The organism is Pseudomonas sp. Pseusp21 (assembly GCF_059492145.1).
This window is the reverse complement of sequence record NZ_CP168520.1, coordinates 575,414-633,084: the sequence shown is the minus strand read 5'-3', so window position 1 is coordinate 633,084 and position 57,671 is coordinate 575,414. Positions and strand designations below refer to the sequence as shown.

Below are 57,671 nucleotides of genomic sequence, written 5' to 3'. Positions count from 1 at the left end.
GCACCGGGCCGGAGGAACGCCCATCCTCGCCCCGGCCGTACTGAATGCACCGGGCCTGGGGCGAGCGCTTCTGGTCGCGCTTTGCTTCTATTCAATCGGTGTGTTTTTTCTGATGTTTTCGATGTACATGCAAAGCGCATTGCATATGAGCGCACTGCATGCCGGCCTGATCTTTCTGCCGTTTGGCGCGGGATTTCTGCTCGGTCCCCTGTCGGTTCCGCTCCTCAGGCGCGTCCTCGGGGGCTACGTGAATCCGCTAGGCATGGGGCTGGAAGTGGTCGGGTTACTATGGCTGGGCTGGCTCGTGTCAGTGACACCGACTACCCTCGCCCCGCCCTTCACTTCCTTGACGGTCATCCTGTTCCTGATCGGTCTGGGACAGGGGCTGGGCCTGCCGACGTTGATGCGCATGGTCACGGGCCGGGTAGCGCCGGCGTATGCCGGGATGATCGCAGGCATTACCAGCGCAACGCTGCAGATCAGCACATCGCTGAGCGTCGCACTGATTGGCGGTGTGTTTTATACCTTGCTCGGAGAACCGGCGACGGCGGTCAGCATCACTCATGCGTTCACGATCGCTGTTCTGTGCATCGCCGTCTGCCTGGCCGTAGGGGCAGCGATAAGCCTGACGTTAGCGCGCGAGCCAGCGACGGTAGCGCAAGCCTCGGCTGTACGCCCGACCTGAGGCGCGCTACCCCGCACCGATCATGCTGGAGGCAAGGTCAGCCAGTGCGCGCAGCCGGTCCATCTGGCGCATGTCCTGGTGATACCCCATCCAGATGTCCCGTCCTGGCGGTGGCTCGTCCTCATCCAGCAGTCGCAGTCCCGACACGGAGTCACCGAGGACGCGGGGCAAAACGGCAACGCCCAGCCCCTTCGCGCACATCTGTGCCTGAACCGTACGGCTGCTGCTGGTGAACACGGTGCGGGCCAGCGGATAGCGTTGCTGCAGCCATTGCACGTCCGGGTAATGGGACTGGGCGATGTTCATCAGGATCAGGCCAAGCCCCTCGCCGTCCGGCTGCGGCGTCGGGGCATGCAAAGCCGCGTATAGGCCGTACGACAGAGTTGTCAGCTTGCGGTGCACTATGTCGGGTTCGGTGAAAGGCACGATCCGGAAAGCGATGTCGGCATCCCGGCGGGCAAGGTCGAACAGTCGATGCCCGGCGATGACTTCGGGAACGATCAACGGGTAGCGGTGCACCAGTTCGCTGAGAACCGGCGACAAAACATGACAGGCGAACCAGTCGGCTGAGGATATCCGCAACAGGCCTTCAGGCTGATCACCATGCCCCGCCAGACGCCGCTCGATGGCCAACGCGCTGTGTTCCATGTCCTGCGCCAGACCGAGAATCCTCTCGCCACTGTCCGTGAGCACCAGCCCTTGAGCGGTCCGCAGGAAAAAGGCTTGCCCACTGGTTTGTTCAAGCACCTGCAAGCGCCGTCCGACCGTTGGGTGACTGACCCCCAACTCCCTGGCGGCTCCGCCCAGCGAGCCGTTGCGGGCAATCGCCAGGAAGATCCGCATGTCACTCCAGTCCATGCCCTCGCCCCGTACAAAAATGAACATTGAGTGATCAGCTTATAGTTCAAGTAGATGGCTGTTCATGAATATCGATTCAATCAGCCGATCTGATCAGCCTCGCGACAATGACTTCAAGCGCTCCACCAGCGCGGCTTCGAAAATGATGTACAGCCTCTCGGCATCGCCGGCACGCAAAGCCCCGCCGGTTTCCAGTCCCAGCACGAAACCATCCGCCCGCGCCCCTGCCTTGACAGCAATGATCATCGAGTCTGCCCGGACAATCTGCGCCAGCAGCCGGTCCGCTTCTCGCTGAATCTTGTCGCCCAACACCACGCCTTCCACATCGCCACCCAATACGTTCAATTAGACATCCAGTACATGACCGCGATAACCGCTGAAACCCAGATGATGGTCAATACAATCGAGTAACCAGCCAGTTGCTTGTCCATTTTCACCACGGCATCAATATGAATCTGAATGATGGGTCAGGATCGTCCGGCTCGCAACGGCAGCTCGTCCCCTTCATCCATCGCACTCCGGGTAAACGTCCGGACTCCGATTTGTAACAGAACCCCTTTCAGCAACAAGGGTCTGCTCTCTTAATACACCTCGGAAATCTATCCAATGTCCGCGCAACGCAGTCTCGTCATACTCGCTCGGGGCGGATACGCCGCTCGCGGAGTGCTTTATTTGATCATCGGCATATTCGCGCTATTGGCAGCCCATGATTCGACAAAACCCAAGGACAGTCACAAGAGTCTGGAAGCCTTGCTGAGCCAGCCGTTCGGCTATTTTCTGGTGGGCCTTGTGGTGGCGGGTCTGCTTGCGTTTGCAGCCTGGCGTGTCCTGCAAGCGATACGCGATGTCGATCATCACGGCACGCAGCTCAAAGGGCTGGTGATTCGTGCAGGCCTGTTTGCAGGAGGTCTGGTCAACGGTGCTCTGGCGTTTTTTGCATTGGGACTGCTTGTGAGCGGTAGCCGCCGTTCGAGCCATTCCGCAGAGCAGACCAAAGACTGGCTGGCGCATCTTTTGTCTTGGGAACACTCGAATCTATTGTTGTACCTGATTGCGCTCATTCCGCTGGGGGTTGGCGTTGCTCACATCATCAAGGGATGGAAGGCCTCGTTCGAGAAGTATTTTGAGGCCGACGAAGAGGTCATGCGCTATGTCCGTCCGGTGTCTCGCTTCGGTCTGATCGCACGCGGCGTCGTGTTTATGGAGATTGCTTTGCTGCTGGCCGTCAGCGGTTCCGCTTATCAAGCCATGGACCCGCCTGGCATGAAGGAAGCGCTGGACGCGCTGCAGAATCTGCCCGCCGGATGGCTTGTCCTGATGGTGATGGCCCTGGGGCTGATTGCCTTCTCGGTTTACAGTTTCTCGAAAGCGTGTTGGCGCAAGATCAATATGGATGTGCTTCAGTAACTGAAGTCATGCCCCAACTCACGCTGCATCCATTCCAGAAAACGCCTCACCCGTGGAAACCCCGCATGCGCCTTCGGGAAAACCAGGTGGTGTGCGGTGATCGGGGCGCTCAACCCGGGAATGACTTCGACCAACTCTCCGCGCGCCAGGTAGTCCTGCGCCAGCAGCGTGCTTTCCAATGCAAATCCAAGCCCGTGGCTGGCGGCTTCGAGGGTCATGTAGGAGCGGTCAAAGCTCAAGGTATAGGGGCTTTCAGGGCGCGACAGCCCGTGTTGAGCAAACAGTTGCGGCCACTTGATCAGCGTCGCTTCCGACAGGATCAGGTTGCAGTCCAGCAAGTCGGCGACCGCGCGGATGGGACGTTTTTCCAGAAGCTTGGGTGATGCGAGAACTGCGATTTTTTCGTTGCGCAGCGTACGCACTTCGAAACTTGGCCAGTTCGGCATGCCGTGGCGGATGTCCACGTCGATCTTGTCCCGACTGAAGTGCAGCGATTCATAGGAGCATGAGAGATTGAGCTGAATGTCGGGATGGCTCTCGCGAAACTGTTCCAGGCGCGGCATCAGCCACAACAGGCCGAAGCTGGGTGATGAATGCAATCGCAGACAGTCGAGGCTGACATCACTGGTCGCGCGCTCTGTTGCCACCGCCAGGCTGTGCAGGATGCCGGATATCTCGGACAGGTATTGCTCGCCCACGGGCGTCAACGTCACTCCCCTGGCCGTTCTGAGGAACAACTGCCGCCCGATCATCGCCTCGAGCTTGGCCAGTTGGTGACTGACTGCCGAGGGCGTCAGGTCCAGCACTTCGGCCGCACGCGCGACGTTGCCAAAGCGCGCAGTTTGCTCAAAGGCCTGAATGGCTTTCAGGGGTGGCAGGATTGGCGGTGCTTCGCCGGATGAACTCATGATGAGGGTTGTTCCGCTGCAAGTGGCTGAGGCCGGGCGTTCGACTATTCAAACACCGCAACCGCATGTTGGCGAGTGCTGAATTTTTTTCAGCATCCAGTGAAGTTTGCGTTATTGCTCAGGGTCGTTGCGGGAGACAAGCTGAGTCATCGGTTCTGCACGGACCGACTCAATAACAACAATCAGAGGTTTTCTCCCATGCTTCTTCAAGGCAAAGTCGCGATCATCACAGGTGCTGCCTCCGCACGTGGTATCGGCCGCGCGACAGCTACGACCTTCGCTCAACATGGCGCCCGGGTGGTGATTCTGGATCTGGACGCATCCGCTGCCCGGGATGCCGCTGCCTCTTTGGGCGAGGGTCATCTCGGCCTGGCTGCCAACGTCGCCGACGAGTCCCAGGTGCAGCAGGCTGTCGCCACCGTCATCGAACACTTTGGCCGGATCGACATACTGGTCAACAATGCCGGCATCACCCAACCCCTCAAGACCCTCGATATCCGCCCCGGTGATTACGACAAGGTGCTGGACGTGAGCCTGCGCGGTACGTTGCAGATGTCCCAGGCGGTAATTCCGCTCATGCGCCAGCAAGCCAGCGGCAGCATTGTGTGCATGTCTTCGGTTTCCGCGCAGCGCGGCGGCGGCATTTTTGGCGGGCCTCATTACAGCGCCGCCAAGGCCGGTGTGCTGGGCCTGGCCAAGGCCATGGCGCGTGAGCTGGGGCCGGACAACGTGCGCGTCAACTCCATCGCCCCCGGCCTGATTCACACCGACATTACTGGCGGCCTGATGCAGGACGAGCGCCGCCACGCGATCATCGACGGCATTCCGTTGGGTCGCCTGGGCGAGGCGCAGGATGTGGCCAATGCGGCGCTGTTCCTGGCCAGCGACTTGTCCTCCTATCTGACTGGCATCACCCTGGATGTGAACGGCGGCATGCTGATTCACTGACACACGTGGCGGGCCTCGCGGCCCGTGCGGTTCTGGATCGATGATACGGCCGGGCAAACTTGCCCGGCGGTCAATAAAAACAAGAGATCAGACCATCATGACTACCCTGTCGCTCGAAGCCGTTTCGGCGGTGCGTTCCAACGCCTACCGTAAAACCGCCTGGCGCCTGATGCCGTTCCTGATGCTGTGCTACCTGTGCGCCTACCTCGATCGCGTCAACGTCGGCTTTGCCAAACTGCAAATGATGAACGATCTGGCGCTCAGCGAAACAGTCTACGGGCTGGGCGCGGGCATGTTCTTCATCGGCTACTTTCTCTGCGAAGTGCCCAGCAACATCATCCTGCACAAGGTCGGCGCGCGAGTCTGGATCGCGCGCATCATGATCACCTGGGGCATTGTCTCCGCCCTCTTCGCCTTCGTCGAAACCGCCTGGCAGTTCTACGCCCTGCGCTTTCTGCTGGGCATTGCCGAAGCCGGCCTGGCGCCGGGGCTGCTGCTGTACCTCACCTACTGGTTTCCGTCCTACCGGCGTGCGCGCATGACGGTGTTGTGGTTCATCGCTATCCCGCTGTCGGGCATGGTCGGCGGCCCGCTCTCCGGCTGGATCATGAACCACTTCGCCGGTATGCACGGCTGGGCCGGCTGGCAATGGATGTTTGTGCTGGAGGCTGTGCCTACGGTGGTTGTCGGACTGCTGGTGCTCAGCTACCTCAAGGATGGCGTGCATCAGGCCAGTTGGCTCAACGACGACGAAAAAGCCCTGATCACCCGTGAGCTGGCGGAGGATGACCAGCAGAAAGTGACGCATGCGTCCGTGGGCGAATTCATTCGTGACCGTCGCCTCTGGCTGCTCGCGGGGATCTATTTCTGTGTGGTGATGGGACAGTACGCAATTACCTTCTGGCTGCCGACCCTTGTGCGTAATGCCGGTGTCTCCGATCCGATGAAGATCGGCTTGCTGACCAGCCTGCCTTATCTCTGTGCCATCGCCGCCATGTTGCTGGTCGGACGCAGTGGCGACAAACATCGCGAACGCCGCTGGCACCTGATCGTGCCGATGATCGCCGGGGCCATCGGCCTGACCCTCGCGGCGCTGATGGGAGGCAATGTGATGCTGTCCATTCTCAGTCTGTGCCTGGCGGCTTCCGGCATCCTGTCCGCGACCTCGCTGTTCTGGATGCTCCCCACCACGCTGCTTGGTGGTGTCTCCGCCGCGGCCGGCATCGCCGCCGTCAACAGTTTCGCCAACCTTGCCGGCTTCTGCTCGCCCTACCTGATTGGCTGGATAACCACACTCACAGGCTCCAGCGCTATCGGCATGTACCTGATCACCGGCGTATTGCTGATCGGCGCCTCGCTGGTCCTGCGCATTCCCGCTGCCTTGGTCAATCGTTGATTCACAGGAGAATTCACCATGACTGCCAACCTTTCATTCACAACACCCCAGACGCTGGCCGAGCGCGCCCACAACATCCGCCGCCATGCCTTGCGCATGGGCCAGGTGCAAGGCCAGGGCTACGTCGGCCAGGCCCTCGGTGCGGCGGACCTGCTCGCGGTCGCCTACTTCCATGCGCTGAGTTATCGTCCCGAAGACCCGGCGTGGGAGCCGCGTGATCGTTTCTATCTGTCGATCGGTCACTATGCGATTGCGCTGTACGCGGCGCTGATCGAAGCCGAGATCATCCCGCTCGATGAGCTTGAAACCTACGGCTCGGATGACAGCCGATTGCCGATGTCGGGCATGGCCGCCTACACGCCGGGCATGGAAATCACCGGTGGCTCGCTGGGTCAGGGGCTGGGCATCGCGGTCGGCGCCTGCCTGGGCCTCAAGCGCAAGGGCTCGACATCGTTCGTCTACAACCTGCTGTCGGACGGCGAGCTGAACGAAGGCTCGACCTGGGAAGCCGTGATGTCGGCCTCGCACTGGAAGCTCGACAACCTGATCGCCATCGTCGACGTCAACAATCAGCAAGCGGACGGCCATTCCAGCGAGATCCTGTCGTTCGAACCCATCGTGGATCGCTGGAAAGCGTTTGGCTGGTTCACCCAGCGCGTCGACGGCAACGACCTGGACGCACTGGTCGAAGCCTTCGATGCCGCCCGCCAACACACCGGCACTCAGCCACGGGTGATCATCTGCGACACCACCATGGGCAAAGGTGTGCCCTTCCTCGAAAACCGCGAAAAGACCCATTTCATCCGCGTGGACGAACACGAATGGGATCTGGCACTGACCACGCTTGAAGAAGGAAAAAACCAATGAGCAACGCCGCCAACACACCGACCTCGACTGGCGAACCGATCAAGAAGCGCCTGACCACCTCGGCGATGATTGCCTCGATTGCCTCTGAAGGCCAAGCCACCCGCTCAGCACCCTTCGGACATGCATTGGCTGCACTGGCGGATCAGCGTCCGGACATCGTCGGCCTCTCCGCTGACCTGTCCAAGTACACCGACCTGCACATTTTCGCCAAGGCCCACCCGGATCGTTTCTATCAGATGGGCATGGCCGAACAGTTGCTCATGAGTGCGGCCGCAGGCATGGCCCGCGAAGGCTTCGTGCCGTTCGCGACCACGTATGCGGTGTTCGCCTCGCGTCGCGCCTATGACTTCATCTGCATGGCCATTGCCGAGGAAAACCTCAACGTCAAAATCGTTTGCGGATTGCCCGGCCTCACCACCGGCTACGGCCCCAGCCACCAGGCCACCGATGACCTGGCGATCTTTCGGGCGATGCCCAACCTGATGATCGTCGACCCTTGTGATGCCTTGGAAATCGAACAGGCCGTGCCCGCCATTGCCGCGCATCAGGGGCCGGTCTACATGCGGCTGCTGCGCGGCAACGTGCCGCTGGTGCTGGATGAGTACGGGTATCAATTCGAGATCGGCAAGGCCAAGACCCTGCGCAGCGGTAACGATGTCCTGATCATCTCGACCGGATTGATGACCATGCGCGCATTGGAGGCCGCCAAGGCGCTGCAGACCGATGGCGTCGATGTCGCCGTGCTGCATGTGCCGACGATCAAACCGCTGGATGAACAGACCATTCTCGCCGAGGCCCGCAAGTCTGGCCGGCTGGTGGTTACCGCAGAAAACAGCTCGATTATTGGCGGGCTGGGTGAAGCGGTTGCCGGGGTACTGCTGCGCAACGGAGTGACGCCGACGTTCAGGCAGATTGCATTGCCCGACGCCTTCCTCGACGCCGGTGCATTGCCGACACTGCATGATCGCTATGGCATTTCCACCGACGCCGTCTGCGCGCAAATCAAATCCTGGCTTTGACTGCTGATCGGGGCGCTTACGGATGAGCGGCCCGATCAGATGGATTCTCCTGGCCGATCCGCCTGGCATCCCTTCGAACTGCCTGCGGCGGAACGCCAAACCCTCGCATGAATACTTCGCGCATGTGGCGACGGTCTCGAAACCCCGTTTCCTTCGCCACACGGTCCAGACTGTGACGACTTTGCTCGATCATCACGCGAGCGGCCTCCAGACGCAGGCTTTCAACAGCCTTGGCCGGTGACTGGCCTGTCTCGGCGGTAAACACCCGGGTGAATTGTCTGGGACTCAAGTGCACGACGTCGGCAAGTTCCTCCACGCTGAGCGGGCGGTCCAGGTGCGTGCGCGCATACTCCAGCGCACTTTGAATACGGTCCGACTTTGGAGCAAGCGTAAGCAGTTCCGAATGCTGGGATTGCCCACCCGAACGCCGTTGATGCATGACCAGTTTGTGCGCCACCGACCTGGCCATGTCGGTGCCCAGATCCTTTTCCACCATGCCCAGCGCCATGTCCAGCGCGGCTGTCATGCCTGCCGACGTCCAGACGGGACCGTCGACGATGAAGATCCGGTCTTCCTCGACCTCGATTCTTGGATGCAGCTCACGGAGCTTGTTCGCATAGGCCCAGTGGGTGGTCGCCCTCCGATCGTCCAGAACCCCAGCCTGCGCCAGAACGAACGAGCCGGTACACAGACCTGCTGTGCGTCGGGCTCCATCGACGAAGGCGCGCACGCTGGCCAACACTTCTTCATCTGGTCGATTCAACGGGGTCAGCGTACCGGTAATCATCCACGTGTCGGCCAATCCCGGGGCGCCCAGAGGGAGCGTGTCGATGTACATGCCCAACGAAGAACGCATGGTCCCACCACCGATCGAGAAGTTCTGGACCTTGTAGATCTCTTCCCCCGCAACGATGTTGGCGAACTCGAATACAGCCTGGGTTGCCAGGGACATCACCTGAAAACCTTCGGTAATCAGATAGCCGACGCGATGCATGACTGAACTCCTTTTTGAATGTCTTTAAACACTACCATATACGTCGTTTAAGACATCTACCACATCCTTCATCATGGCTCCACACCCAACCCACGGAGCTTGATCATGTCGCAACAATACAAAGGCACTGCACTCATCACCGGCGCGTCCACCGGCATCGGCTCGATTTACGCCGAACACCTTGCCCGCCGGGGTTACGACCTGGTGCTGGTGGCGCGCAACCGCGAACGTCTGAACGCACTGGCCAGCCGCCTGACCAGCGAAACCCGGCAGAACATCGAAGTGTTGCAGGCCGATCTTGGCCGCCCCGAGGACCTCGCCAAGGTAGAACGCAAGTTGCGTGAGGACGCCAGCATCACTTTGCTGGTCAACAATGCCGGCATCGGCACCCATACCGGCCTGCTGGAGAGTGATGTAGAGCGAATGGCCGAGATGATCACGCTGAACGTCACCGCCCTCACCCGCCTGACCTACGCCGCGATTCCAGGTTTTGTCGCCCGCGAACGAGGCGCCGTGATCAATATTTCCTCGATCGTCAGCCTGGCGCCGGAGCTGCTCAACGGCGTGTACGGCGGCAGTAAGGCCTACGTCACCGCGTTCACCCAGTCCCTGCACAAGGAACTCTCGGATAAAGGCATCCGGATCCAGGCCGTCCTGCCCGGCGCAACCGCGACGGACTTCTGGCAAATCGGTGGATTGCCTGTCGAACATCTGGATCCGGGCATCGTGATGTCGGCCCAGGACCTGGTCGCCGGCGCTCTGCAGGATTTCGACAACGGCGTGCTGATCTCCATCCCCTCGATGCACGACCTGCAAGGTTACGAGCGTTACGAAGCCAGCCGCCAGGCCTTGTTCTCCGAGCTCTCGAGCAACCGGCTCGCACCGCGCTACAACGCCAACTGATCGCTATCAAAAGGATATGAATCATGAAACTCAGCGCTAACACGATCTTCATCACCGGCGGCACCTCCGGCATTGGCCGCGCTTTGGCCGAGGCATTTCACCAGCGCGGCAATCAGGTCATCATCGCGGGCCGTCGACAGGCCCTGCTGGATGAGATCGCCCGGGCCAATCCCGGTATCGACACGGTCCAGCTGGACATCAATGACCCGCAGCAAATCAAGGATGTCGCCCAGGAAGTCATACGCCGCCACCCCTCGCTGAACGTGATCATCAATAACGCCGGGATCATGCCGTTCGATAATCCAGCCTCGGGTGATTACGACGACGAACAGGCGGTGAGTCTTTTGCAAACCAACCTGCTCGGCCCGGTGCGTGTCAGCGCCGCATTCGTCGAGCACCTCAAGCGTCAACCCGAAGCCTTCATCATCAACAACAGCTCCGTGCTGGCCTATCTGCCACTGGCTGCGACAGCGTTGTACTCGGCGACGAAGGCGGCCATTCACTCCTACTCGCTGTCGCAACGCTTCACCCTGCGCGACACCCGCGTAAAAGTGCTGGAGATCGCGCCGCCATGGGTCGACACCGACCTGATTCACAAAAGCGGCGATGAACGCGCCATGCCGCTCGACGAATTCATTCGGGAAACCCTGGAAAAACTCGAAACGGCGACCACGGAAGTGTTGGTGGATCGGGTCGTCCCGTTGCGAGCCAACCAAGGCATTAATGAGCATGCGCTGATCAATCAGTTCAACCAGGCACTGGAGGAGAACCCGATTCCGGTCGCCTGAGTTGAAGCCATCTGTCGTCAAGGCTGCCAGCCCTCCCTGATGGAAGGCTGGCCGTTTTGTATTTTCCGCAAAATGCGGAAAGTCTTCCTGCGATCTGCTTCTGTCTGAAGAAGGTCTTCGTGCATAGCCTGTCACTGCCTTCTCGCGCTCACTGATTTATCGCGTCTCGTGCTGGAAGGCTCCTCACATCACTGGCGCTCAAGGACTTGAACATGAACAGATTATTTAAAATCGCAGGCCTGGCCCTTGCGGTATCCGTAAGCGGCTTGGCCGTAGCGCAAAGTGATACGGGCAAAGGCGCCGTCATCGAACGTGTTTACGCGTTCAACGGGGCCATGCCGACAGGCGTGACGGTAACCGAAACCGGCCGGATCTTCGTGAACTTCCCCCGCTGGGGTGATGACGTGCCCTACACCGTTGCGGAAATTTCCAACGGTCAGCTTGTGCCCTACCCTGATCTGAAAACCAATGTCGCGGATCCGCAGAACCCGGCCAAGGGATTCATCAGCGTGCAAAGTGTGGTTGCCGACGGCAAAGGCCGCGTCTGGGTGCTCGACACGGCAGCACCGAAGTTTTCCGCGCCTCAGGCGGGCGGAGCCAAGCTGGTGGCGATCGACCTGACCTCCAACAAGATCACAAAAACGATTGTGTTCCCTGACGACGTCATCCTGCCGACCACCTATGTCAATGACGTGCGCTTTGACTTCCGTACAGGCAAGGAAGGGACCGCCTACATTACCGACTCTTCGGTCAGCGGCCCTGGCGGCATCATCGTGGTCGATCTGGCGAGTGGCCAGGCAAGCCGCAAACTGACTGGTGCCCAATCCACCTCGGCCGACCCGTCCTTTATCCCGAAGGTTGAAGGCAAGCCCGCACTGGTGACGCGCGATGCTCAAGGCAAAACCGGCCTGTTGACGGTGGCGTCTGACGGTATTGCCCTGTCCAGTGATGGCAAGACGCTTTACTTCTGCCCGTTATCGAGCAGGCATCTGTACGCCGTGCCGACTGCCCTGTTGCGTGATCCGGGTGTGAGCGATGCCGAACTGGAAAAAGCCGTCGTCGACCTCGGTGAAAAAGGTGCTTCCGACGGTCTTGAAGCCGATGCCGACGGTGCCGTGTACGCCGGTGACTACGAGCACAACGCGATTCGCAAACGCCTGCCGGACGGTCGCTGGCAGACGCTGGTCGAAGACTCACGAGTGCTTTGGCCCGATACGTTGTCGATCGGCCCGGACGGCTATTTGTATTTCACCGCCAACCAGCTGCATCGCTCGGCAGGTTTTAATGACGGACAGGACAAACGCGTCAAACCGTACAGCCTGATGCGCGTCAAGATCGGCGCCAGGCCTGCAGCGACGCACTAAAGAAACGTCAGAGCAATGAGGTATGGCTCAAAGGCCTGAACCTGACGCGGCACCTGCAGCCTCGTCAGGTTCTCAATGAGCTACGTAACGTTCGAAGCGTTGCGCCAGGAAAGCCCTCAATGCCTGCACGGCAGGTGTGAGCGAGGTCCGATGGGGGCAGACGAGTTGGAGCGGTGCCGGCTGCCCGACGTCTGCCGGGAAAAGCTCCACCAGTCGACCGCTGCGCAAGTCATCCAGCACATCGATTTTCGACCTGTAGACGATTCCGAAACCGGCAACCGCCCAGCGCCGGACGATATCGGCATCATCACTGACCCGGTCGCCCGTCACCTGAACGGTCCTGACACCGTCCGCCGAATGAAAGCTCCAGCGTTCGTAGGTCTGCTCGCCCATCACAAATCGAAGGCAGTTATGGTTGCCCAATTCTTCAGGTGTGGCTGGCTGGCCGTGGCGGGCCAGATAGTCCGGCGAGGCGCAGACCGTTCTTCTGTTCGACGGCGCCAGGGCCAGAGAGACGAGGCTGGAATCGGCCAACAAACCATAACGGATACTGGCATCCAGTTGTTCGCCGACCAGGTCGGCAACCTGATCGCTGACCCGTAACTGCAACAGCACCTTCGGATGCAGTTGCTGAAACTCGTCGAGCCATCGCAACAGCACGTTTCGGCCGATATCCGACGGTATCGACAAGCGAATCGTGCCGGCGATTTCATCGCGACCTTCACTCAGCGCGATCTCGCCATTTTCGAGCGCTTCGAGTGCCTGCCGGGCATGGGAAAGATAGCGTTCGCCATCGTCCGATAATCTCAAGCGCCGGGTCGAGCGAACGAACAACCGTGCTCCAAGACTGCCTTCAAGACGCTGAACCGCTCCGCTGGCCAAGGCTGGAGAAATGTCGAGCAATCGGGCGGCGGCGGAGAAACTGCCGGCCGCAGCCGTGGTGACGAATACCTGAAGGTCATCTACGCGGACTATTTTCTTCACGATCACGAAATTCTGTAGGGTGCGGACGAAGTTTTTCAGCGTAATGGGAAAAATGATCATTGCCCAGCCGTCGCTCAGGCGCCGGCGCTGTTAGCCATTAGTCTAATCAGCCCAGGCACCGGCGTGATCACTGCGCGAACCATGTCTGTCACAAATCCCACTTCCCCTGACAGAAAAGCGACTTTCAACCGCATTTCAATATCGCTTGCAGCCTTACAGGCGCAAACCGTCCCCCGATCCGACGCTTCGCTGAGCAGCAAACTACACTTCATGCTGATTTAGTGATTTAACTAGGTAGTTACCTAACTATATAATGCACGCCTCATTTCAACGGGACATTCAACGTGAAGCAGAGTCAACGCCTCTCGGGCATATCAACATTCATTCTGGTCGGGCTGGGCGTGATCATCGCCCTGCTCGGCCTGGCACTGGCCGCTGGCGGTGTGAAATTGGTCAGCCTGGGAGGCTCCTGGTACTTCCTGGTGGGTGGTCTGGTGATGGCCGTTTCCGGTCTGCTGATCGCGCGGCGCAAGCCTGCCGGTGCCTGGCTGTTCGCGGCGTTTCTGGTTGGGACCGCCATCTGGGCCGTGATCGACGCAGGGCTGGTGTTCTGGCCGGTGTTCTCCCGCCTGTTCATGTTCAGCGCGGTGGGTCTGGTGGTCGCGCTGGTCTATCCGCTGCTCAAACGCGCCAATGGTGACGTTGCAGGTCGCGGTGCTTACGGCGTTGCGGCTGTTCTGGTCGTTGGACTGGCCGTGGCTGCCGGCAACATGTTCGTCGCGCACCCGACCGTCGCCCCTACCGGCACCGGCCCGGGCCTCACCCCGGTCGAGCCGGAAAAGGCGCAGAAAGACTGGGCCCACTACGGCAATACCGAAGGCGGCAGCCGCTTCGCCGCGCTGGACCAGATCAACCGCAGCAACGTCGACAAGCTGAAAGTGGCGTGGACCTACCACACCGGCGACATCGCCGAGAGCGATGGCAACGGTGCCGAAGACCAGCTGACCCCACTGCAGATTGGCAACAAGGTGTTCATCTGCACCCCGCACAACAACCTGATTGCGCTGGATGCCGATACCGGTAAAGAGCTCTGGAAAAACGCGATCAACGCTCAATCCAAAGTCTGGCAGCGTTGCCGTGGCATGGCGTATTTCGACGCCAGCGCCGCCGTCGCCAAACCGGCCAGCGCGCCAGTGAGCGCTCCAATCGCCAACTGCACACGTCGCTTGCTCACCAACACCATCGACGCCCGCCTGATCGCGGTCGATGCCGACACCGGCGAGTTCTGCCGGGGTTTCGGCAACAACGGCCAAGTGGATCTGAAGGCCGGTCTGGGTGATGTGCCGGACAGCTACTATCAACTGTCCTCGGCGCCGCTGATGGCCGGCACCACCGTGGTGGTTGGCGGTCGCGTGGCCGACAACGTGCAAACCGACATGCCGGGCGGCGTGATCCGTGGTTTCGACGTCATGACCGGTGCCATGCGCTGGGCGTTCGACCCGGGCAACCCGCAGGATAAACAGGCACCGGCCGATGGCAAAACCTATGTTCGCAGCACGCCGAACAGCTGGGCCCCGATGTCCTACGACCCGGCGACCAACACCGTATTCCTGCCGATGGGCAGTTCGTCCACCGACATCTATGGTGTCGAGCGCAGCAAACTGGATCACACCTACGGTGCCTCCGTCTTGGCGCTGGACGCCAACAGCGGCGAAGAAAAGTGGGTATTCCAGACCGTGCACAACGACCTCTGGGACTTCGACCTGCCGATGCAGCCAAGCCTGATCGACTTCACCAAGGACGGTAAAACCGTACCGGCGGTGGTCATCGGCACCAAGGCCGGGCAGATTTACGTGCTCGACCGCGCCACTGGCAAACCGTTGACCGACGTAAAGGAAGTGCCGGTCAAGGCCGCCAATATCCCCAACGAGCCGTACTCGCCGACCCAGCCGAAATCCGTGGGCATGCCGCAAGTCGGTGCCCAGCACTTGACTGAATCGGACATGTGGGGCGCCACCCCGTACGACCAGCTGCTGTGCCGGATCGATTTCAAGTCGATGCGTTACGACGGCTTGTACACCGCGCCGGGCACTGACAAATCCCTGAGTTTCCCGGGTTCGCTGGGCGGCATGAACTGGGGCAGCATTTCCACTGACCCGGTGCACGGTTTCATCTTCGTCAACGACATGCGTCTGGGCCTGTGGATTCAGATGATCCCGTCGCAGAACAAGGCTCAGGCCTCTTCCGGTGGCGAAGCGCTGAACACCGGCATGGGTGCCGTGCCGCTCAAGGGCACGCCTTACGCCGTGAACAAAAACCGCTTCCTGTCGGTCGCCGGCATTCCGTGCCAGGCCCCGCCGTTCGGTACGCTGACCGCCATCGACATGAAAACCCAGAAAGTCGCCTGGCAAGTGCCGGTCGGCACCGTTGAAGACACCGGTCCCTTGGGCATCCGCATGCACCTGCCGATCAAGATCGGTCTGCCAACCCTCGGCGGCACGCTGTCGACCCAGGGCGGCCTGATCTTCATCGCCGGCACCCAGGACTTCTACCTGCGCGCCTTCAACAGCGCCAATGGTGAAGAAATCTGGAAAGCGCGTCTGCCGGTCGGCAGTCAGGGTGGCCCGATGACCTATGTGTCGCCGAAAACCGGCAAGCAATACGTGGTCATCACCGCCGGTGGCGCTCGCCAGTCGACTGATCGCGGTGACTACGTGATGGCTTACGCCCTGCCGTAAACCGTCGCGTTCGCCTTCGTTTCACTTGTGCGCGGCACCTTCGGGTGCCGCGTTGTTTCATGTCCTTCGCTCTGGATTTGCGCAATGTCATTGGCTGTTCGCTTTTCTCACGCCGGGGTTTTCACCGGCATGCTGTTCGGTCTCACCTGCGGCGCTGCCCTGCCCGCCCTTGCCGATACCGATTCGAACGTATTTACCCGCAGCACCCTGACCGGCGACTGGGGCGGCCTGCGCCACCAGTTCGACGAAGACGGCATCAAGTTCACCGGTGATTACACCGGCGAAACCGCCTACAACGCCGACGGCGGCCTGCATCGCTCGGCGCGTTACTCGCAGAACATCAAGCTCGGTGCGCAGTTCGACCTGAGCAAACTGTACGGCGTCGATAACGCCGGCAAGATTCAGCTGACCATCAACGATCGACGCGGCAACAGTGCCTCCGAAGATCTGGTCGGCAACCGTCTGCCGATCCAGGAAAACTACGGCGGCCTCTACACCCGCCTGACCGAGCTGAGCTACGAGCGCAGCCTGTTCACCCCGGCACTGAACGTCAAACTCGGCTACATGGCCATGGGCAACGACCTCGGCGGCCTCGACAGCGGCATTCTCTGCAACTTCATGAACGCCGGTTTCTGCGGTCACCCGCTGAACATGTCCGGTGGCAGTGGCTGGACCAACTACCCCAACGCCCACTTGGGTGTGCGGGTGAAATACGACCTCTCCCCGGCCTGGCAACTGCGCGTGGCCGCGTTCAATGTCGATCCGGAAAGTAACGGCAATTCCAGCCGTGCCTGGCACTTGGGCCCGAAACACACCACCGGCACCGTGGTGCCGATCGAGCTGGTCTACAAGCAGGCCGGCAAACTGCCCGGCGAGTACAAGCTCGGGTATTACTACGACAGCTCCGACGTCAAACGCATCGGCAGTGACAAGGAAGTGTCCGGGCGCGGCGGCCATTACGTCCTGATCGACCAGGCCGTTTGGGCCTCAGACGCCTCCGAAGGCCGCAGCCTGCACGCTTTCGGCCAATACTCGGCGGCCAGCGAAGCAGCTTCGCCGTTCAGCAAGTGGTACGGCACCGGTCTGGTTCTGTACAAGCCTTTCGAAGGCCGCCCGCGTGACACCGTGGCGCTGGGCTACGGCCGCGCAGTGCCGAACCCGCGCAGCCGCGATGTGCTGCAGGACACCGCCATGGCCAATGGCGCCGCGTTCCCCAATCTGGACAGCGCCGAACAATTGATCGAACTCGGTTACGGCTATCAGGCCACGCCTTGGCTGACGCTGCGCCCGAATGTGCAATACATCATTGAACCAGGCGCGTTCTCCGGCCAGGACATCGACAATGCGTTGGTGTTTGGATTGCAGGTGAAAGCCGCGCTCTGACACCATCATCTGCCGACCACAAAAAAAGCACCCGAAGGTGCTTTTTTTGTACGTGCCGCCAACCGAATCAACCCGCGAAGTTGGCCCGCGCTGCATGCAGTTTCTTGTAGCTCTCGATCAGGCGCAGATGCCGATCCAGCCCCTCCAGTTTCATGCTGGTCGGCGTCAAACCGTAGAAGCGCACGCTGCCATTGACCGAGCCGATCGCCGCGTCCATGCGCTCGTCGCCGAACATGCGGCGGAAGTTGGCTTCGTAGTCTTCCAGCTGCAGATCCTCGTCCAGCTCCATTTCCAGCACGACGTTGACCGCTTGATAGAACAAGCCGCGCTCGACGGTGTTGTCGTTGTATTGCAGGAAGGCTTCGACCAGATCCTTGGCCTGCTCGTACTTCTGCAAGGCGAGGTAGATCAGCAGGCGCAGTTCGAGAATGGTCAACTTGCCCCATGGCGTGTTGTCGTCGAACTCGATGCCGATCAGCGTGGTGATATCGGTGTAATCGTCCAGCTCGCTGTGTTCCAGGCCTTTGGCGAGATTGCGCAGACCGACCTTGCTCAGGTTGTGCAGGTTGAGGATGTCGGCCCTGAATTGCAGCGCTTTGTTGGTGTTGTCCCAGATCAGGTCTTCTACCGGATAGATCTCCGAATAGTCCGGCACCAGAATACGGCACGCCTTGGCGCCGATGTGCTCGTAGACCGCCATGTAGACTTCCTTGCCCATGTCTTCGAGGATGCCGAACAGCGTTGCGGCCTCTTCGGCGTTGGAGTTTTCGCCGTTGCCGGAGAAGTCCCACTCGACGAATTCGAAGTCAGCCTTGGCGCTGAAGAAGCGCCACGACACTACGCCGCTGGAATCGATGAAGTGCTCGACGAAGTTGTTCGGCTCCGTCACGGCCTGGCCCGAGAAGGTCGGCTGTGGCAGATCGTTGAGACCTTCGAAGCTGCGGCCCTGCAGCAACTCGGTGAGGCTGCGCTCCAGCGCCACTTCGAAGCTCGGGTGCGCGCCGAACGAGGCGAACACGCCGCCGGTACGCGGGTTCATCAGCGTCACGCACATCACCGGGAATTCACCGCCCAGCGACGCGTCCTTGACCAGCACCGGGAAACCCTGCTCTTCCAGCGCCTGGATCCCGGCGAGGATGCCCGGGTACTTCGCCAGCACCTCTTGCGGCACATCCGGCAGGGCCATTTCGCCTTCGAGGATTTCGCGTTTGACCGCCCGCTCGAAGATTTCCGACAGGCACTGCACCTGCGCTTCGGCCAGGGTGTTGCCGGCGCTCATGCCGTTGCTGAGAAACAGGTTCTCGATCAGGTTGGACGGGAAATACACCACTTCACCGTCGGACTGACGCACGAACGGCAGCGAGCAGATGCCGCGCTGGGTGTTGCCTGAGTTGGTGTCGAACAGGTGCGAGCCGCGCAGTTCGCCGTCGCGGTTGTAAATGCCCAGGCAGTATTCGTCGAGGATTTCCGCAGGCAACTCATCCTTGGCACCCGGCTTGAACCAGCGCTCGTCCGGGTAATGCACGAACTCGGCATTGGCGATCTCTTCGCCCCAGAACTGATCGTTGTAGAAGAAGTTGCAGTTGAGCCGCTCGATGAACTCGCCCAGCGCCGAGGCCAGCGCGCTCTCTTTGGTCGCGCCCTTGCCGTTGGTGAAGCACATCGGCGACTGCGCATCGCGGATGTGCAGCGACCAGACGTTGGGCACGATGTTGCGCCACGATGCGATTTCGATCTTCATGCCCAGGTCGGCCAGAATCCCCGACATATTGGCGATGGTCTGTTCCAGCGGCAGGTCCTTGCCGGCAATGCAGGTGCCCGCGCCTGAGGTGGACGCCGGCATCAGCAGGGCCTGGGCATCGGCGTCGAGGTTCTCGACTTCCTCGATCACGAACTCCGGCCCGGCCTGTACCACCTTCTTCACCGTGCAACGGTCGATCGAGCGCAGGATGCCCTGGCGATCCTTCTCGGAGATGTCCGCCGGCAGCTCGACCTGGATCTTGAAGATCTGGTTGTAGCGGTTTTCCGGGTCGACAATGTTGTTCTGCGACAGACGAATGTTTTCGGTCGGGATATTGCGGGTGCTGCAGTACAACTTTACGAAGTAAGCCGCGCACAAGGCCGACGACGCCAGGAAATAGTCGAACGGACCCGGTGCAGAGCCATCGCCCTTGTAACGGATCGGTTGGTCGGCCACCACCGTGAAGTCATCGAACTTGGCTTCGAGTCGGAGGTTGTCGAGAAAATTGACCTTGATTTCCATGCGGGTTACCAGAATAGCGGGCTAAACAAATTGGCCGCCATTATCCGGCTTTTGAGCGTGAAGTCTTGTGCTTTTGCGCAACGGGGCCTGAGCGGTTCGACACGCTTGGCACAACTTCTGAACATCTCGAAGCCGAAGATGTTCTAGATTGAAGAAGTACCGGATCAAGGACGAGCAAATGGACATTTCCAGCCGTGCGACGTCGTTACCCACCCTGCAGGGCTCTGTCACCCGGCGTCTGGCCATTGCGGTGGGCGCGCTGTTCATTGTCGGGGTGATGGCGGCGACCGCTGCGTTGCTCGGCATTGCCACTCAACTGGATGAGGAGGACGTCAATGACGTCCGGTTCTATTCGGCCCGGGCGCTGGAAAACCGGATTACCGCATCCAAGAACTACATCACCAGTTACGCCTACTGGACGACAGCGTATGAACGTTTGAGCGGTACGGTCGACACGAACTGGGCGTACACCGAGCAGAACATGGGCAAGACCCTGTTTACCAGCGACGGCTATGACGGTCTGTTCGTGCTGGATCGGGAACGCACCAAATACGCCGTCGTTCGCGGGCAAATGCTCGATGCGCAACTGCCCCAGTTCCTTCAGCTTTCGGCGAACAGCCTGGTGGAGCAAGTGCAGAGTCAGCCCGACCTGACCAGGCCCGTCAGTACTTATTCATTGTTCGAAGACTGGCCGGCGCTGGTCACCGCGGCGGCGATCCTTCCCAACGATGAGCGCCCAGTGGGCGATCCCCAAAAGACCTCGGTACTGGTATTCGTCGACAAGCTGACGCCCACCAAGTTGCGCAAGATCGGCAGCGGGTACGGCCTGAACAATCTGACGCTGGCACCGGACGAGACCATCGATCCGGGCCAGCCTCGCGTCCCGCTGGACAGCACCGGATACAGCCTCGTTGCAGATCTGGAACGACCGGGCCAGCATCTGCTCTGGTCGTTGCTGCCAACGCTCGGCCCCGCTTTGCTCGTGTTGATGGCGCTGACGGTCTGGTTCTTTCGCCATGCGTTACGTTCCTCGCGGTATGTCGACGACAGTTTCGAAGCGATGCAGGCGTCGAATCAGGCACTGCTGGCGTCCAACCGCGCACTGGAAGCCAGCGAGGAGCGCTTTCGGGCGGTGGCCGAAGCGGCGTCCGACTGGATCTGGGAGGTGGATGAAGCGTTGTCCATCACCTATCTGTCGACCCGGTTCAGCGCGGTCACCGGCTATCCGCAGGCGCAGTGGATCGGGAAACACATCGGGCACTTGCTTGTCTGCGACACCACGCCGCTGGATCTGTGGCTGAAGAAACTCGATGAGGAGAGCAACGCCAGCGACCTGCGCTGCACCTACCGTGACCGCAAGGAACAACAACGCCACTGCCGCCTCTCGGCCAGGCCCATCGTGGAAAGAGGGGCAGTGGTCGGCTATCGCGGCACGGCCAGCGACATCACCGATGAAGTCGCCGCCCATGCGCAGATCCAGCACCTGTCCTTGCATGACGCGCTGACGGGTCTGCCCAACCGCAACAAACTGTCGCGCTATCTGGATGACGCCCTGTTGCTCAAGGAGCACGCTCCGCCTTTATCGGTGCTGATGATTGACCTGGACAATTTCAAACCGATCAACGATTCCCTCGGGCACCCGGCCGGCGATGCGGTGTTGCAAGAGGTTGCCGGCCGTCTGCGCGAATGCACGCGCGACCACGATATCGTCGCCCGTCTGGGCGGTGATGAGTTCGTCGTGGTGCTCTGCGGCATGGACACGCATCAGGAGATCGACAGATTCTGCACACGCCTGATCGGCAGCCTGCATCAGCCCATCCTCTTCGAACAGCAACCGTTGCACATCGGCGCCAGTGTCGGAATCGCCCTGAGCCGGCGTCACGGGTACGTCGCCAGTGAGCTGATCCGTTGCGCGGACATTGCGCTGTACCAGGCCAAATCCGAAGGCAAGAACACCTGGTGCTATTTCGAAGCGCACATGAGCGACCAGATCCAGACCCGCCGGCAGATGGAGGACGACCTGCGCAGGGCCCTGAAGAACAACGAGTTCGTGCTGCACTATCAACCCCGATACAAGGTCGATGGCAAGGAAATCGTTTCGGTCGAGGCTCTGGTGCGCTGGCAGCATCCGGTAAAAGGGTTGCTCGGACCGGATTTATTCATTCCGCTGGCCGAACAGACCGACCTGATTGTTCCCCTGGGTCGCTGGGTCCTGCGTGAGGCTTGTGAAACGGCGCTTACGTGGCCGGCGGACATTCTCCTGTCGGTGAACCTGTCACCTGCGCAGTTTGCGATCAGCGATGTGGTCGAAGATGTACGTGAAGTGCTGGTTGGCACTCGCTTCCCGGCCAGCCGGCTGGAGCTGGAAATCACCGAGAACGTGATGCTCAACGACACGGACGGCGCGTTGACCACCATGAACGCGCTCAAGGAACTGGGCGTGCGGCTGAACATGGACGACTTCGGCACCGGATATTCCTCCCTTGGCTACCTGCGTGCCTACCCGTTCGACGGCATCAAGATCGACAAACGCTTCATCGCGTCCATCAGCACCGGCGCCAATGATCGTGCGGTGGTGCAGGCCATCATCGGACTGGGTAAAGCGATGGGGCTGACCGTGACCGCAGAAGGCGTCGAAACCGAGGAACAATTGGACATCCTGGGCAAGGATCAATGCAACGAAGTCCAGGGTTATTACATGAGTCGCCCGATCGACAAGGCGGCCTTCGCCAGTCTTCTGCAGGCATCAAGAGCCGCCGCTGTCGATCCTTCCAGGCAACGAAAAGGCCGGGTGACCTGAGGACGCTGACTCAGCACATCCGCTCAATCGCAGCACGAATGTTTGCTTCAGTATCCGGCAACTTCCCTCACGGCCGGTCACTGACACATGAAAGGTTTCATGCAACCGCGTTTCGCCCTGGCACTGTTGTATTGCGCAATGGCCGACTCGGCATTTGCCAGCGGTTTTCTCGACGACGCCAAGACCGAGGTGCTCAGCCGCAACTTCTTTCTGAGCAACGATTACCGCTCGCCCTCGCCCGCTGGAAAAAACTACAAACAGGAATGGGCTCAAGGGTTTATCGGCACTTTCGCATCCGGTTTCACTGAAGGAACCGTCGGGGTTGGTCTCGATGCCCACGCCTTTTATGGGCTGAAACTCGATGGCGGCAAGGGGCACTCCGGCACGGGATTATTACCGGTGGACAGTGATGGCCGCAGCGAAAGCGAATATTCCAGCGCCGGTGGTGCGCTGAAGTTGAAGACTTCGAAAACCACCCTCGCCTTCGGTGAAATGACCGTGGAAACGCCGGTGTTCGACACCTCGGACAAACGCCTGCAACCGGAATACGCCACGGGGTTGCTGCTCGATAGCCACGAAATCGAAAACGCATGCGTTGTGGCCGGGCGCTTCACGGCGTTCAAGAATCAGGACAGCTCTTCCGGCAAAGGCGACTTCCAGGGCTATGGCGCCAGCACCCAAGGCGAAAGCATCAGTTTTGTCGGCACCGAGCTGTTCAGCGACAGCCCGGTGGGCGGCGCGCTGTATGCGTCCGATCTGAGCGACACCTGGCGCCAGTACTACGCCAACCTGCATTTCAAACAGTCCGGTCTGTTGCTTGACGCCAACGTCTACCACACCCGCGACACCGGGCAGGCATTAGCCGGCGACATCGACAACACGGCGTTCAGCCTATCGGGCAAATACACCTTCGGCGCCCACGCGGTGATGCTCGGCTGGCAACGCATCAATGGCGACACGCCGTTCGATTTCGTCGGCGGCGACTCGATCTACCTGGCCAACTCGATCAAATACGCCGACTTCAACGGCGCCCACGAGCGCTCCTGGCAAGCGCGCTACGACCTGGATCTTGGCGCCTTCGGCATTCCCGGGCTGAACTTCATGACCCGCTACGTCGCCGGCAGCCACATCGACGGCACTCACGCGCCCAAGGGCGGCGCCTATAACCCGTTCGACGCGGATTCCGGTGAATATCAGCCTCAGCAAGGGGACGGCGGCAAACACTGGGAACGCGACATCGATCTGCGTTACATCGTCCAATCCGGCGCGGCCAAGGATCTGTCGGTGCAGCTGTCCCACGTTTCGCACCGGGCCAACAGCGCTCAGGCGGGCGACGACATTGACCGGATCTACGTGGTGATCCAGTACCCACTGGGGTTTTGAGGGGAGAAATGGCGGAAGGCAGCCGGAGTCGAACCTGCCCGGGAACGGATGCCGTCCCCAACCGGGTTTGAAGCCCGGCCGCGCCACCGGGCGCGATTGCCTTCCTTGAACTCAGTCGGCGCCGGGGTTGGCCAGCGCACTGTCGGTGCGGATTTGCCGGCCTTCGCCGACGCGCCGGGTCAGGCCCAGCCGATCGAAGTATTCAAGGATCTGAATACTGCGCTTGCGTCCCAAGCCTAGCGCATCGCGGAAGGCCGTGACTTCGATCTGCGGATTTTCTTCGGCCAGGCGCAGCAGCACCGCCACCATTTGCCGCAGCGTGATGTCGGTGACAAACAGGTCGCGCACCACTTGATGCATCACGCCAAGGCGCGCCAGTTTGCGCAGCAGCAAACGCACGATCGCGTCTTCCAGACCGACGACTTTCGCCACGTCACGTACCCACGGCGGATCGAAACCAGCCTGTTCGAACAACGGCTGCAACGCCTGCCACAGGGCTTCGTCGTCGGCGCTCAGGCGCACCTGATGGTCGGGCAAATGCAGCCACGGGCCGCTGGCGACCAGCGAGCCGGCGCCGAGCAGTTCTTCCAGCAGGCTGATGAAGGTCGCGCGTTCGAGGCTCAAACCGCTGAAACGCCGCAGACGGTCGCGGTCCGGGCCCATCTGATCGGGCTCCAGCTCATGAAAGCGCGCCAGTTGCTCCAGCAGCCTGAACTTGAGCATGCCCCAGCGCTGCGCATTGAACAGCACCGGGCCCTGACGGGTTTCGATCAGGCGGACATTGTCCGGCAGCGTCCAGCCGTCACGCGGACGGTTGAACTGTCGCTCCAGGCGTTGCGGGTCGAGGCCGCTTGCGCTGTATTCCAGTAACGTCGGCAAGGCCTGTTCCAGCTCGGAGCTGATCGCCAGTGCCCGCAGTTGTGCCAGCCGTTCCGGGCTGCGCCGCTGGCGGGCCGGGGCGAAAGGATCAAGGACGCGCCCGCCGCCAAGGGTTCGCTGGGCGCTGGCATCACGCAGGATCAGCGGATCACCGTGGACGCCGTGCACCGGGACGTTCGTCAGCACTTGCGCAAACATGCGCTCGCCGGGCGCCAGGCTCGAACCCTCCAGCAAGGCGACCCGGGCGATCACGTCCTGCGTGCCGAGATGCAGGTGCACCGGCTGGAAATGCTCGAAAACCCGCTCGCCCGGCAACAACCGGAATTCGATATCCAGCCGCTGGGTCGGCGCGTGCAGCCATTCGGCGAGCAACCATTGGCCGCGATGGATCTGCCCGAGTTCCAGGCGATCCGCGCTGATGTTCAGGGCCACGCGCTGGCCGGCGAAGGCTTGTTCGGCAGTCTGATTCTGCGCGTGCAGACCTCTGACCCGCACGGTTTTGCCCGCCGGGCCGAGGCTGAGTTTGTCACCCACGGCGACCAAGCCCGAAAGCGCCGTCCCCGTCACCACAATACCGGCGCCGGCGACACTGAACGCCCGGTCGATGGCCAGGCGAAAACCGCCTTCGCGACTGCGCTCCTCTGCGTCTATCTCCAGCAACGCCTCGCGCAGCGCGTCGACGCCCTCGCCCGTCACGCTGGAAACCGTCAGCAACGGTGCTTCGGCATAGGGTCCGGTCGCCAGCAGGCTTTCGACTTGTCGGTGAACCTCTTCCACCCTGCCCGCCTCGACCCGATCACACTTGGTGATCGCCACCAGCGCCCGTGGAATGCCCAGCAGCTCGACAATCGCCAGATGCTCGCGGGTCTGCGGCATCACCCCGTCATCCGCCGCCACCACCAGCAACACCAGATCGATGCCCTGCGCGCCGGCCAGCATGTTGTGGGTGAATTTCTCGTGGCCCGGCACGTCGATGAAACCGGTCAGCCCGGCGCCGGGTGCCAGTTCGGCGTACAGATAACCGAGGTCGATGGTCATCCCGCGCTCGCGCTCCTGCGGGCGGCGGTCGCCGGTTTGCCCGGTCAGCGCTTCGAGCAGTGACGTCTTGCCGTGGTCGATGTGCCCTGCCGTGCCGACGATCACGTTTGCAACTGCCCGAGTTGTGCCTGCCACGCCGGTTCATCGTCGAGTTGCCGCAGATCCAGCCACAACGCGTCGTCATCGATGCGCCCGAGCACCGGGATCGGCAGGGCACGCAGCGCGGCTTCCAGATTCAGCAGGCAACGTCCGCGCAGGCGTTTCGATACCTGTGGGCGCAGGCACAGCGCTGCGCTTGGCAGGCGCGCCACCGGTTGGCTGCCACTTCCGATCATGCCCAACGCGGGCTCTGCCGTGACGTTCCACTCTTCGCCCAACACTTGAGACAAGGCCGGTTGCAGGCGTTCGGCCTGGGCCAGAATGTCAGCTTGCGGCCGGGTCAGCAGGCGCAGGCTCGGCAAGCGTTCGGCCAGACGATCCGGGTCGCGATAGAGTCCGAGCACCGCTTCCAGTGCCGCCAGCGTCAGTTTGTCGACCCGCAATGCGCGTTTCAGCGGGTTCTTCTTGATCTTCGCGATCAAGTCCTTGCGCCCGACAATCAACCCCGCCTGGGGCCCGCCAAGCAGTTTATCGCCGCTGAAAGTGACGATGTCAGCGCCATCGAGCAGCGCCTGACGCACCGTCGGTTCCGCCGGCAAGCCCCAGCGGGTCAGGTCCAGCAGACTGCCGCTGCCGAGGTCTTCGAGCAGCGGCAAGTCATGTCGATGGGCCAACGCCGCCAGTTCGGAGGTCGGCACCCGGGCGGTGAAGCCTTCGATGCTGTAGTTGCTCGCGTGCACGCGCATGATCAGGCCGCTACGTGGGCCTATCGCCGCTTCGTAGTCGCGGGCATGGGTGCGGTTGGTGGTGCCGACCTCGTGCAGGCGCACGCCGGCGCGGCTCATGATGTCGGGGATGCGGAACGCGCCGCCGATCTCGATCAGCTCGCCCCGGGAAATGATGCCTTCCTTGCGCGCGCCGAGGCTGTTGAGCGTCAGCAGCACAGCGGCGGCATTGTTGTTGACCACGGTCACGGCTTCGGCGCCGGTCAGTTCGCGGATCAGGCCTTCGATCAGATCGTCGCGGTCACCGCGCTTGCCACTGGCCAGATCGAACTCCAGATTCAAGGGATAGCGCGCCGCCAGTTGCACCGCTTCAATGGCTTCTTCGGGCAACAAGGCCCGGCCGAGGTTGGTGTGCAGCACGGTCCCGGTCAGGTTGAACACCCGGCGCACCTGGCTGCGCTGCTTCAATGCCAGACGTTCGGCGACCCTTCCGGCCAGCGCTTCAGGGCTGATTTCAACGGCGGTCAGTTGCCCCGCCACCACCGCTTCGCGCAAGTCATCCAGTAATTGGCGAAACCCCGTCAACAAGGCCTCACGCCCGTAACGCTCGGCCAATGGCTGGCACGCCGGGTGGCGCAACAGGCTGTCAATCGACGGTAACCGCAGGGCAACACTTACGGACATCAGGCACTCCCGAAATCGAAATACGCCTGATGATGTTAGACCACCCTGCTTCTAGCGCAGCGCGGCCCGCTGAACCGGCACATAGGTTTGACTCAAGTCCGTCGCCCAGCCATCGAGCACGGCTTTCACGTTATCGGGCGTCATGACCTGTTTGTCGTTCTCCAGCGGCACGCCCTTGCCCTTGCGCACCACCTCGGCCACGACTTCCCCGGTCGAACCGTCCTCGAAGGACACTTCCGTGGCGATTTCACTGTCGCGGTCACGAATGCCGGTGGCGCTGCTCACCCCGGCCGCGACCAGCGTCACCGGCAGCCATTCATAAAAGCGCAGGCCCTGAGTGCTGGCGGAGACCTGGGTGATGGCCGGTTTGACGATCAGCGTGTCCGGGCCGGGCTTCGACGCCAGCGGCAGCACCTTGCCCAGTTCCAGCCTGAGGGCTGCGTCGTAGTAGTGGGTCACGCCCGACAAGGTGCTTTGGGGAATGCGCTGAGAAGGCTCGAACCGTGGATAGAACTGGCTCGGCGCCAGGTAAACCTGGGTGTAACGCCCCCTCATCAGTGTCGGGCTGACCCAGCTCAGAATCTTCTGCCCCGAAGCGGTCTGCCCTTCCTTGAGCACGCTGTAATCCCGTAGAAACCCGGCCTGCGGCTCGGTCGCAAGCTTCTTGCTGCTGCACGCCGACAGGCTGAGGGTGGCGGCAAACAACACGGCCAGTGAGCGATGGCTAGTCATCGATGGTGTTTCCTTGTTCAGGCGTGGACGTGGCTGTGCGGGGTGTTGTCGGAGCACTCGATGCGCAACTGGCCGTGGGTCATGATCCATTGGATGAATTCGGCGGTGGGAATCGAGTGGAGGTATTCGACCCAATGGGCCTCGGTCGGGCTGAACCGTTCGAAATAGCGGCGCAGGATCAACTGACTCTGATCGTTGGCCAGCCCCAGGCACGTCTCCTGGAACAGGATCGGCGTGTCCGGGCCCGGTGCGGTGGTGCGCTGGGTCAGGATCAACGGGCGCACGGCGCCATGGTCCCGGGTGATGTAGCCGCTGTTCATGTCCTTCATGTTGAGCCCCCTTGGTTGGAAGGCGTGCAGAGTGCCTGCGGATGTTTGCCCGACGATGTCCGGCTGATGTCCGCGCTGAAGGAATGTTGCAGGATTGAAATATATGACCGGCGCATCGAAATGGTTTTAGATGCGCTTCTTTTGGGTTCATGGATTGCGCAAACGTGAGCAGATTGCTGATCGTCGATGACGACGGGGAAATTCTGTCCTTGCTGAAGAAATTCTTCGTTCAGCACGGTTATCAGGTCGATGTCGCCGCCCATGGCGAGGCCATGTGGGCGGCCATTGCGCAGGCGCGACCGGACACGATCATCCTCGACCTGATGCTGCCCGGCGAGGGTGGCCTGAGCCTGTGCCAGAAGGTCCGGGCGCAGATGGGCATCCCGATCATCATGCTCACGGCCATGGCCGAGCTGAGCGACCGCATTGTCGGCCTTGAACTGGGCGCCGACGACTACCTGACCAAACCCTTCGCCCCGCAGGAACTGCTGGCCCGGGTGCGCGCCCTGCAACGGCGGGTCGGTGAGAGCACGCCGTCCGGCGCCGAGCCTTCACGGCCGGTCATGGCCTTCGCCGGTTGGCATCTGGACATCACCTGCCGTGAACTGCGCTCGCCGGAGGGCGTGATGATTCCGATGTCCGCCGGCGAATTCGACCTGCTGCTGGTATTGCTCGAACATCCGCAACGCATCCTGACCCGCGAACAACTGATCGACCTGACCCACGGTCAGGGCCACGACGCCTATGACCGCAGCATCGACGTGCAGATCAGTCGGCTGCGACGCAAGATCGAACCGGACAGCAAACGTCCGGACCTGATCCGCACGGTTCGTAACGGCGGCTACATGTTCACTGCCAAGGTCAGCCGCTCATGATCGGCCGGATGCTGCGGCGCGACACCCTCAGCCGGCGGATTGCCCTGACAATCGTCGCGGCCATGCTCGCGTCGCTGCTGCTCAATGCGCTGTTCGTTCAGGTCGCGGGGATCTGGGCTCGGCCGCCGATCGAGCGCACCGGGCTGCTGGAACAGATTGCCGCCACCACGCGCGTGATCGAGGCAGCGCCGGCGGCTCTGCGCCCGCGACTGGCCAGTGCCGCCAGCAGCCCGATTCTTGAAGTGGTGTGGAAACCCCGTCGAGCCGACTTCGGTCTGCCGGGGGACGGCGAACAGGTCGAGGCCGGAAAAGTTCCGGCGCTGCGGCAGTTGCTCGGCGATGACCGACAGATCGACGTGTTCAACCCCGACGACTGGCCCGCCGGCAGCCCTCGCGCGCATTACATGGCGCTGGTGCGGCTGGCCGATGACAGCTGGCTGTCGTTCACGCCGCCGGAGCGCAGTTGGGGCTTGAGTTTGAACGTGCGGATTGCCGTGATCGTGGCTTTGGGATTGGTTGCCACGCTGCTGGTCGCCTGGCTCGCTACACGGCAACTGGCCCAGCCGTTACAGCGCTTTGCCCATGCGGCGCGGCGTTTCGGCGGGGACCTGAAAGCGCCGCCGATCCACCTCGAAGGCCCGCACGAGATCCGTCAGGCCATCGTCGCCTTCAACACGATGCAGGCGCAGATCCAGCATTTCATCGGCGAACGCACCCACATGCTCGCCGCCATCTCCCACGACTTGCGCGCCCCGCTGACCCGAATGCGCCTGCGCAGCGAGTTCATGGAAGACCTCGACCATCAGGGCAAGCTGATCCGTGACATCGAGGAAATGCAATCGATGATCAACGCCGCTCTGGCGTTCTTCCGGGAAGACACCCACCTGGAGCAATCCACCGCGTTCGATCTGTCGGAGTTGCTGCAAACCATCGTCGATGACTACCGCGATCAGCACCTCGACATCGGTTTCACCGGCCCGGCGCATGTGGTGTACGACGGCCGGCCGCTGGGCATCAAGCGGGTCATCGTCAATCTGCTGGATAACGCGGTGAAATACGCACAGCGTCCGAGCGTGGTGCTGAGCAGCAATGACACGTCGATTCGCATCGAGGTCATTGACGAGGGGCCGGGAATTCCCGAGGACGCGCTGGAGCGGGTGTTCGATCCGTTCTTCCGTCTCGATACTTCGCGCAACCGTGACACCGGTGGCGTAGGGCTCGGTCTCTCGGCGGCACGGGGAATCATTCGTGAACAGGGCGGCGAGCTGAGTCTGCGCAACCGTCGCAGTGGCGGCTTGCGCGCCCGGGTTGAATTGCCCCATCGCTGAGGCTTATTCGTCGCCGGGCGCCAGCAACAGATTAGGCGCCAGGCGCTGATAGCCGTCCTGAGCCAGGCGCATGTCGAGCAGCAGACTGCCCAGATCTGCCGACAGCGCCTCGCCCTCCCCGTCGTTTTCCAGATACAGCAACTTCAGGTAGCTGTTGCAGCCCGGACAGACTTCGGCGCGCAACGGCGCCTGATTGGCGGCGTGACGGTCATCCTCGAGGCTCAGGTATTCAAGCCCTTTGCTCTGCTCGCAATACACGCACTTGACCCGCACCACATGCCATTCGCAGGCGCACAGCGAACACACCAGATAACGCAGGCCATTGTGCTTGCCGCGATGGCGGATCACCCCGGCCATGGCCGGCGAACCGCAGGCCGGGCACTGGCTGAGGCTGTCGCCGGGTGTCAGTTGCAGGTTCGGCGCACTGAGCAGCCAGTGACTCCACGCCGCTTGCAGCGCCGCCCCGAGAAACGGCACCAGCGCCGCCGGCACCAGCGAATACTGGCCGCTGACCAGCGCCACGGCCCACGCGCGTAACTGGCCGGGACTGGCGATGCGCAGCGTGGTCACGGCCTCGCCCACCGCCGGTTGCTCAGGGGCGACATAACGCTGGAGCAAGGCCTCGAAATACAGCTGCCAGGTGTCCTCGCGAATCAAGGTTTCGGCAGCAAACGGTGGCATGCCGTGTTGCCGGCAGACTTCCAGCCGCTGTTCATCAAGCGGCGCGGTCGAGGGCGGATCATCGAGGATTTGCTGCTGGACCCGGCACAAACCGGCAATCAAGCGCAGGTAATCGGCCAGCGGATGCGCTTCGGCCAAACGCTCCAGACGCTGGGCCCGCAGCGTGAACAGGTTGTGCGGCGGCAGGTGCAGAAACGGCGGCGAACTGGCCGCTGCTTCGATTTCTCCGGGTTCAAGGATGGTTGGCAACTGTCAGCCCTTTTTCGTGACCGGTCGCTCCGGCGGATCTTTGCTCTCCACCTCGCGATACCAGAGTGCATGGTGTTTCCTGGCCCAGGCGCGGCTGACCCAGCCGTGCATCATTGCGTCCACCGAGCCCTTGATCCAGATCCCGGCATAGATGTGAACGATGATGCTCAGGATCAGCACAAACCCCGCCAGTGCGTGCAGCAACATCGCCCAGCGGATGGTGGTGATGCCGAAGTAATGACTGAAATACGCGCGCCAGATCACCAGCCCCGTGAACAGCAATCCGAGCATGCACAGCAGTAAAGTCCAGAACAGCAGCTTTTGCCCGGCGTTGTATTTGCCCACCGCCGGCACGGTTTCTTCATCGTTGACCAGCACCCGGTCAATGCGCCGCAGCCATTTCCAGTCGTTGTCGATGAAGAAGTTCGAGCGCCAGAAGCGAAACACCAGACCCAGGAAGAACACGAACATCAGCACGCCCATGAACGGGTGCAGGATCCGTGTCCACGGCCCGCCGCCGAACAGGTGGGTCAGCCAGAACATCGACGGATGAAACAGCGCCAGCCCCGACAGCCCGGCCATGAAGAACAGGATCGCCACCAGCCAGTGATTGGTGCGTTGGTTGGCGGTGTAGCGCAGGATCGTCTTGTTGCTCATGGCCGGCCCTCCCCGCGTGGGTCGAAGGTGTGCACCGCCGGATCGACGACGTGCACCGAGGTGTCGGGCGGATCTGGATGTTCATCTTCCTCGACCCGGTTCGGGCCGATCCGCACGTAATGGAAGAACCCGGCCAGCACCGCCGCGCCCATCGCCAGCAGACCCAGCGGTTTGCTGATGCCTTTCCACAAGCCCACCAGCGGACTGATCTCGGGGTTGTCCGGCAGGCCGGCGTAGATTTTCGGGGTGTCGGCGTGGTGCAGCACGTACATGACGTGGGTGCCGCCGACGCCTTGCGGGTCATACAGGCCGGCGTTGTCGAAGCCACGGCTTTTCAGGTCGACGATGCGTTCGGCGGCATGGGTTTTCATGTCGTCCTTGGTGCCGAACACGATGGCTCCGGTCGGGCAGGTTTTTACGCAGGCCGGTTCCAGACCCACCGCCACCCGGTCCGAACAGAGCGTGCATTTGTAGGCCTTATGGTCCTTCTGCGAAATGCGCGGGATGTTGAACGGGCAACCGGTGATGCAATAACCGCAGCCGATGCAGTGGTCCTGATCGAAATCGACGATGCCGTTGGCGTGCTTGATGATCGCGCCAGGGCTGGGGCACGCCGCCAGGCAACCGGGTTCGGCGCAGTGCATGCAGCCGTCCTTGCGGATCAGCCATTCGAGGTTGCCGACGTCGGTTTCGTGCTCGGTGAAGCGCATCAGCGTCCATGAATCGGCGCTCAAGTCCTGCGGATTGTCGTAGGTGCCGTGGTTGTGGCCCACCTCGTCGCGCAGCTCGTTCCATTCCGAGCATGCGACCTGGCAGGCCTTGCAGCCGATGCACTTGGTGGTGTCGATCAGCTTGGCCACCTGTTCCTGGCCGCGTATCGAAGGCGCCGGCGTGGTGGTGGCCGAGCGGGCAATGATGTCTTGGCTGGCCATCTAAAGATTCTCCATCAGAGCTTCTCCACGTTGACCAGGAATGACTTGGATTCCGGGGTCTGTGTATTGCCATCGCCGAGAAACGGCACCAGGGTGTTGGTCAGGTAACCGTGGCGCGTCAGGCCGGTGAAACCCCAGTGCAGCGGAATGCCGATCTGGTGCACCACCTGGTTGTTGACCTGCAACGGCCGGATCCTTTTGGTCACCACCGCCACCGCTTCAATGAACCCGCGCTTGCTGCTCACGCGAACCCGATCGCCAGCGGCGATGCCCTTCTCTTTGGCCAGCACTTCGCCGATTTCCACGAACTGCTCGGGTTGAGCAATCGCGTTCAACTTGCAGTGCTTGCTCCAGAAGTGGAAATGCTCGGTCAGCCGGTAGCTGGTGGCGGCGTACGGGTAATCCTTGGCCACGCCGAGGCTGTCCCACACCGAATCGAAGATCCGCGCCGCCGGGTTGCTGGTGGCTTTCTTGTTTTCCGGGTGCAGCGGGTTGATGCCGATCGGCGTTTCGAACGGCTCGTAGTGCTCGGGGAATGGCCCTTCGTTCATCTTGTCGACGGCGAAGAACCGCGCCACGCCTTCGGGGTTCATGATGAACGGGTTCATCCCGGCTTCCGGCGGCACGTCGGCCTTGTAGTCCGGAACATCGGTGCCGCTCCAGGCTTTGCCGTTCCACCAGACCAGGCGTTTTTTCGGATCCCACGGTTTGCCTGCGACATCTGCCGAGGCCCGGTTGTACAGAATCCGCCGGTTGGCCGGCCAGGCCCATGCCCAGCCTTGATGCTGATGCATGCCGTATGGGTCGTTGTTGTCGCGGCGGGCCATCTGGTTGCCGGCTTCGGTCCAGCTGCCGCAGAAAATCCAGCAGCCGGACGCAGTGCTGCCGTCATCCTTGAGCTGGGCGAACCCGGGCAGTTGCGAATTGCCCTTGATCGCCGCGCCGGTGGCGTCGGTGAAATCGGTGGTGGCGTAGCCGTTGATCTCTTTGGCGATCTCTTCCGGCGAGGGTTCTTCGGCGATCTTGTACGGCCACGACAGCTTCAACAGCGGATCGGCGAATTTGCCGCCCTCGGCCTGATAACGCTCTCGCAGGCGCAGGAACAGCGCGCTCATGATCTGCACGTCGGTGCGCGCCTCGCCCGGGCCGTCGGCACCTTTCCAGTGCCATTGCAGCCAGCGACTGCTGTTGACCAGCGAGCCGTCCTCTTCGGCAAAACACGTCGTTGGCAGGCGTATGACTTCGGTCTGGATGTCGGCGCTCTTCACATCGTTGAATGGCCCGACATGTTCCCAGAACTGCGAGGTTTCGGTGGCCAGCGGGTCCATCACCACCAGCCATTTCAGTTTGGCCAGCGCCGCCATCACCCGGTTCTTGTCCGGCAACGCGGCAATCGGGTTGAAGCCCTGGCACATGTAGCCGTTGACCTTGCCCTGCCCCATCAGATCGAACACCTTGAGGATGTCGTAGTTGGGGATGTCGAGTTTCGGCAAGTAGTGGTAGGCCCACTGGTTCTCGGCGGTGGCATTGGCGCCATACCAGGCTTTCATCAGGCTGACGTGGAACTTGCTGTAGTTCTGCCAGTAGGACAATTGCCCCGGCCGCAATGGAACCTGGGTGCGTTTATGGATGTAGGCCGCGTAATCCTGCTCGGCGTCGGTCGGCAAGGTCAGGTAACCCGGCAGCGCGTTGGACAGCAGACCAAGGTCGGTCAGGCCCTGAATGTTCGAGTGCCCGCGCAAGGCGTTGACCCCGCCGCCCGGCATGCCGACGTTGCCCAGCAACAGTTGCACCATCGCTGCGCTGCGGATGATCTGCGAGCCGATCGAGTGCTGGGTCCAGCCCAGCGCATAGAGAATGGTCATGGTCTTGCCCGGTGCCGAGCAAGTGGCGATTTCCTCCCAGATCTTTTTCATCGCATCGACCGGCATGCCGCAGATCTGGCTCGCCAGGTCGATGTTGTAGCGGCTGTAATGCTGCTTCATCAGTTGATAGACGCAGCGCGGGTCCTGCAGGGTCGGGTCGACTTTGACGAAGCCGTCATCCCCCAGCTCGTAACCCCAGGTGGATTTGTCGGTGTAGCTGCGTTTGGCCGCGTCGTAACCGGTGAAGAGCCCGTCCTCGAAGCCGAATCCAGCTCTGACGATGAACGATACGTCGGTGTAGTTGCGCACGTATTCGTGCTGGATCTTGTCCTCGGTCAGCAGGTAATTGATCAGCCCGCCCATGAACGCGATGTCGCTGCCGGTGCGAATCGGCGCGTAGTAATCGGCCACGGACGCGGTCCGGGTAAACCTCGGATCGACCACGATCAGCCGCGCGGCATTGTGCGCCTTGGCTTCGGTCACCCATTTGAAGCCGCAAGGGTGGGCTTCTGCTGCGTTGCCGCCCATCACCAGGATCAGATTCGCATTGGCGATATCGGTCCAGGTGTTGGTCATGGCTCCACGGCCGTACGTCGGGGCAAGACTTGCCACCGTCGGGCCGTGTCAGACACGCGCCTGGTTATCGAACCCCAGCATGCCGAGACTGCGAACCACCTTGTGGGTGATGTAACCCGCTTCGTTGGACGCTGCCGACGCCGCGAGGAATCCTGTAGTCAGCCAGCGATTGACTGTCTGGCCCTGGGCGTTCTGCTCGACGAAATTGGCATCGCGGTCGGCCTTCATCAGGTCGGCGACGCGGTCGAGGGCTTCGTCCCAGGTGATCCGGGTCCATTCGCTGCTGCCGGGCTTGCGCACCTGCGGGTACTGCAAGCGGCCGGGGCTGTGAATGAAGTCCAAAAGACCCGCGCCTTTCGGGCACAGGGTGCCGCGGTTGACCGGGTGGTCGGCGTCGCCCTCGATATGGATGATGTTTTGCGCAACGTTCTTCGCCGCATCGCCCTGGCTGTACATGATCAAGCCGCAACCGACCGAGCAGTACGGGCAGGTATTGCGGGTTTCATGGGTGTGGGCAAGCTTGAAGTGGCGCACCTGCTCGGCGAAGGCCTGCGTCGGGGCCATGCCCAACGCGCCCAGGCTAGAGCCTGCAAGGCCGATACCGGCGACCTTGAAGAACTGACGACGGCTGAGATCCATCGTGCACTCCTGATCAGGTGGAACCCGGTACTGGTGCCGGGTTTGTTCTGGACAATCACGGTTGCGGCACACGAGTGCCGACTTTTTCACTGTAGACAAAGCCTCTGCCGCCTGTGTGAAAACCGACCGTCGGCCGTTTGTCGGAGCATCACCTCCCACAGGTTTTGTGTGCTCCTTCAAGGGCATGGGCTTATCATGGCGGGCACGACCCATCTCCGCTTCAGAGACCGCGCATGACTTTCGATTTTGATCAGGTATTCGACCGCCACGACACCGGCAGCACCAAGTGGAGCCGCTACCCGGCCGACGTGTTGCCAATGTGGGTCGCTGACATGGATTTCGCCGCCCCGCCGGTGGTCATTGAGGCGCTGCACCAACGCCTGCTGCACCCATTGGTGGGCTACAGCGTGGCCCAGGACAATCTGCGCCAGGCCATCGTCGCCGACCTCTGGAACAAGTTCGCCTGGCGGGTCAAACCCCAGGAACTGATTTTCCTGCCGGGTGTGGAATCCGGGTTCAATATGGCGCTCAAGGCACTGGTGCAACCGCAGCAGAACGTCGTGGTGCAAACCCCGAATTATCCGCCGCTGCGCCATGCACCGGGTCATTGGGGCCTGAACAAGGTCGAACTGGAATTCGACGCCCAGGCCGACGGCAGCTACGCCACCCCGCTGGACGCACTGCGTGAATCCCTGACCGGTGGCGGCGCCCTGCTCCTGAGCAACCCGCACAACCCGATCGGCAAGGTCTTCGGCCGTGAAGAACTGCAAGCCGTAGCAGACATCTGCGTGGCGCAGGACGCCTGGATCATCTCCGACGAGATCCACGCCGAGTTGTGCTACGACGGTCGCGTGCACATTCCGACCGCGTCCCTGAGCCCGGAAATCGCCCGCCGCACCATCACCCTGATGTCGGCGAGCAAGGCCTACAACATCGCCGGCCTCAAGACTTCGTTCATGATCATCCAGGACGCGGCCCTGCGCGAGCGCGTCAACCACGCCCGCTGCGGCATGGTCGACAGCGTCAACCCGCTGGGCATGGAAGCCACCCGCGTGGCCTACAGCGAAGCCGGTCCGTGGCTTGAGGCGCTGAAGCAGTACCTGCAAGCCAACCGTGACTGGCTGGTGGACGCGGTGCGCAGCCGCTTGCCCGGCGTGACCCTCAATGTGCCGCAAGGCACGTATCTGGCCTGGCTCGATTGCTCGGCGCTGGATCTGGACGACCCGCAGAAGTTCTTCCTGGACCACGCTCGTGTCGGCCTCAGCCCGGGTCTGGACTTTGGCGACCACAGCCAGCAATTCGTGCGCCTGAACTTCGGTTGCCCGCGTTCGATGCTGGAAGAAGGCATTGCCCGGATGGAGCGAGCCCTCAAGTCCCGGTAATCACGTCAGGGCAAACCCAAGCGTCAATCCGATCGAACTCAGCGCAAACGGGCCGGGTCAACCGGCCTACTTGCCATGAGACCCGGAGATTGACGATGACCGACTATCCAAAACCCCCGTTCCCGAAACAGGCGCAACCGGTTCCCGGTTCGCAGCGCAAAATGGAGCCGTATCCTGATTGCGGCGAACAGAGCTACACCGGCTCCGGTCGGCTGGCCGGCAAGATTGCCTTGATCACCGGTGCCGACAGTGGCATCGGTCGGGCGGTGGCGATCGCCTTTGCCCGCGAAGGTGCCGATGTAGCAGTCGCCTATTTAAATGAACACGAAGACGCCAAGGAAACCGCGCGCTGGGTCGAACAGGCCGGCCGCCAGTGCCTGTTGCTGCCCGGTGACATTGCCCAGAAAGCCCAATGCCAGGCGTTGGTGGATCAAACCGTCGAGCGCTTCGGCCGAATCGACGTGCTGGTCAACAACGCGGCCTTCCAGATGACCCATGAAACCTTCGAGGAGATTCCTGACGATGAATGGGTGATGACCTTCGACGTCAACATCACCGCGATCTTCCGCCTGTGTCAGGCCGCCATCAAACACATGGGACCTGGCTCCTCCATCATCAACACCAGTTCGATCAACTCGGACATGCCCAAGCCCACCCTGCTCGCCTACGCCACCACCAAAGGCGCCATCGCCAATTTCACCGGTGGTCTGGCGCAAATGCTCGGCCCGAGGGAAATCCGCGTGAATTGCGTGGCACCGGGGCCGATCTGGACGCCGCTGATCGTCTCGACCATGCCCGATGAGGAAGTGCAGCATTTTGGCGAGCAAACACCACTGGGGCGTCCCGGCCAGCCAGTGGAGGTCGCGCCGATCTACGTACTGCTGGCGTCTGATGAAGCCAGCTACATCACCGGCCAGCGCTATGGCGTGACCGGCGGCAAACCGATGCTCTGAGCCGCTTGCCAGAAAAAGTGAACCGCTGGACACGGCGACCTCTCCATACCTTCATGGCCCGTTCGGGTTGCAAGAGATCAGGAGGTCGTCATGTCTGCGCCTATTATCAAACTCTTCACCCAGCCGAATTTTGCCTGGACCGACATCCGCCGCGAAGAAGAGGCACATCCGCGTCATTACCTTGCTCACCTGCTGTTACTGGCCCTCGTCCCGGCGGTGTGCCTGTTCATTGGCACCACGTATGTCGGCTGGAGCCTGGCAGTGGGTGAAACCGTGAGGCTCAGCAGTGCCAGCGCCTTGCAGCTGAGTGTCCTGCTCTACGTCACCATCGTGGTCGGCGTGGCGATCATCGGCGGATTCATTCGCTGGATGTCGCGCACCTTCGATGCCCGGCCGACGCTCAACCAGTGCATCGGTTTCGCGGCATACACCGTAACCCCGTTTTTCATCGCCGGTCTCGCCGGCCTGTATCCCAGCCGCTGGCTGGCGGTGCTGGTGCTCGGCGCAGCTTCGATCTATTCGACGTTTCTGCTGTTCGTCGGCCTGCCGACTTTCATGCACGAGCGCAAGGAACAGGGTTTGCTGTATTCGGCCAGTGTCTGGGGTGTCGCGCTGCTGGTGCTGGTGACGTTGTTGGTGTCGATGATCCTGCTGTGGTTCAACGTGCTGACGCCGGAATACCTGCGCACGACTGCGGGTTAGGCCCATCATGTCGGGGCGGCATCGAACTGACCTTACGGGCCGCGCGTCATGAGCTTCATCATCTGGGTGGCGGTGCTCGGTGCCGTGCTGCTGACCCTGGCGCTGACGTCGTCCTATCTTCGCTGGATGCCGGTGACGACTTCCGCTGTCTGTTTGCTGCTGGGGGTTGGCATCGGGCCGTCCGGGCTCGATCTGCTGAAACTGCCGCTGGACGAAGCCTCTTTGTGGATGGAACACCTGACTGAAGTCGCGGTGCTGTTTTCCCTGTTCGTCTGCGGTTTGAAGTTACGTTTGCCATTGCGCGACAAACGCTGGCGGATTGCATTCGGTCTGGCAGGTCCGGTGATGGTGCTGACGATCATTGGCGTCTGCCTGTTGCTGCATTTTGGCCTGAACCTGAATTGGGGCCCTTCGCTGTTGATCGGCGCGATTCTGGCTCCGACCGACCCGGTGCTCGCGGCGCTGGTGCAGGTTAACGATGCGCGGGACGTCGACAGCGTGCGTTTCGGCCTGTCCGGCGAGGCCGGGCTCAACGACGGCGTTGCATTTCCCTTCGTGATCCTCGGGCTGTTGCTGCTGCACGGTGAAGGGTTTGCCGCCGAGTGGCCCGACTGGGTACTGCGCAGCCTTTTGTGGGCGGTTCCGGCCGGGTTGCTTTGCGGCTACTGGATGGGCCGTGGCATTGGTCGACTGACCCTCTCGCTGCGTATCCGCAACGATGACAGCACCCTGAGCCCGAACGACTATCTGGCCCTGGCGTTGATTGCGCTGGCGTACGTCGTGGCTGAATCCATTGGTGGCTACGGCTTTCTGTCGGTATTCGCCGCCGGCCTCGGCTTGCGACAGGAGGAAGTCAAATCCACCGGCGCCCACCAACCACCCGCCGAGCATATGGTGCAACCGATTGTCGGTCATCAGAACGTCGAGCCGCAGCAGGCGGTGCACGGCGATACCGAGCGGCTGGAAGACAGTCAGGTGGCGGCCGGGATCATGATGGGCGACATGCTCGCGTTCGGCGGTCTGGTGGAACGGGCGATGGAGGTGTTTCTGGTCACGCTTCTGGGGGTAGTGCTGGTCAGTCACTGGGATTGGCGGGCGCTGCTGGTCGGCGGGGTATTGTTCTGTGTCATTCGCCCGGCCTGCGTAGCGTTGATGCCGTGGGGATCGCTGTTGGCCAGGCGCCAACGGTTATTGATCGGCTGGTTCGGCATTCGCGGCATCGGCAGTCTGTACTATCTCTTCTATGCGCTGAACCATGGGTTGGGCGACAGCGTGGCCACGCTGTGTACCGACCTGACCCTGTCGGTGGTGGCGCTGAGCATTCTGCTGCACGGCGTCAGCACCCAGCCGATCCTCGCCAGCTATGAGCGGCGCAAGAACAGAAACGGGCGAAAAAAGCCCGGCCATGATGACCGGGCTCGATAGCGGGGTGTCATTTATCCTCCCGGATTGGTCACCTGAATATAGAAGGCATAGCTGCCGAGCAACATCCAGAATGTGGCGAAAATCCACGGCGTACGAATGGAAAACAGCAATGACTTGCGATACCCCTTGTGGCTCGACTCCATTTCGCTGAATAACGGCGATTCGTCATAAGCCAGGCCCATCAGCGGTTCGCTGCGCAGCAGTTCACTCTGCTTGAAGTGCCAATGATCAATGATGTCGTAGGCGGCGCGAATCCCCGGCCAGGCGTTGAGCGAACTGAGCAGTCCGAGTAACGCCAGAAACGGCGGCACCACCAGGGTGAACAGCTTGCCCCATTCCGGGTTGAGGTTGGCCATGCAGGACGCAAAGGCAATCACCAGAAACGATTGTGCCGCCAGGTACGCGTCGGTGCGGTTGGCCAGGATGCTGGTTTCGTACTGGATTTCCCGACGGTAGAAATCCAGTCGCTCCTTGGGCGAACCGAACATCTTCGCGTTGTGTTCGGTCTGGATTTCTTCGGCGGTCGGTTGGGTCAGTATGCGAGGCACGGTACGAACGCTCCGAAAGGCAAAGCGTTTGGAGCCGCCCCGTCGCGGACAAGTTCAGCCGGATTCAGTCCCGGTTCGTTTCATCGTCTGGGCAATAATCGTTACAAGATTCATCTGATTGAACGGTTTCGACAGCCGTGGCAACCCCGCTGCGAAGCCTTCGAGGCGTTCGGCAAAGCCGGTGGCGAGAATGATCGGCAGATCCGGCTTGAGCAAACGCACGGCATGAGCCAGTTGCGCGCCGCTCATATGCGGCATGGCCATGTCGGTGATCATCAGGTCGATGACCTCTCCCTGGTCAAACAGCTCGAGCGCGTGGGTACCAGAGGCGGCGCTGATCACCCGATGGCCAAGGTCTTCCAGCAGCAGGACGGTGCTGGTACGCACCAGACTGTCATCATCCACCACCAGCACGCTGAGGCGCGGCACTGTAACGGTGGACACCATCGTGCCGGACGATTGGGTCGCGACTCCGTCGATGGCGACCGGTAACCAGAGCTCAGCAGTGGTGCCCTGCCCCTTGATACTTTTCAGAATGAACCGGCCGCCCAGTTGTTCGATGAAGCCATGGACCATCGACAATCCCAGGCCGGTGCCCTTGCCCAAACCCTTGGTGGTGAAAAACGGATCGGTTGCCGACGCCAGCGTATCAGCGTCCATGCCTTCCCCGGTATCGGTCACCCGCAGACAGACATAACGCCCGGCCGCGAGCGTCGAATCGTTTTGTTCGATGACCACTTCAGGTTCCGCGCTGATGGTGACGCTGCCGCCCTCGGGCATGGCGTCGCGGGCGTTGGTGGCGAGGTTGAGCACCGCCAGTTCGAGCTGATTGCTGTCGGCCAGCACCGCTTGCAGGTCTTCGGGAAACTGCGTTTCGATGCGGATCCCGGGCCCGAGTGAGCTGCGCAACAACCCGGTGATGCCCTGCACCAGTTTCGGGATATCGATCGGTTCGGTCTTGAGCTCCTGCCGCCGGGCAAAGGCCAGCATGCGTTGGGTCAGCGATACGCCGCGCAATGCTCCCTGAGTGGCGTTTTCCAGCAGGCGGCTGACTTTCGGGTCGTCGCCCATACGTTTGCGCACGATTTCCAGGTTGCCGAGGATCACCGTCAGCAAGTTGTTGAAGTCGTGGGCGATACCTCCGCTCAACTGACCGATGGCCTGCATTTTCTGCGCCTGGAACAGCGCTTCACGGGTTTTCTCCAGTGCCTGTTGCGCCTCGGTGGCTTCGGTCACGTCCCTGGTGATCTTGGCGAAACCCAGCAAGGTGCCGGTCTCGCCACGGATCGCATCGACCACCACATGCGCCAGAAACCGCGTACCGTCCTTGCGCAGACGCCAGCTCTTGTTTTCGAAACGGCCCTCGCGCGCAGCAGTTTCCAGAGCGCGCTGGGGTTCGCCGATCTCACGATCTTCAGGGGTGTAGAACATCGAAAAGTGCTGGCCGATGACCTCTTCCGGCCTGTAGCCCTTGATCCGCTGCGCACCAGGGTTCCAGTTGGACACGCGGCCGTCCGGGCTGAGCATGTAGATCGCGTAGTCGCTGACGCCCTGAACCAGCAGGCGAAACTGCTGTTCGCTCTGCTTGAGGGTTTCTTCGGCCATCTTGCGGTCGGTCAGGTCGCGGGTGATCTTGGCAAACCCGAGCAGTTGCCCGCTCGGGCTGAAAATTGGATCGATCACCACGTGGCACCAGAAATGCGTGCCATCCTTGCGTACCCGCCAGCCCTCACCCTCGAACCGGCCTTCGCGGATCGCCGTGTCCAGCGCCCGCTGCGGCATACCGTTGGCGCGATCTTCGTCGGTGTAGAACCTTGAAAAGTGCTCGCCAAGGATCTCGGCTTCTTCGTAACCCTTGAAGCGTTTGGCGCCGGAGTTCCAGCTGGTGATGATGCCTTCGGGGTCGATCATGTAGATCGCGTAATCGACCACCGCATCGATCAGCAAACGAAAACGCATGTCTTCGATTGCAGCGGACTTCTTGTTATCGCTCATCAGGCTTGGCTCGAAACAGATCTTCAATAACCCGAGTATGCGGCAAACCAGCGGAATGGAAAGGCGCAATAGCACCTCATGTCCGAACCTCGGCTCGCTCAACGTTGAACATATTTGGCGATCCGTGCATAAAGTGCATCGAAAAGAAAGTCCGGTACCTGCATTGCATACTGCGCAGCCTTGTGCAGGGCGAGATGACTCTCCTTGATCACCTCGTGACGTTCGCTGTCGCTGTTGAGCGATTTGCCGATGATGCGCTCATAGGCGCTGTAGCTGAACGGCGTGGATGTTGAGGTAACGGAGAGCTTGTTCTGCATATCTCGAGCATACAAGCTGTGCGCACGCACGACACGCTCCCTCATGGCCCCAAAACCTCGTTCGTAAAGGAACACCTGTGAGCCGCCGACTCTTTTGGCCGCAGCGTCGAGCGCGTAGATCACTGCGTGGGCATTTCCAAAACTGGATTTCAGTTCCGAAGGTCGGACAAAACGTTCGAGCTCGCCTTTCTCCAGGCTTTTGAACCCTCTCTGGACGCCGGAAATAAATGCGAACGGATAGTTGCAGGCCACGATGTGAACCTCAAGCCTGTAACCGGCGTTGGCCATGTAGTCAGGCAGAGTCGCAAACTCGATACTGTCGAACGCGCATTCGAAAATGATGTTGAGCTTTTGCTCAAAAGCCCGTTCAAAGATTTTCCTGCTCAAATCACGAATGAAGTCATTCGTATGTTCGTAGGCGTGCAACGTGCCCAGCTTGATCATCTCCTGGTATTGCGGATGCTTCTCCCGATACTCCGGCAGATACAGACGGACGTAATTTTTATAGAGGCCGGAAGGAAGCAGTTGTTTTTCCAGCAGGTAGGTTTTCCCCGAGCTTTGCACTCCGGCTGTCACCAGGATAGTGGGTGTGAGCTGTGCAGTGATTCCGGCGAACAGGGTTGTGCTGATGTCATTGAAGGCTGAAGTGACCTGCTCGGAGGTATACGTATAAGTGTGGGTAGCGGACATATATTGATTTCCTTATCAAATATCGCGAGAGACCGAGATCCGGCTTACTGAATAAAGACTGAAGTTCGCGATTTATCAAAGGGGGTTTTTCACAAGATATGTCGCTGTTTTATAAGGAAATATGTCCTACAAGTCCAAGTAAAATCCCCTCAAGTCGCACTGACGTTATCCCGCAACATCGCCAACCGGATTCTCACTGCTCAACGACCACCAGAACGGCAATAATTGCTTGATTCGGCTTTCGGCAAAACGATCATCGATCAGCATCACCACGCCGCGATCCTGCTGGGTACGGATCACCCGCCCGGCAGCCTGCACCACTTTCTGCACGCCTGGGAAAAGATAGGTGTAGTCGTAGCCCGCACCGAAGATCGCTGCCATACGGCGCTTCATCTGTTCATTGACCGGATTGAGCTGTGCCAGCCCGAGGGTGGCGATGAACGCGCCGATCAGCCGCGCGCCGGGCAGATCGATGCCCTCACCGAAGGCGCCGCCGAGCACGGCAAAACCGACGCCCTGGCTGTCGGCGGTGAATTGATCGAGAAAGTCCTGCCGCGCGCCTTCGGTCATGCCTCGGGATTGCTGCCAGCGGGTGATGTGTGGGTGCCGCTCGGCGAGCAACTGCGCGACCTGTTGCAGGTAATCGAAGCTGCTGAAGAACGCCAGGTAGTTGCCCGGACGTTCACTGAACTGGCGGGCGATCAGCTCGACAATCGGTTCCAGCGATGCTTGCCGGTGCGTGAAACGCGTGGAAATCCGGCTGACGATCTGCACCTGCAATTGTTCGGCGCTGAACGGCGACTCGACGTCGATCCAGACCGTGTCGGCCGGGGTGCCGAGCAAATCCGCGTAATAGTGGCGCGGGCTGAGGGTGGCGGAAAACAGCACGCTGCTGCGCGCCGCCGTCAGGCGCGGGCCGATGAACGCCGCCGGCACCACGTTGCGCAGGCACAGTTGTGATAACGGGCGTTTGCGTTCGAGATCGCGTTTGCTGATGTCGAACAGATAATGCGCGTCGAACAGTTCCGCCACCCGGCCGAATTGCAGCATTTCGAAGTAGAAGTTCTGCAGTCCGCTGTCGAGCCCTTGCGGGTGATCGTTGAGGTAGTCGCCGATGCTCGCCGTGCAGGATGAGAGCGCCTGCAACAGTTTTTCCGGCGCCTTGTCGTAGGCCTGATACGGCGCGAACTGGTCATTGTGCAGCGCGTTCCATTCACGATTGACCCGTTGCAAAGACTTTTTCAGGACCTCGGGCGCGGTTTTGCGCACGCTGCCCAGTGTCGCCTGATCGAGAGTGGCGCTGTACATCTGCCGCCCGCGCTCGACCAGGTTGTGCGACTCGTCCACCAACACCGCAACGTTCCATTGATTGAACTGCGCGAGACCGAACAGCAGCGCGCTGAAATCGAAGTAATAGTTGTAGTCCGCCACCACCACGTCGGCCCAGCGGGCCATTTCCTGGCTCAGGTAATACGGACACACCCCGTGCCGCGCCGCGACGTCCCGCAGTGCGGCCTGATCCAGCAGGCGCAATTGGCTGGCAGCCTCACGGGCGGCGGGTAAACGGTCGTAAAAGCCCTGGGCCAACGGGCAGGATTCACCGTGACAGGCCTTGTCCGGGTGTTCGCAGGCCTTGTCCCGGGCGACCATTTCCAGCACCCGCAGGGGCAAGGTTTCGCTGTGATCGAACAGCACTTGCGCTGCATCCAGCGCCAGTTTGCGTCCGGGCGTCTTGGCGGTGAGGAAGTAGACCTTGTCCAGTTGCTGCGGCGCCAACGCCTTGAGCATCGGAAACAGGGTGCCGAGGGTCTTGCCGATCCCGGTCGGGGCCTGGGCCATCAGGCAGCGCCCGGTGCTGACGGCTTTGAACACCGATTCGGCGAGGTGACGCTGGCCGGGGCGAAACGTGGCATGGGGAAAACCCAGCTGCTGCGCCGCCCGGTTGCGCGCTTCGCGGTGGGCCATTTCCTGTTCGGCCCACGCGAGGAACAAACCGCACTGCTGTTCGAAGAACTGTCGCAGCGCATCAGCGCTGAACGCCTCGACCAAGCAGGTTTCCTTTTCCGTGACGATGTCGAAATACACCAGCGCCAGATTGATCTGCTCAAGCTGCAATCGGCAGCACATCAACCAGCCGTAAATCTTCGCCTGGGCCCAATGCAACGAACGGTGATTGGCCGGTTGCTTGCCCAGGTCGCCACGGTAGGTTTTGACCTCTTCCAGGCAGTTCTGCGTCGGGTCGTAGCCGTCCGCCCTGCCCTTGACCTTCAATGGCCCGAATGCGCCCTCCAGCGCCACTTCGCTCTGGTAGGCGTCGTTGCGCCGGGACGCCACGGTGCGATGCCCGGCAATCCCCTCCAGCGCGGTCGGTGACGGGGTGAAGCGCAAGTCGAGGTCACCGGTTTTCGCGGTGAATTCGCACAATGCCCGCACGGCGATGCTGTAGCTCAAGCGCCCTGCTCCGCCCATTGCACGTAACACACGGCGACCGGCATCCGGTGCGTGTGGCAGAACTCCAGCCAGCGCAATTGATTGTCTTGCAGCCGATCGCCCGGGCCTTTGACTTCGATCATCCGGTAGGTCCTGTGCTGCGGCCAGAACTGGATCAGGTCGGGCATGCCGGCGCGATTGGCCTTGATGTCCAGCAGCAGACGGCTGAACCAGTGCTTGAGGTGTTCGGCCGGCAGACAAGCCAAAGCTTGCTCCAGCAGTTCTTCATTGAGCGCGCCCCAGAACACGAACGGCGACTGCACACCCCATTTGGTGGTGAACCGCGCGCGGATGGTGTCTGCATAACGGCCATCGTCGAGCTCGGCCAGACAGGCCTGAAACAGCTCGGCGCGACGGAACTGGAAGTCCTCGTTGAGCAGATCCACCGGCCCGCGCTGGAACGGGTGAAAGAACGCGCCCGGCAGCGGCGCGAAGATCGCCGGCCAGCACAGCAGGCCGAACAGTGAGTTGATCAGGCTGTTTTCCACGTAATGCACCGGGCCCGTTTCGTCGTGCAAGTGCGCTTGGACGTGATATTCCACCGACAATGCCGGATCGATACGCGGCAGGTGCAGATCCAGCCGCTCCACCAGGCTAGGCGCCGTGCGTTTGATCGGTGGCCCGCCGAGCTTGCGTCGCAAACGCGGCAACACCCGTTGCAGGCCCTGCTGTTCGGTAGCGGTTTCCGGCGCCTGCTCGGCAATGACCGCCAGTTCGAGAGCCAACGCATATTCGGCGCTGCGCTCCAGCACGCGGATCATCCGCAATCGCGCGCCGGGATAGGCGCAGTCGCGATAGATCTTCAGCGCCAGGGCGAATTCGCCGAGGCGCTCGCAGTATTGGCCGATCTGGAACAACAGCTTGCCGCGCCGGCGTTGCAGCCACGGGTTATCGAAATGCAGCGCCGCGACTTGTTCGACGATCGGTTCCAGCGGCTCGCCGGCTTCGAAATACAGCTGGCAATCGTGCAGAAACAGGCAGGCATCGACGTCGGCACGGCTGCGCAAGCCCCGGGAATCGGCGCAGAATTCGACTTTTTCATAAGTGAAGATGCCAAGATCGGCGAGCACGAATTCCGACCAGTCCTGATAGAGATTGCCGAAGAACATCAGGCGAAAACGGTCGCACAGGTCCATCAGCGTCAGGCTGAACAGCCGATCCGCCAGCGCCGGGCACCATTGCACGAAACTGCGGGGCTCGGGGAATTGTTCGTGCAGCTGCGGCAACCAGTCGACTTTCTTGCCTCGGGGCTGGTCGATGGCCGGGCCGAAGGCTTGCAGGATCTCGGCCTTGAGCAACACCTCGAACAGTTCCGCCATCGACAACGGCGCCTGTTCATGGAGCCAGCCATGCTCCAGCAGCGGTTGCGCCGCCTCGGCGATGTCGCCGATTTCCGTGTAATTCAGCTTGCTGGCCCGGAAATGTACACCCTTTCGCATCACCATACGCACCAGCAGGCCCTGGGACGGACGCGGCAGCGCCTTGAACTCGCGAATGAAGGCATGTTCCGTTTCGCTCATGACATCGGCATAGCGAAGCTCAAGCCAATCAAGCACCTGGCGGAAGTTGTTGAGGTAATAGAACGGATCGTCGAGGGGATTGGCAGTCACGGTAATTTCGGGGCCATGGCAAGCGAGTACTGGTTATGCGTACAGATACCAGCCTGTCCCGGCGGGCGCAAACGGAAAAGGATCAGTGGCATCGGCAAAGCAGTTTTTTTCACTTGGCCATCGAACTTTTCCGGGTGTCACGGCACCAACCGCGTTAGAGGACCGACAATGGTCGAAATGAATGAGGAAGCCGTCCTATGAAAATCAAAACCTTGGGTATCCCGCTGGCAGTAGCTGTGCTGTTGACGCTGGCCGGTTGCTCGACGCCAACGGTGGTCACCCTGCAGAACGGCACCCAGTACCTGACCGAAGACATGCCCGATACCAAAACCGAGGATGGCTTCTACGAGTTCAAGGATATTTCCGGCGCCAAAGTCCGCGTGCGTGCCGACGAAGTGGCCACGGTGCGCAAAGAAGACTGACGGATAAAACATCAAAAAAGGCTGCGACCTTATGGGATCGCAGCCTTTTTTGTATTCATCAGCGTGGTAACGCCATGCCCGGGAGGGAGCCGTCGCAACTGAAGGGACGCTCGCCACGGCGAACCAGTTCTTCCTGCAAGCGCTGGCAGCGCTGACGCTCCTGTTGCGCCATGCGGTCGATGCTCAGATTTCCGGTCATTTCCGGCTCATGGTCTTCGCCGATGCGAATCGTCACGAACGGTTGTTCAGGCTGGATATGAAAGCGGTTTTTTTCTTCGACGGGTTTGGCGTCTTCGCTTTTGGCCGGCTCTGGCAGTTGATCGGGTGTCACGCCATAGCGGCTCAGAATCGAGCTGTGAGGCAGATCGGCCCAGGCATTGGCCGACAGCAGCACAAGCCCCGCAACACCGATATACCCCTTGAAACCTTTCACGTGTGAATCTCCTGTACTCGTTGGCAGCCCTTGAATGACGAACGTCGACGTCATGGCTTTAGGCCGCATTTCCTGTCGGTGCAGGGATTGGAGTCAGGGAATGGTTGGTGAGTCACTTCCTGCCCGTCTCCGTTGAGGCGACACCCTCAACCCTGTTTATGGTTTTGTTTGATCGACGTTCCTCCAACAACGTCCTCGGCAACACAAACCCTTCAAAACTGCGTTGGGTAACCGGGTTGTTGGCCTTCTCCGCCCCAATCCGATAGCGCATCAAGCCATCGGCGACGGCAAAGGTCAGGTCCACGCTGGTGTCGGTCCTGCCATTAAGATGCCCACGGCTGAGCAGCCGGAACAACGACCACGGCCCGCGATAGCTAAGGCTGGCGGTGTTGCCGCTGCTGTGCACCAGCGTCAGTTGGCTGCCATTGGTGTTGCCCAGACTGTTGGGCCACACCAACCCCGTGCGTTGCGGCGCGCCGTGCTGGTAAGGGATCAGTTGGCCGTCGACGCTGAGCATGCTGCTCAGACGGGTCGCGCTCAGGGCCAGGGGTTCGATGGTGAGTTGCACGGCCAGGTGGCCGCGGTGGTTGAAGAAAGTGTCGCGGATGCGCTCGACCTTCTTGAGCTGTTCCAGCACGTCACTGCGTACCAGGTAGCCGCCAAGGTTTTCGGAGTACAGAGCATCGAGGTTGTCCTTGAGGAACACGTTCAGGTATTGATCGTGGAACTGCTGTAGACGCCCCTGCGGGCTGAAGAAGGCTTCGAAGTCTTCCAGCGAGGCGTCCTCGCCGCTGGCCTTGAACGGGTAGCGGCTCGCCAGCCGGTCGCGGTAGAAACTGTAGATATCACTGTCCCAGCGTTTTTCCAGTTCGCGTAAGGCGGCAATCACCAGTACCTGCGAGGTCTGGTCGGCGAGCTTTTTGATTTGCTGGTTGAGTGGTTCAGGCAGGCCGACGGCGACACGTTGCAGGTTGGCAATCGGATCGGCACCGCCGAGGGAAAAACGATTGAGCACGGTTTTCAACGCCGCTTTGCCGGGGTCGGGATTGTCGTGCACGGCTTTGGCGTAGTCGTAGACGGCGCTGACGGAACGTAGCGTTTCTTCGTAATAGGACGGCTGCTCGCCGCGCGTGGTGGTCAGTTCCGTCAGGCTGGAAAACGCGCGCCGGATACCCGCAGCTTGTTGCTGGCCGTCCGACACCTTGTCCAACGTCAGTGGTGCCTGCCCTTCGACCAAGGGCGCCGACGGGTAAATCACGCTATTGTCGCGCAACGTTTCCAGCAAACGCCGCAGAGGGGCGGCCGGGCCAGTGACCTGCTCCAGCACGGCCACGCCGTGACTGAGGTCGTCGAAGTCGGTGATCGCGAACTGATTCAGCGCACGTCGCCAGCTGTCGACATAATCGGCGCTGTATAACGCGCGGACCCGCTGGGTCAGTACTTTGCGGTCTTCGTCGGAATAGTCCAGGCGTTGCCGCTCGCCGAGCACCCACTGGTCGATCATTGCCAGCTCGATGATGCCCTTGGTGCCAGGCTCAAAGTAGTCCCTGAAGCCCTTGGCCGTGAGCAGCGGTGCCAGCATCAAGCCGCCACCCTCTTGATCGGTGTTCAATGGACTGTAGACGATGTCGAACGCCGGACCGACCTCGGCGCGCAGGTCCAGCGGGCGGTGCAAACGCTCTTGGGCATCCTGTTTCAGGTTCATGTAGACCCGTTCAGCCATAGGCAACTGGCGCAACTGTTGTTGCACTTGGGCAATGCGCTCACGGTAGTGCGGCAAATCGGCGTCGGCGTATTTCAGGGCGTAGCCCAAGTGTCTCATCAAGTCGGCCTGCAACTGGCCCTGCCCGGGATAGGCCCTCTGCCACTGTTTGGCGACCCACTCCTCGACGATGGCCGGGCGGCGGTTTTGCCGTTCTTCAAGCATGCGGTAAACGCGCAAGGCCGCCAGTTGCTGATTACTACCGGCGGGCGCGGCATTGATGGCATCCAGCACACCGCTGGCAATCGCCGGCAGAAAGCGTTTGGACAGTAGATTCAGATAGGCCTCATCCACCGTCGGACCAATCGCCCTCCCCTGATACAACCCCATATCCGCCAGCAGCGGCCATGCCTCGCGATAGTCACCGTACACCAGCACCGCATCGCGAATCTGATCCAGCGGCACCAGCAGATTGCGCCCGGTCGTGTCGACCTTGGTGTCGATGTCCCGCTCACTGAACTCCTGACTCTTGGCCAGGACGCTCGCAGCCTTGTCGCGGTTGATGTTGAAGTAAAACTGCCAGGTTCCGATCACCACCAAAACGCCCAAGGACGCGACGCTGAAGCCAGCGATCAGCAGTCGTCGCTTGTTACGGGCCACCTTGATGTTGTCACCCGCCAGACCTGCTTCCGGGTAAATCACTCGCTGGAAAAGCTGCTGGGCAAAGTAGATCGCAGTGCCACCAGCAGGCTTGACCTCGGGAGGCGGTGGCGGCAGTTGATACGCTTGCCCTGCCTCTTTGACGAAGGCATTGCTCAAGGTGCCCTGCTGAAATACCGAGGAGAAATACAGCCCGCGCACCAGCGCAGGGGTGGTGAAACGATCACTGCCGAGCATTTCGCTCAGGAAACCCGACAGTGCCGGGCGCAGGCCCGCCATCTGACGCAACAGGCCCTGCAGTCGATCGCGCTCGGTCAGCCCACGCGACTCCTTGACGCTGTCGAAGATCTGTTCACTCAGGTACGTGACAAAGGTCTGGTACTGGCGGGTCAGCTCCGCCGACCAGGCATCGAAATCATCCACCGCGTCCAGACTGAAGGTGAAACCCAGCAGGTCTTCGCGCCCACTATGCGACAACCGGGCGAAGAACTCTTCGAAGCCTTCCAGCAGGTCGAACTTGCTCAGCGTCACGTACACCGGCAAGCGCGTACCCAATTGCCGCGTCAGCTCAAACAGCCGGGTGCGCAGCAGGTTGGCGTGGGCCTTGCGTTGTTCGGGACGTTGCGCCAACAAGGCCTGCACATCGATCACCAACACCACGCCGTTCAATGCGCGACGGCTGCGGTTGCGCGCCAGCCAGTCGATCAGGTGCCGCCATAGACGTGGGTGAGTGCCAGCGGGTAATACCGGTTTGACCTTGCCTTGGATCGCGCCCTGCTGCTCGACGTTATCAGCCGCTGGCTGCGGATGACTGAGGAATTCACCCGGCGGGTCAATCAACACCGCCTCGTCACCGATCCACCAATCCACCGGATAGGCCAGTTGTTCTTCCTGGTGCGCCCTGACCCCGGCTCTGGTCACATGGGACAAGGCAAAGCTCTGATTGGAGCGTGTGATCAGGCTGGTCTTGCCGGCATTTTCCTCGCCCAGCACCAGATACCATGGCAATTGATAGAGCGAACGGCGGCGCTCCATATTGTTGAGCAAGTTGCCCAGGCTGCGGTCCAGTGCTCGCTCCTGCGCCTCGATGTAAGGCAGGCACGGGTCGGCCTGCATCGCAGCCTCGTGCTGGCGTTCAAGCTGCAACCGGTGATAACGATTACGCACCCGCCATGCCCAGATCAGCAGCGGCACCACCAGCACCACAACGCTGGCCGAGACGCGCATCGCCAACTCGCTCAGCGGCCGATGTTCACGCCAGGCCCACTGCGGGCCCAGCCACCAGATAGCGATCAATAAAAACACCACGCCCAGCAGCACCAGTATCGGCAATGCCTGGTTGAACTGACGCAGTACCGGCAGGCCCCAACGTTTGACGTAACTCCAGACGGTGTTCATGAATCGCTCCTAGCGTATTTGTAGAGTTCTTTGCCCTTAGGCAGGATGAACGTGCTCCCCTTGGCACTCGTTAATGCCCCTCCCGTTGTCATGGCTTGCGCTCCGCAAAGCTGGCAATGAATTCATCGAGGATACGTTTGCTTTCGGCAGCTTCTTCGGGAGTCGGCCCGCGAGGGTTGAACCAAGGATCCGGCCTGGACTCGACCGCGCCGTAGCGGATGCGCACGGACTTGAGGATCGCGTCCCATAGGGCCATGGCTTCATAGTCGGTGAGTGAGGGGTTGACGGGTTCTGGCGTGGCGGGTTGTTGCCAGAGCGGCAGTTCATAACCTTTGTTGGCGAACTCGGGAAGGGTCCAGCGCACGAGGTCTTCTGGTTCGTTAGGGTCAATGGCGCCTGCTTTCATGCCACCAGCCGAAAGGCGGACACTCATTGCTGGACGGCTTAGGGAAGGATTGTCGCGGTAGTTCTCGCTGACAAAGAGTATTTGACGGTGAGTGTCGTCACTGAAGCCGATCAGGGACTCTTCGGCCTGCATGTCAGCCAGAGTGATTTTCCCGGCGCGCAAATTTTCATAGTCGCCAGCGAGGAAAATCTTCGTGTCTTTTTGCGTGCGGACGTGCAAACGCTCTTCATCATCCGGTGATAACGCATTGATGTAGACCTCCAGCGATACGTCAGACGCAGGGGGACTAAAATCGAAGCTGGCGATTTCCTGATCGTGATGACTTCGGATCACGATGGGGCCCAAGGCGAAGCCTGCTCCTGCGTGCTGCGGAGCATTAACTTTGAAGATTTCCTTGGACAGCTTTAACAGGCGTGCCTCAACCGGGGTGGTATTGCCTTTGAAGGAGTCGGCACGGAGCATGACGTAGGCGTCATCGACAAGAAGATGGAGTTCGTGGACGAAGGTTTGGCGCTGAGTCATGCGCATGTAGTACTGCAACATGACACTTTTCGGTGCCTCTACCCTGGCCGACACCAACATCGGTATATCGTCCATTTCATCGTTCTTGACCGCCGCGATCCGACTGGCCCGCTCGCGTAAGGCTGCGTCAAACCGCTCTTTTGTCACGCCCTCCCCCAATACACGCACCTCTACCGATGTGTGATCGGCGCCAAGCCCGTAATACAGCTTCACATTCCCGCCGCCCGTCCAGTTGGCGGGCAGATCAATCAGGCCACGACCCAGCGCCCAGGTACGCATGTTGCTGGTCAGTTCACTCACGTTACGTTTCTCCTGTTCGCTCGGTTGTTTGAAGGCCGCACATCCGGCAAGAGAACCCAGCACCAGACATGCAAAAAAAAGAATCAGCTGACGCATAGGGGCCTCTTGGCTTTCGCCGCGATTTTGATGAGCGAATAAAGGGTGAAATGCTGCGCTACCGGGCTGGCATAGGAGGCTTCATGATCAAAGCCAGGCGCCTTGATTTGCTGGCGAACCTCGCCATTGCGCGCATGTTTGATCGGCGCACTACCCGAACTTACCGGGACGGTGCCGTCGCCCGAGCCGTCCTGCATTTGGCAATGCAATTCCCAGTAACTGGTCTGCACGGTTTTGATCGGCGCATCAGGATCGCCACGCAACGGCGGCACGGCTTCGGCTTGCCCACCCACATACACAGGGTTGCGGCCGTCATCGCGCACCTCATGCATCTGCAGGCTGGACACCGTGAAGGCATCGGGCCGTGAGGCGTGGGGGCGATTAAGGCGAGAACCGCGCTGCATTTGCCAGGTGATGGATTCGAAGCTGCGGTGTTTATCGTCGTTGCCGTAGTAGACGTAGGTATGAGGGTGATAGGAACCCGCGATTGCTAGATGGAACTGCTTAGCTTCCGATATGTTTTCCTCAAAAATCTCCCACGTGATCGCATCCCCATCCTTCGGCGCCAACCATTCCTCTCGCAGCAATCCCCACCATCGGTCGCGGCGTAAATAGATCTCGTCGTAAGGATCCTTCACTGGCTGGCGCGGCATCGCCGGAACGCCTCGGTCATCAATCAGCCGCAGCCAACCTGGAGCGTAATTTTGGGTGGGCAGCAATTGCAGGGCACCGGGAGCCTGCGCAAACACGGCGGTCACTTCCTGGCCTGTCGGGCCAATCACCGCACCGGCAATGGGATCTTCGTCGCTCATGCCGACTTTGCAACGGCGATAAGCAACCGGTGCCCCAGTGGCGGGCATTACCCCATGAACGACACCGGCAATTTTGTCAGTCATACCGGGCAACTGGGCACACCGACGCGCCACCAATCCTCCCATGGAGTGAGTGACGAGTATCACCTGCTGACAGTTGCGACCGTATTGGTGCATCAGTTCGTTAATGCGTTCGGCCAGACGCTGTGCAGCGACTTTGTTTGAATCCAACCAGTTATAACCACAAGCATGCACCGGCATTCGATAACCCGCTCGCGCCACCAGCTCATCCGAGAAAATCGGTTGCAACTGACTGCCCAGGTTAGCGCCCAACCCTGGAATACCAATGGGCGTTTCGGGTTTTAACCGGGTGATGTGAGTCGGTCCAGGCTCGACGGCAACGGTATGCAGGTGCTCCGGCCGGATGTCGAATTGTGGCCATCGATGGGGCAGAAATTCGCTATTGAGCGCCTCTTCCAACCAGAGCAGAAAAGCGTGATAGCTGGTTTCACTGACCTCGCCCCAACCTCGTTCTTCGTAGCGTTTCTTCAGGGCTAGAACGGTTGTTTTTCGGTCCGGCCCCGGGTGCGCCAAAACTGTACCCGCTGGGCGTTTGGGTACCGCGCCCTGGGTGTCGACGTCCACCCGGGCCGGGTGCAACAGCTTTTGTCGAATACCGGCTTTTTTGTTGATCCAGTTCAAGGCAAGCCACATGTTTTTGCCCATGAACCCCGCATCCAGCCGCCATACGGGAACGGCCTTTTCCTTTTGATTCCGTTTATCAGGCTTACTCTTTAAATTCGACCCCATAATCCCGGGCACAAAAATCACCGGCAGTATCCCGTCCGGCGGCAGTATGCATTGCACCGCATCCGTGATACTGCTCGGCGTCATGGTCCAGGTATGCACGGGGTTACCCCGAGCGTTGTAGGTCATGGGCGCAACACGAGGCGCCGACGGGTTATTGGTCATGCGTGTTCTCCGTTATCCAGCCATTCCAGTACAAGCCCTTCCAGCGTCATGCCCTGTTGCAGGGAGACGAAGCCTTCAGCATCGGTACGGCCTTCAAAACGTGCGCCGTCCTTGCGAACCAACGCATAGGCGCGGTCGCGAATAGGTTTGCCGTCGGTAGAGAGGGTTTGAAAGCGTTCGTTGAACGATGTGCTGGGCCAGCTATTGAGTTCCGTAGCTGCATTGCTGGGATCAATGAAGTACTTGTTAGCAGCCTTCACCGTGAAATTGCCGGGCATTCCCAACTCGATATTGCCGCCCTGCATCTTGATATAAGCCCCACCGCACAACAGGGTGATGTGCTTGTCAGCCGCGACCACCACATGTTGCTGGCTGGCGCTGATTTCCACGCTTTGGTCCGCTTGCACCTGAATGCTGTTGTGTTGTGCCTGCAACAGCAGTTGGCCGTTGTGGGCGATATGGCGCATGTCGCCGCCTTGTGCAAACAGACCTATTTCGTCACCCGCATTGATCACCACTTTTTGGCCGGCTGTGAGTTGCTGGTTTTGCTGTGCCACGCTGTCGATATGTTCGCCTGCGCCCATGGCGATGCTGCGGGACGTGGCGGCAGCGATGCCGGCGGGCCCACTCAGCGCGATGATGGGTTGCGCGCCATTGCCGCTGGCGTTGGCCTGATCATTGGAACCATGCCCCAACGCATTCACGGCCTCAGCCAGAGACTGTTGTGGCTGTGAATCCTGAGCAATGCCTTGGGCATCCTGAGCAGATGCTCCCAGCTGTTGGGCCAATGTCAGGGCGGCTTGCAGCACCTCGATCACCTGTTGGCGTTCCAGTTGACCGGCATCTGCCCTCAGTTGAGGTTCAGCGGTCAGCAACAAACCTTTTGCGGCGCGCAACGCGCCGTGACCATCGGTGCGTAACTCAAAACCTTCGCCCCTTGGTCGGCCTCCGCCATAGTGGCGTGGATGAGTGAGGTAGCCGAGATGCAACGCGCTATGCTCGTGATCACTCATCAGCGCCGCACTGATTTGCGCAGTGGTGTCGTCGATGCGCAACTCGTTGGCCCGTGTTCCCTTGAACTCACGGCTTTTGGTTGTCGACACAGCGTTGAGCTTAGGCAGTTCGTAGGGCGGCAAATTGGTCTGCCGGTACGCCCGTCCGGTGGCGATCGGCTGGTCCGGATCACCGTCGAGATAACTGATGATCAGTTCCTGGCCCACACGCGGAATCGCCATCGCGCCCCAGGTGGCGCCCGCCCAACCTTGCGCCACACGAATCCAGCACGAACTCTGATCGTTGTTTTTATCCGCACGGTCCCACGGGAACTGCACCTTGACCCGGCCCCATTCATCGCAATAGATCTCCTCACCGGGAGGCCCAACCACCGTGGCGATCTGCGGGCCGTCGATGCACGGTTTGTCACGCAGCGGCGCTTTCCAGTCCGAGGTCCAGCGGATGGCGCTGGCCTTCATTTCATAGGACGTGCCAAGGCCACTGCCAAATGATTCTTCCTGCAGGCTGGTGTGCTGCTTGCCCTCGTGCTGGATGGCAATGGTGCGCCAGCGATCGTTGAAATCGTCGCGGGGATGCTCGTTGAGGTCGAAGGCCAATCCCGGTTGCAGGCGAGCATCGTCGCCTTCCACATGGGCCAGTTTGGCGTCATTGCGCAGGGCGGCCAGCCGGGTTTTGGTAAAGGGTTTGCCAGCGATGTCGCGCTTGTAGCGGCCGGGATAGTCGTAGCGTTCGTAGTCCTTGTGCTGGTTGTTCAGATCCTGATCGCCCGTCGCGGTGTGCTGCTGGTTGTAGCGCGGGTGGGTGAAGGTGTAGTCGCGCTGCACCTGCACGGCGGTGCGCACTTGC

General features: G+C 60.9%; 44 protein-coding genes and 1 tRNA gene (2 of these 45 running past the window's edge). 20 read left to right on the top strand and 25 right to left on the bottom strand.

Features of this window, described 5'->3' with window-relative positions; translation table 11 throughout:
* Positions 1-685 carry the final stretch of an MFS transporter gene (locus tag ACEN93_RS02700; protein WP_495611004.1) on the top strand. 770 nt of this gene lie to the left of the window's left edge, so the window shows 685 of its 1,455 coding nt (coding positions 771-1,455); its start codon lies off the left edge, out of view; the stop codon is at positions 683-685.
* A gap of 6 nt (positions 686-691) precedes the next feature.
* Here the strand turns inward: ACEN93_RS02700 and ACEN93_RS02695 are convergent, their stop codons facing one another.
* A complete protein-coding gene (locus tag ACEN93_RS02695) occupies positions 692-1,543 on the bottom strand; it encodes a LysR family transcriptional regulator (protein WP_103385312.1) in 852 nt (283 codons plus the stop codon).
* Between the two features lie 93 nt (positions 1,544-1,636).
* Positions 1,637-1,867 (bottom strand): hypothetical protein, encoded by a 231-nt coding sequence (locus ACEN93_RS02690; protein ID WP_011334137.1) that lies wholly within the window; start codon positions 1,865-1,867, stop codon positions 1,637-1,639.
* Positions 1,868-2,149: 282 nt separating this feature from the next.
* On the opposite strand from ACEN93_RS02690, the gene ACEN93_RS02685 reads away from it, so the two are divergent.
* A complete protein-coding gene (locus ACEN93_RS02685; RefSeq protein ID WP_495611003.1) occupies positions 2,150-2,950 on the top strand; it encodes a DUF1206 domain-containing protein in 801 nt (266 codons plus the stop codon).
* On the opposite strand, the gene ACEN93_RS02680 is transcribed toward ACEN93_RS02685, so the two are convergent.
* Positions 2,944-3,858 carry a LysR substrate-binding domain-containing protein gene (locus ACEN93_RS02680; RefSeq protein WP_011334135.1) on the bottom strand — a complete coding sequence of 305 codons (915 nt, stop codon included), beginning with the start codon at positions 3,856-3,858 and terminating at the stop codon, positions 2,944-2,946. The genes ACEN93_RS02685 and ACEN93_RS02680 overlap by 7 nt on opposite strands.
* A 198-nt stretch (positions 3,859-4,056) precedes the next feature.
* On the opposite strand from ACEN93_RS02680, the gene ACEN93_RS02675 reads away from it, so the two are divergent.
* From ACEN93_RS02675 to ACEN93_RS02660, 4 genes are all read left to right on the top strand, one after another.
* Positions 4,057-4,806 (top strand): SDR family NAD(P)-dependent oxidoreductase, encoded by a 750-nt coding sequence (locus tag ACEN93_RS02675; protein WP_039768387.1) that lies wholly within the window; start codon positions 4,057-4,059, stop codon positions 4,804-4,806.
* A 97-nt stretch (positions 4,807-4,903) separates the two neighbouring features.
* A complete protein-coding gene (locus ACEN93_RS02670) occupies positions 4,904-6,202 on the top strand; it encodes an MFS transporter (RefSeq protein WP_041475274.1) in 1,299 nt (432 codons plus the stop codon).
* A gap of 18 nt (positions 6,203-6,220) precedes the next feature.
* Positions 6,221-7,069: a transketolase gene (locus ACEN93_RS02665; protein ID WP_495611002.1), complete on the top strand. Its 849-nt coding sequence runs from the start codon at positions 6,221-6,223 to the stop codon at positions 7,067-7,069.
* Entirely contained in the window at positions 7,066-8,088 is a 1,023-nt protein-coding gene (locus ACEN93_RS02660) for a transketolase family protein (RefSeq protein WP_495611001.1), read from the top strand. The genes ACEN93_RS02665 and ACEN93_RS02660 overlap by 4 nt, the downstream gene beginning before the upstream one ends.
* 16 nt (positions 8,089-8,104) lie before the next feature.
* On the opposite strand, the gene ACEN93_RS02655 is transcribed toward ACEN93_RS02660, so the two are convergent.
* Positions 8,105-9,082 carry a GlxA family transcriptional regulator gene (locus ACEN93_RS02655; RefSeq protein ID WP_495611000.1) on the bottom strand — a complete coding sequence of 326 codons (978 nt, stop codon included), beginning with the start codon at positions 9,080-9,082 and terminating at the stop codon, positions 8,105-8,107.
* 105 nt (positions 9,083-9,187) lie between these two features.
* Here ACEN93_RS02655 and ACEN93_RS02650 point away from each other — a divergent pair, with 105 nt between their 5' ends.
* The 3 genes from ACEN93_RS02650 (at position 9,188) to ACEN93_RS02640 (ending at position 12,137) form a co-directional block, all read left to right on the top strand.
* On the top strand, positions 9,188-9,985 hold the full coding sequence (locus tag ACEN93_RS02650) for an SDR family NAD(P)-dependent oxidoreductase (RefSeq protein ID WP_039768382.1): 798 nt from the start codon (positions 9,188-9,190) through the stop codon (positions 9,983-9,985).
* Positions 9,986-10,008: 23 nt separating this feature from the next.
* A complete protein-coding gene (locus ACEN93_RS02645) occupies positions 10,009-10,773 on the top strand; it encodes an SDR family oxidoreductase (RefSeq protein ID WP_011334128.1) in 765 nt (254 codons plus the stop codon).
* Positions 10,774-10,985: 212 nt separating this feature from the next.
* Positions 10,986-12,137, top strand: a complete 1,152-nt coding sequence (locus ACEN93_RS02640) for an L-dopachrome tautomerase-related protein (RefSeq protein ID WP_495611540.1) — start codon at positions 10,986-10,988, stop codon at positions 12,135-12,137.
* Between the two features lie 72 nt (positions 12,138-12,209).
* Here the strand turns inward: ACEN93_RS02640 and ACEN93_RS02635 are convergent, their stop codons facing one another.
* Positions 12,210-13,112 carry a LysR family transcriptional regulator gene (locus ACEN93_RS02635; protein ID WP_495611539.1) on the bottom strand — a complete coding sequence of 301 codons (903 nt, stop codon included), beginning with the start codon at positions 13,110-13,112 and terminating at the stop codon, positions 12,210-12,212.
* A 353-nt stretch (positions 13,113-13,465) separates the two neighbouring features.
* Between ACEN93_RS02635 and ACEN93_RS02630 the strand changes: the two genes are divergently transcribed.
* Positions 13,466-15,859, top strand: coding sequence for a glucose/quinate/shikimate family membrane-bound PQQ-dependent dehydrogenase (locus tag ACEN93_RS02630; protein WP_103385283.1), 2,394 nt, complete (start codon positions 13,466-13,468; stop codon positions 15,857-15,859).
* Between the two features lie 84 nt (positions 15,860-15,943).
* Positions 15,944-17,242 (top strand): carbohydrate porin, encoded by a 1,299-nt coding sequence (locus ACEN93_RS02625; protein WP_163975228.1) that lies wholly within the window; start codon positions 15,944-15,946, stop codon positions 17,240-17,242.
* A gap of 67 nt (positions 17,243-17,309) precedes the next feature.
* Here the strand turns inward: ACEN93_RS02625 and ACEN93_RS02620 are convergent, their stop codons facing one another.
* Complete coding sequence (locus ACEN93_RS02620; protein ID WP_495610999.1) at positions 17,310-19,505, bottom strand: OsmC domain/YcaO domain-containing protein; 2,196 nt, start codon at positions 19,503-19,505, stop codon at positions 17,310-17,312.
* A 178-nt stretch (positions 19,506-19,683) separates the two neighbouring features.
* Between ACEN93_RS02620 and ACEN93_RS02615 the strand changes: the two genes are divergently transcribed.
* Positions 19,684-22,305 (top strand): bifunctional diguanylate cyclase/phosphodiesterase, encoded by a 2,622-nt coding sequence (locus tag ACEN93_RS02615; protein ID WP_495610998.1) that lies wholly within the window; start codon positions 19,684-19,686, stop codon positions 22,303-22,305.
* A 99-nt stretch (positions 22,306-22,404) separates the two neighbouring features.
* The gene (locus tag ACEN93_RS02610) at positions 22,405-23,688 is read left to right on the top strand and encodes an OprD family porin (protein WP_495610997.1); all 1,284 of its coding nucleotides are present in this window, start codon (positions 22,405-22,407) and stop codon (positions 23,686-23,688) included.
* Between the two features lie 9 nt (positions 23,689-23,697).
* Here ACEN93_RS02610 and ACEN93_RS02605 read toward each other — a convergent pair.
* The 5 genes from ACEN93_RS02605 to ACEN93_RS02585 all read right to left on the bottom strand — a co-directional run bounded on the left by ACEN93_RS02605 (position 23,698) and on the right by ACEN93_RS02585 (position 28,174).
* Positions 23,698-23,793: transfer RNA gene (locus ACEN93_RS02605), tRNA-Sec, on the bottom strand.
* A 6-nt stretch (positions 23,794-23,799) separates the two neighbouring features.
* Positions 23,800-25,710, bottom strand: a complete 1,911-nt coding sequence (selB, locus tag ACEN93_RS02600) for a selenocysteine-specific translation elongation factor (protein ID WP_103385287.1) — start codon at positions 25,708-25,710, stop codon at positions 23,800-23,802.
* On the bottom strand, positions 25,707-27,113 hold the full coding sequence (selA, locus tag ACEN93_RS02595; RefSeq protein WP_103385288.1) for an L-seryl-tRNA(Sec) selenium transferase: 1,407 nt from the start codon (positions 27,111-27,113) through the stop codon (positions 25,707-25,709). Before selA ends, selB begins: the two co-directional genes overlap by 4 nt.
* 51 nt (positions 27,114-27,164) lie before the next feature.
* Positions 27,165-27,845 carry a DUF3313 domain-containing protein gene (locus tag ACEN93_RS02590; RefSeq protein ID WP_103385289.1) on the bottom strand — a complete coding sequence of 227 codons (681 nt, stop codon included), beginning with the start codon at positions 27,843-27,845 and terminating at the stop codon, positions 27,165-27,167.
* A gap of 17 nt (positions 27,846-27,862) precedes the next feature.
* Positions 27,863-28,174, bottom strand: coding sequence for a hypothetical protein (locus ACEN93_RS02585; RefSeq protein WP_074690604.1), 312 nt, complete (start codon positions 28,172-28,174; stop codon positions 27,863-27,865).
* A gap of 149 nt (positions 28,175-28,323) precedes the next feature.
* On the opposite strand from ACEN93_RS02585, the gene ACEN93_RS02580 reads away from it, so the two are divergent.
* Positions 28,324-29,049: a response regulator gene (locus tag ACEN93_RS02580; RefSeq protein WP_074690605.1), complete on the top strand. Its 726-nt coding sequence runs from the start codon at positions 28,324-28,326 to the stop codon at positions 29,047-29,049.
* Positions 29,046-30,377: an ATP-binding protein gene (locus ACEN93_RS02575; protein ID WP_103385290.1), complete on the top strand. Its 1,332-nt coding sequence runs from the start codon at positions 29,046-29,048 to the stop codon at positions 30,375-30,377. The genes ACEN93_RS02580 and ACEN93_RS02575 overlap by 4 nt, the downstream gene beginning before the upstream one ends.
* Positions 30,378-30,380: 3 nt before the next feature.
* Here ACEN93_RS02575 and fdhE read toward each other — a convergent pair whose 3' ends face one another.
* The 4 genes from fdhE to fdnG are packed head-to-tail and all read right to left on the bottom strand — an operon-like array spanning position 30,381 to position 35,976.
* Positions 30,381-31,307, bottom strand: coding sequence for a formate dehydrogenase accessory protein FdhE (fdhE, locus tag ACEN93_RS02570; RefSeq protein ID WP_103385291.1), 927 nt, complete (start codon positions 31,305-31,307; stop codon positions 30,381-30,383).
* Positions 31,308-31,310: 3 nt separating this feature from the next.
* The gene (locus ACEN93_RS02565) at positions 31,311-31,964 is read right to left on the bottom strand and encodes a formate dehydrogenase subunit gamma (RefSeq protein WP_085654089.1); all 654 of its coding nucleotides are present in this window, start codon (positions 31,962-31,964) and stop codon (positions 31,311-31,313) included.
* On the bottom strand, positions 31,961-32,896 hold the full coding sequence (gene fdxH, locus ACEN93_RS02560; protein WP_103385292.1) for a formate dehydrogenase subunit beta: 936 nt from the start codon (positions 32,894-32,896) through the stop codon (positions 31,961-31,963). Before fdxH ends, ACEN93_RS02565 begins: the two co-directional genes overlap by 4 nt.
* A 14-nt stretch (positions 32,897-32,910) precedes the next feature.
* Positions 32,911-35,976 carry a formate dehydrogenase-N subunit alpha gene (gene fdnG, locus ACEN93_RS02555; RefSeq protein ID WP_146040470.1) on the bottom strand — a complete coding sequence of 1,022 codons (3,066 nt, stop codon included), beginning with the start codon at positions 35,974-35,976 and terminating at the stop codon, positions 32,911-32,913.
* Positions 35,977-36,209: 233 nt separating this feature from the next.
* Between fdnG and ACEN93_RS02550 the strand changes: the two genes are divergently transcribed.
* From ACEN93_RS02550 to ACEN93_RS02535, 4 genes are all read left to right on the top strand, one after another.
* Positions 36,210-37,358, top strand: a complete 1,149-nt coding sequence (locus tag ACEN93_RS02550) for a MalY/PatB family protein (RefSeq protein ID WP_103385294.1) — start codon at positions 36,210-36,212, stop codon at positions 37,356-37,358.
* A gap of 95 nt (positions 37,359-37,453) precedes the next feature.
* Positions 37,454-38,311 (top strand): glucose 1-dehydrogenase, encoded by an 858-nt coding sequence (locus ACEN93_RS02545; RefSeq protein WP_039768357.1) that lies wholly within the window; start codon positions 37,454-37,456, stop codon positions 38,309-38,311.
* Between the two features lie 90 nt (positions 38,312-38,401).
* Positions 38,402-39,013 (top strand): Yip1 family protein, encoded by a 612-nt coding sequence (locus ACEN93_RS02540; protein WP_011334107.1) that lies wholly within the window; start codon positions 38,402-38,404, stop codon positions 39,011-39,013.
* Positions 39,014-39,061: 48 nt separating this feature from the next.
* Positions 39,062-40,438 carry a cation:proton antiporter gene (locus ACEN93_RS02535; RefSeq protein ID WP_052266547.1) on the top strand — a complete coding sequence of 459 codons (1,377 nt, stop codon included), beginning with the start codon at positions 39,062-39,064 and terminating at the stop codon, positions 40,436-40,438.
* Positions 40,439-40,449: 11 nt separating this feature from the next.
* On the opposite strand, the gene ACEN93_RS02530 is transcribed toward ACEN93_RS02535, so the two are convergent.
* The 5 genes from ACEN93_RS02530 to ACEN93_RS02510 form a co-directional block, all read right to left on the bottom strand.
* A complete protein-coding gene (locus ACEN93_RS02530; RefSeq protein WP_039768355.1) occupies positions 40,450-40,986 on the bottom strand; it encodes a hypothetical protein in 537 nt (178 codons plus the stop codon).
* A 54-nt stretch (positions 40,987-41,040) separates the two neighbouring features.
* Positions 41,041-42,981 (bottom strand): hybrid sensor histidine kinase/response regulator, encoded by a 1,941-nt coding sequence (locus ACEN93_RS02525; protein WP_074690614.1) that lies wholly within the window; start codon positions 42,979-42,981, stop codon positions 41,041-41,043.
* Between the two features lie 98 nt (positions 42,982-43,079).
* Positions 43,080-43,988: a zeta toxin family protein gene (locus tag ACEN93_RS02520; RefSeq protein WP_039768351.1), complete on the bottom strand. Its 909-nt coding sequence runs from the start codon at positions 43,986-43,988 to the stop codon at positions 43,080-43,082.
* A gap of 165 nt (positions 43,989-44,153) precedes the next feature.
* Entirely contained in the window at positions 44,154-46,439 is a 2,286-nt protein-coding gene (locus tag ACEN93_RS02515) for an ATP-dependent DNA helicase (RefSeq protein ID WP_495610996.1), read from the bottom strand.
* On the bottom strand, positions 46,436-48,088 hold the full coding sequence (locus ACEN93_RS02510) for a VRR-NUC domain-containing protein (protein WP_495610995.1): 1,653 nt from the start codon (positions 48,086-48,088) through the stop codon (positions 46,436-46,438). Before ACEN93_RS02510 ends, ACEN93_RS02515 begins: the two co-directional genes overlap by 4 nt.
* A 197-nt stretch (positions 48,089-48,285) precedes the next feature.
* Between ACEN93_RS02510 and ACEN93_RS02505 the strand changes: the two genes are divergently transcribed.
* Positions 48,286-48,510, top strand: a complete 225-nt coding sequence (locus ACEN93_RS02505) for a YgdI/YgdR family lipoprotein (RefSeq protein WP_074690616.1) — start codon at positions 48,286-48,288, stop codon at positions 48,508-48,510.
* Between the two features lie 58 nt (positions 48,511-48,568).
* Here ACEN93_RS02505 and ACEN93_RS02500 read toward each other — a convergent pair whose 3' ends face one another.
* The 5 genes from ACEN93_RS02500 to ACEN93_RS02480 form a co-directional block, all read right to left on the bottom strand.
* Entirely contained in the window at positions 48,569-48,943 is a 375-nt protein-coding gene (locus ACEN93_RS02500; RefSeq protein ID WP_039768347.1) for a hypothetical protein, read from the bottom strand.
* A gap of 112 nt (positions 48,944-49,055) precedes the next feature.
* Positions 49,056-52,703, bottom strand: coding sequence for a type VI secretion system membrane subunit TssM (gene tssM / locus ACEN93_RS02495; RefSeq protein ID WP_495610994.1), 3,648 nt, complete (start codon positions 52,701-52,703; stop codon positions 49,056-49,058).
* Between the two features lie 88 nt (positions 52,704-52,791).
* Positions 52,792-54,027: a T6SS immunity protein Tli4 family protein gene (locus ACEN93_RS02490; protein ID WP_495610993.1), complete on the bottom strand. Its 1,236-nt coding sequence runs from the start codon at positions 54,025-54,027 to the stop codon at positions 52,792-52,794.
* On the bottom strand, positions 54,015-55,811 hold the full coding sequence (locus ACEN93_RS02485; RefSeq protein ID WP_495610992.1) for an esterase/lipase family protein: 1,797 nt from the start codon (positions 55,809-55,811) through the stop codon (positions 54,015-54,017). Before ACEN93_RS02485 ends, ACEN93_RS02490 begins: the two co-directional genes overlap by 13 nt.
* A protein-coding gene (locus tag ACEN93_RS02480) for a type VI secretion system Vgr family protein (protein ID WP_495610991.1) crosses the window boundary here: on the bottom strand, positions 55,808-57,671 show its 3' portion. It continues 659 nt past the right edge of the window; 1,864 of the gene's 2,523 nt are visible here — the last part of the coding sequence; its start codon lies off the right edge, out of view; it ends in the stop codon at positions 55,808-55,810. Before ACEN93_RS02480 ends, ACEN93_RS02485 begins: the two co-directional genes overlap by 4 nt.

Coding starts and splice junctions, on each gene's coding strand:
- ACEN93_RS02695 (WP_103385312.1), bottom strand. CDS start 1,543: ATGGACTGGAGTGACATGCGGATCTTCCTGGCGATTGCCCGCAACGGC.
- ACEN93_RS02685 (WP_495611003.1), top strand. CDS start 2,150: ATGTCCGCGCAACGCAGTCTCGTCATACTCGCTCGGGGCGGATACGCC.
- ACEN93_RS02680 (WP_011334135.1), bottom strand. CDS start 3,858: ATGAGTTCATCCGGCGAAGCACCGCCAATCCTGCCACCCCTGAAAGCC.
- ACEN93_RS02675 (WP_039768387.1), top strand. CDS start 4,057: ATGCTTCTTCAAGGCAAAGTCGCGATCATCACAGGTGCTGCCTCCGCA.
- ACEN93_RS02670 (WP_041475274.1), top strand. CDS start 4,904: ATGACTACCCTGTCGCTCGAAGCCGTTTCGGCGGTGCGTTCCAACGCC.
- ACEN93_RS02665 (WP_495611002.1), top strand. CDS start 6,221: ATGACTGCCAACCTTTCATTCACAACACCCCAGACGCTGGCCGAGCGC.
- ACEN93_RS02660 (WP_495611001.1), top strand. CDS start 7,066: ATGAGCAACGCCGCCAACACACCGACCTCGACTGGCGAACCGATCAAG.
- ACEN93_RS02655 (WP_495611000.1), bottom strand. CDS start 9,082: ATGCATCGCGTCGGCTATCTGATTACCGAAGGTTTTCAGGTGATGTCC.
- ACEN93_RS02650 (WP_039768382.1), top strand. CDS start 9,188: ATGTCGCAACAATACAAAGGCACTGCACTCATCACCGGCGCGTCCACC.
- ACEN93_RS02645 (WP_011334128.1), top strand. CDS start 10,009: ATGAAACTCAGCGCTAACACGATCTTCATCACCGGCGGCACCTCCGGC.
- ACEN93_RS02640 (WP_495611540.1), top strand. CDS start 10,986: ATGAACAGATTATTTAAAATCGCAGGCCTGGCCCTTGCGGTATCCGTA.
- ACEN93_RS02625 (WP_163975228.1), top strand. CDS start 15,944: ATGTCATTGGCTGTTCGCTTTTCTCACGCCGGGGTTTTCACCGGCATG.
- ACEN93_RS02620 (WP_495610999.1), bottom strand. CDS start 19,505: ATGGAAATCAAGGTCAATTTTCTCGACAACCTCCGACTCGAAGCCAAG.
- ACEN93_RS02615 (WP_495610998.1), top strand. CDS start 19,684: ATGGACATTTCCAGCCGTGCGACGTCGTTACCCACCCTGCAGGGCTCT.
- ACEN93_RS02610 (WP_495610997.1), top strand. CDS start 22,405: ATGCAACCGCGTTTCGCCCTGGCACTGTTGTATTGCGCAATGGCCGAC.
- selA (WP_103385288.1), bottom strand. CDS start 27,113: ATGTCCGTAAGTGTTGCCCTGCGGTTACCGTCGATTGACAGCCTGTTG.
- ACEN93_RS02590 (WP_103385289.1), bottom strand. CDS start 27,845: ATGACTAGCCATCGCTCACTGGCCGTGTTGTTTGCCGCCACCCTCAGC.
- ACEN93_RS02585 (WP_074690604.1), bottom strand. CDS start 28,174: ATGAAGGACATGAACAGCGGCTACATCACCCGGGACCATGGCGCCGTG.
- ACEN93_RS02580 (WP_074690605.1), top strand. CDS start 28,324: ATGGATTGCGCAAACGTGAGCAGATTGCTGATCGTCGATGACGACGGG.
- ACEN93_RS02575 (WP_103385290.1), top strand. CDS start 29,046: ATGATCGGCCGGATGCTGCGGCGCGACACCCTCAGCCGGCGGATTGCC.
- ACEN93_RS02565 (WP_085654089.1), bottom strand. CDS start 31,964: ATGAGCAACAAGACGATCCTGCGCTACACCGCCAACCAACGCACCAAT.
- fdxH (WP_103385292.1), bottom strand. CDS start 32,896: ATGGCCAGCCAAGACATCATTGCCCGCTCGGCCACCACCACGCCGGCG.
- ACEN93_RS02550 (WP_103385294.1), top strand. CDS start 36,210: ATGACTTTCGATTTTGATCAGGTATTCGACCGCCACGACACCGGCAGC.
- ACEN93_RS02545 (WP_039768357.1), top strand. CDS start 37,454: ATGACCGACTATCCAAAACCCCCGTTCCCGAAACAGGCGCAACCGGTT.
- ACEN93_RS02540 (WP_011334107.1), top strand. CDS start 38,402: ATGTCTGCGCCTATTATCAAACTCTTCACCCAGCCGAATTTTGCCTGG.
- ACEN93_RS02535 (WP_052266547.1), top strand. CDS start 39,062: ATGAGCTTCATCATCTGGGTGGCGGTGCTCGGTGCCGTGCTGCTGACC.
- ACEN93_RS02525 (WP_074690614.1), bottom strand. CDS start 42,981: ATGAGCGATAACAAGAAGTCCGCTGCAATCGAAGACATGCGTTTTCGT.
- ACEN93_RS02520 (WP_039768351.1), bottom strand. CDS start 43,988: ATGTCCGCTACCCACACTTATACGTATACCTCCGAGCAGGTCACTTCA.
- ACEN93_RS02505 (WP_074690616.1), top strand. CDS start 48,286: ATGAAAATCAAAACCTTGGGTATCCCGCTGGCAGTAGCTGTGCTGTTG.
- tssM (WP_495610994.1), bottom strand. CDS start 52,703: ATGAACACCGTCTGGAGTTACGTCAAACGTTGGGGCCTGCCGGTACTG.
- ACEN93_RS02490 (WP_495610993.1), bottom strand. CDS start 54,027: ATGCGTCAGCTGATTCTTTTTTTTGCATGTCTGGTGCTGGGTTCTCTT.
- ACEN93_RS02485 (WP_495610992.1), bottom strand. CDS start 55,811: ATGACCAATAACCCGTCGGCGCCTCGTGTTGCGCCCATGACCTACAAC.